The following is a 42,634-nucleotide window of genomic DNA, read 5'->3' as shown; positions in this document are numbered from 1 at the left end:
AAGCGGCGAACAGTCGCCGCTCCTCCATCTGCTCGGGCGTCAGCCTGAATGGCTGCTGCCCCATCACCACCACCCCCTTCTTCGGAACAACCGCTCCGATGTTTAGGGGATTCGTCGAGGCGGTTTAGAAGGCGCGGTTGACCGCGTACGCGCAGATCATGTGCTCGGCCTTGTACGTGTTCGGACCGGGGATGCCGTCGATGGGACCGGTGTAGCCGAAGCTCCGGCCCACCGTCTGGACGCGAGTCCAGTAGATGGACCCGGGGATGCCGTCCTCCTGCGCGGAGGTGTACGGGCCTCCGCGGCGGTTCAGCTCGCGAGCGGTGATTCGCACCCGGACCTTCTCCGTGTTCGGCCCCGTGATGCCGTCGATGGGGCCGGTGTAGCCGAAGTCACGCTGACCGACCGTCTGGATGCGCATGTAATAGATGGGCCCCGGGATGCCATCGAACTCGGTCGACGTCTGGGGAATCCCACCGCCACCGGGAGGAGCGCCGCCACCGGCGATGCGGGCGCCCGCGTAGTCCATGGACCAGCCGAGATACCGCGCGCCGGACATGCTCGTGTAGCCGGAGACGCTGTTGATGCCGATGGCGTCGCCCCAGGACTGGGAGAGCTTGCGCGTGGCCATGAAGACCGCCGTGCCGCCGCCGTTGAGGTCCGCGCCGACGTGGCCGTACGCGCCAATGGCCCACCAGTGGAAGGCTCCCGTGAGCGCCTTCGAGGGGTCCGTCGAGACGATGGTGGAGTCGTAGTAGGCCTCGATGGCGGAGGGCCGGGCGGAGGACTCGGGCATCTGCCCGAAGCGCCACATCAGCGAGCCGCACCACTGGTCCCAGGTGCCCCCATCGCGCGTGGGATTGGCGGCGGCGAACGCGCGCGCCCTGTCATAGATGGGCGAGTTCAGCGCGTCGGAGGAGGTGGCCAGCGTCTCCGCCGCGTCGGTGTGGACCGTGTCGTCCGCGAGGGGCCCTCCGCAAGCGGTGAGCATCAGACTGGCGGACAACAGGACGGTGTTCCACGTCAGTCGCTTCGAATGCATCGGCTGTCTCCTCGGGGGGTAGGGGCATCGATTGCACCCGGGTTGTCGGAGCAGGCCGCGCAAGAGTTTCTCGTCGTTGGGTTGTTTCTCGCTTCGACCTACAGCCCTGCCTGGAACAGGAGGACGAGCCGCGAGAAGGAGTCCGAGTCCTCGCGCAGCTTCGGGTAGTGGTCCCAGCTGAGCGCGGCGCCCAGCGGGCCGAAGTGCAGGTCCGCGAGCAGCCGCAATCCCGGCCTGACATCGGGACGCACCTGCACCGGCACGCCCAGTCCGAGACCGAGACTCGGGATGATGGCGATCTGCGGCGTCGCGTACTGCGAGAGCGGCGTGAGGACGAGCTGCTCGCGGAAGTCCGTCTCCACCGAGAGCGAGTGCAGGAGGGGCTCGGGCGCGGCGAGCTGATAACCCAGCCGCGCCATGAAGCGGGAGTCGGCCCCGAGCCGCGCGCCCAGGCCCAGCTGCACACCGCCCGGAATCCACCGGGTGCGCTTCGTCAGCGTGATGTTGAGCCACTCCGGCGCGCTCGCTGCCTCGAGGTGCCGCTCCGCCACCACCTGCGCGCCCTCGCGCCGGAGCCGCCAGCCCGTGGCCACCGGCGGCGTGCGCGCGAAGGTGTCCGGACTGCTCCCCACCTCCCACGCGGCCGGGGCACGCACCGAGACGTGGAGCGCGGGATTGCCCGCCCAGGTGCGGATGGGCCCCAGCAGGTAGTCGATGTCCCAGTGCGTGGCCCGCGCCGGTTCGGATGACAGCAGCACGTGGCGCGCCCGCACCGCGGGCCACACGTACCCCGAGGGCAGGAAGCGCCGTTCGAGCCGCACCACGCCGCGCACCACCAGCTCCCCTTCCCTCCCCGGCGGGAGCGTGAGGGTGAAGCCGAAGCGCTCCACCGCGGTGTGCGCGGTGTGCGCGAGCCGGCCAAACGCATCCTCCGGTGAAGCCGCCGGTGCGGTCTCCCAGATGCCCGAGCCAGGGCCGGGCGGGTCCGCCTGTCCCTCCGTCACCGGGAGCGGCTCCCCGTCGAACCGCACGCTCACCTCGTGTGTCCGGAGCCCCAGGAAGGCCGCGTCGATGACCTCCGCCTCGGAGGTGCCGTTGCGCAGCCGGTAGCGCGCCTCGAAGCGGCAGGCCGCCTCGCGCTCCGCCTCCGCGCAGTCGAAGTCCAGCCGCTCGCCGAGCACCTCCGAGCGCGTGCGCGCGGTCCCCGGGGAAAGAGTGAAGGCCGCCGGTGCGCGCGTGGATGCGGCCACGTTGGCGGCGGCGGGCAGTGCGACGAGGAGGCAGACGAGAAGAGCGAAGCGGACCGCCATGTCCGTCATTGTCACTCGAACCGGAGACCCTGCGGCCGACAATCGGCTCGAGCCCGCCTGCGGCGCTGCCTGTTAGACTGCGCCACTCACGTCGGTGAGCGGCGCGGCCCGGAGGAATCGATGCCCTGGTGGAACCCCTTCCGGAAGCCCTCCGCGCCGGTCGCGAAAGAAGGCGTCGCTCCCCCGGTCCTCGACTTCAGCGGAGCTGGAGGAGCGCCTGCTGCGCGACCGGATCGTCTTTCTGGGCACACCCATCAACGATGAAGTGGCGAACCGTGTCGTCGCGCAGCTGCTCTTCCTGGAGAACCAGAACCCCACGGAGGACATCCGCCTCTACCTCAACTCCCCTGGTGGCTCGGTGACCGCGGCGCTCGCCATCTGCGACACGCTGGAGCAGGTGAAGCCGGACGTGTCCACGATATGTGTCGGCCAGTGCTCGGGCATGGCCGTGCTCCTCCTGGCGCTCGGCGAGCGGGGCAAGCGCTTCGCCACCGCCGATGCCCGCTTCATGCTCACGCCCATGACCGGAGGCCGTCCGGAGGACGCGCCGATGATGGAGCGGATACGTCAGAACTTCGCCGAGCGCCTGGCGCGCGCCACGAACCAGCGGGTGGACCAGGTGCTCCGCGACTGCGAGGAAGAGCGGCTCATGGGGGCCCGGGAGGCCGTGCACTACGGGCTGGTGGACGAGGTCGTCGAGCGTCCGCGGGTCTGACGAGCGGTGAGAACGCGCCCCACGAGAGACACCACGCCCCACCATACCGCCGCCCAGAACACAACGACCGCCATCAACCCGAGCGCCGAAGGCCCGCCCCATCCTCCCGATTCCGCCGCGCTGATGACGGGAAGCCCCAGGGCTCGCAGGGCCATGAGCGGCAGGTAGACCGAGCCGGCCACGGCGGGAGCCAGGGCCTCCGGAGGCGAGGCCGTCACGAGAAACTGCAACACCAGCAGCAAAGCCCACAGGCCCAGGCGCAGTCGCATCGTCGAGACCGGGTTCATGTAGGAGATCTCTACACGAGGAAGGCGTTCGCGGTGCAGCCTCTTCTCGGCGAAATAGCGCCGACCGTCATCCACGCTTCCCGGCCGACCCGGTCGCTGAGCGGGCAGGCATCAACCGCGGTGACACTCGGGCTCCGGGTTGTTCACCGGACCCAGCAGGTCCAATTTTCCCTCCATGGACCTGCCCGTCATGCCCCCGGTGTCGCCCATGCTCGCCCGGCTGGTGAGAGAGCTTCCCGGGGAAGGCGAGGTGCTCTACGAGCCGAAGTGGGACGGCTTCCGCGCCATCGTCTATCGCGACGGGGACGAGATCATCCTCGGCAGCCGCAACGAGCGGCCGATGACGCGCTACTTCCCCGAGCTCGTCGAGTCGATACGCACGCACCTGCCACGCCGCTGCGTCGTCGACGGTGAAATCGTCATCGTGGGCGAGGACGGCGGGCTCGACTTCGACGCGCTGTTGCAGCGCATCCATCCGGCGGCTTCACGCATCCGGAAGCTCTCGGTGGAGACGCCCGCCTCGTTCGTGGCGTTCGACCTGATCGCCCTCGACAAGCGGGACCTGCGGCCGAAGCCCTTCCACGAGCGCAGGCGGTTGCTCGAAAAGGCACTCGCGGGTGTCCGCGCGCCGATTCACGTCACGCCCGCCACGCACAACCGCGAGGTGGCCGAAGCCTGGTTCAGCCGGTTCGAGGGGGCCGGGCTCGATGGAGTCGTCGTCAAGCCGCTCGCCCTGCCCTACCTCGAAGGCAAGCGTGAGATGTTCAAGGTGAAGCACGAGCGCACCGCGGACTGCGTCGTCGGTGGCTTTCGCTGGCACAAGGACGGCCAGGGCGTCGGCTCGTTGGTGCTCGGCCTCTACGATGACCAGGGCACGCTGCACCACGCGGGCGTCGCCACGGGGTTCAGCGCGAAGCAACGGGGGGAGCTCGCGAAGAAGCTGGAGAAGTACCGGAAGCGGGCCATGGAGACGCACCCCTGGCGCGAGTGGGCCGAGGTGGAGGACGACGCGGTCCGGATGCCGGGAGCCCCGAGCCGCTGGAGCTCGCAGCGAGACCCGAGCTGGGAGCCCGTGCGCCCCGAGCTCGTCGTCGAGGTGGCGTACGACCACCTGCAGGGCATGCGCTTCCGTCACGCCACGCACTTCCGGAGGTGGCGCCCGGACCGGACGCCGCGCTCGTGCACCTACGCTCAATTGGAGCGGACGGTTCCCACCGAGCTCGCCGAGGTCTTCGCCGCCGAGGGCGAGGCCGTCACCGCTCATTGATGAAGCAGTCGCGCCCGGGGCGGCTCAGCGGCTTCCGCCGCGACGCGGCTGGCGCCGCCCACGTGCCGCGAGGGCCGGTTTCGCGCGGAGCGCGCCCTCGCGGGGCGGCGCACGGAGCGGTTCGTCCTTCTGCTTGTCGAAGTGCGGAGGAAACGGGGCCTCACCGAGCCCCGCGGCCTTCTGTTGCTCGAAGAGCTCGAGAAGGCTGTCGAGCGTGAAGGCACGCGCATCCATCTCCCCCCAGACGTCGCCGAGCTTCTTGTAGCGCCGGGGCACCGTGGCGAGCGTGAGCGCCTCGGGCTCCACGTCCGCGACCTCGTCCCAGCGCAGCGGGCAGGACACGCGCGCTTCGGGGTTGGCGCGCACGGAATAGACGGACGCGATGGTCCTGTCCTTCGCATTCTGGTTGAAGTCCACGAACACCCGCCGGCCGCGCTCCTTCTTCCACCAGGCGCTCGTCGCCTCGCGCGGCATGCGCCGCTCCACCTCACGCGCGAGCGCGAGCGCCGCGTGGCGGACCTGGGTGAAGTCCCAGCGCGGCGCGATGCGGACATAGATGTGCATGCCGCGCCCCCCGGACGTCTTCGGGTAGCCGACGAGCCCGTGCTCCTCGAGCACCTCGCGCACGCACAGGGCGACCTTGCGCACGGTGGGGAAGCGCACGCCCGGCTGCGGGTCGAGGTCGATGCGGAGCTCGTCCGGGTGCGACAGGTCGCTCCGGCGGACCGGGTGCGGGTTGAAGTCCAGGCAACCGAGGTTCACCGCCCAGACGACGTGGGCCAGGTCCACCGGGCAGAACTCGTTCGCGCTCCGGCCGCTGGGGAAGGTCACCTCGGCCGTCTGGAGCCACTCGGGTGCGCCAGCCGGAACCCGCTTCTGGAAGAAGAAGGCGCCCTCGGCTCCATCCGGATAGCGCTTGAGGGCGCACGGGCGCTCGCGGACGCCTCGAAGCACGCCCTCACCGACGGCCAGGTAGTACTCGATGAGGTCGAGCTTCGTCTCGCCGCGCGCGGAGAAGAAGACCTTCTCCGGCCGGCTGATGCGCACCTGGCGCCCCGCGACCTCCAGGAGGGTGAACGCGTCGGACATGCCCTCAAGGTAGATTCGACCTGGGCGGGTGACCGCAGTGAGGGTGGGAGCGCCCGACTGCTCGGCAGCCGGGCATGGGAAAACCCCCGTCCCCGGTCTACCTCGGCGTGCCGACGATCGTCAGCCGGTGCGGCTCCGGCGTCGCCCAGTTCTGCGGGGTGTTGCCCGACATCGTGATTCCGTCGAGCGTCACGTTGCTGTCGAAGAAGTAGAGCCCTCCACCCTCCGGGGCCCTGTTGTTGCGGAACTCGCCGCCACGGAACGTCCAGTGGGTGCTGGCCGAGAGGTGCGCGGTGTTGACCGCTCCACCCACGCCCTGGAACTGGGTTCGCGGACCGGTGCACTCGTTGTCGTGGAAGTTGTTCCCGGAGGCGACACCCGAGCTGGTCGGGGAGATCAGCATCAGCGCGCCGCCGAACGCGGGCGCCTTGTTGAAGCGGAACTCGTTGTTGTTCACGTTCACGTTCGCGCGCGAGCCAATCCAGAGCGCGCCACCGGCGTTATCGGAGTACGAGCCCTCGTCACCCGGGCCGTCCTGACCGCCGACCTTGTTGCCGTACTCGAAGACGCAGTGTTCGAGGGTGTCCGAACCGGAATCCGACGTCGCCGCCAGCCGCATCCCCGTCCAACCGGCGGTGGGATTGTCCGCGGTGAAGACGATGCGATTCGCGGCGGTGCCCCGCGCGGTGATTCGTCCGAACACGGAGAGCTTGAAGCGCCCCATGAAGACCATGCGGACACCGGGCTCGATGGTGAGCCGGTTCCCCTCCGGCACCGTCAGGTCCCCCATCACCCGGTACGGCGAGCCCGCGGCCGTCAGCGTGCGCGTCGTGAGCCTGCCGGAGATCGGCGTCCCTCCGGACGTCCTCACCATGACCGTGGCGTTCGCCGTGGTGCTGCCGCGATCGTTGGTCGCCGTGAGCGTGTACGTCGTCGTCGTCGCCGGGCGGACATCCACCGAGTTTCCGCGCACCTCACCCACGTCGTTGATGGAGACGCTCTTCGCGTTGGCGACTTCCCAGGACAGCTTGACGGACTCGCCCGAAGCGATGGTCTCGGGGGTCGCGTCGAAACGCACGATGGTCGGCAGGTCCTTGGGGTTCTGGGGGCCGCCGGGGTCCTGAGGACCGCCGTCCTGGGGACCCAGGGAGTCCGGCTCCGACGAGGAGCAGGAGGTGGCAACCGCGATCGTTGCCGAGAGGGCAAGAAGAAGGAGACGCGAGCGGATCATGCCCACGTTCTAGCTCAACGGTGGAGTGCCGATAAGAGGAAGGCCTCCCCTCTCCATTTCCTTGTGCCCCTTCCTTCTCGAAGGACCGCAAAACCCGTCAACCCGCGGTCCGCGGCGGGTTAAAAGGCAGACGGACTCTCACCCAGAAGGAGCAGGACCATGAAAGGCAACATCACGCGGACCTTCCTCGGTGCTCTGGCGCTGGTGACCACGGTGGGCTGTGGCGCGGGGACCCCCGAGGAGGAGCAGCAGCAGACGGCCGTGGAACAGGGCCTGTCGAGCCTGCCGGACTTCATCGTCGCCACCGTGCAGGGCCCCGCCAGCGTGCAGTCCGGGCAGAGCCTCACAACGACCGTGAAGGTGTGCAACTACGGAAGCGTAGCCGCCAGCACCACCGTGGCGGTCTACCTTTCCCAGGACACGGTCATCACCCCGTACATGGGCGGGCCGTTCCCTCCCGTGGACCAGCCCGCGGGAAATGCCCCCGTGACCAACCTCGGCCCGAGCCAGTGCGTCGATGTACAGGTGACGGGCACCGCGTACCCGCCGCCCCCGCGCACCCCGGGCAACTACTACCTCGGCGCCGTGGTGGACGCGGGCAACTACGTCCCCGAGGTCAGCGAGACCAACAACACCCGGGTGGGCTCGGTCATCGCCATCAGCCTCTAGCGGGCTGTTGAACCTCGTCGTGCTGGGGCGGAGGAGCGCTCCCCCGCCCCAGGGACGTCTTCAACGGCCTGCTAGTCCTTCGTGCAGACGACGTCGTCGATCTGGAGGTGGTCGCGGTCCGCCTCGCTGCGGCTCGGATAGAAGAACAGGCGCCAGTCGCGCACGTTGCCGGTGAAGCGGAAGAACACCGGCTGCCACTCGTCGCTGTCGACCGTGAGGAAGTCGGTCTGCGCGCTCCAGCCGGCGCTCGAATAGATGCGATGGCGAATGCTGCCGTGGCCGCGCACCCGATACGAACAGGAGTAGTTGCCGCTCGGGACGTTGAACTTCTCGAGGGAGAAGCGCTCGGCGACCTGGATGGGGACGACGAACTGCAGCGCCCTCGAACCCCCGTGCACGGCCTCCGTGTAGAGCATGAGGCGCGACGGCTTGATCTCGGTACCCGGGTCGCTGACGCCGTTGTCGAGCCCGTACCAATAGTCAGGGATGAATGGGTTCCCGTAGTAGGGAATGGGGCGGGTGCTCCAGTCCTCGAATCCCCCATTGCGGATGATGTTCGAAGGGTGGCTGGCGGCGACGCAGCGCTGGGTCGCCGTGTCGCAGGCAGGCAGGTCACCGCGGCAGTCATAGGTCGTGAAGCAGGCCCCTTCAGCCAGCTCGCACACGCCGGTCGTGGGGTTGCAGCTCATCGCCGGGTGACTGCAGGTGACGCCCGCGCAGGGGTCGCCCTCGACGCACAGATGCGTGGCGACATCGCAGACCGGCGTTTCCGGAGTCCCCGCGCAATCCGCGTGGCGGGCGCAGCGATTCTCGGCGACCACGCACGTGTTGGTTCCGTCGCAGGTCTGCCATTCACTGCAGTCCGCGGCGTCGTTGCAGCGACCCGGGAGCGGCTCGCAGGTCGCGGTGGCATTCTCGCAACGCTCCCAGGGCGAACAACTGACCTGATCACACGGCTCGGCGGCCCGAACGCAGCGCACGTCATCGATGAGCAGGTGCTCGCCACGGGTATTCAGGACGCTGAAGATGAGCTCGAAGGTGTCGAGGACGTCGGCGGCGAGATTGAAGTTGTACGCCAACCGGGTCCAATTCGGGGTGTTGACCGCGGTGTAGGCCGAGTAGTTGGAGTAATCGCCGCCGAAGAAGGCGTTTCGAACTTCACCGGTGCCCCGCGCCTGGAAGGTGCAGGAGTAGCGGCCCGCGGGCATCGACTTCGCCTGGGTGCTGAAACGCTTGTGCGTGGTCGAAGCATTGATCAGCCGGACCGCGTTCAGGCCCTCGAAAGCATTCGTCTGGACCTTCTGCACCTCGTCGGTGGCGATGTTCGACGTGCTTCCGAACCACATCGCGGGAAGCGCACCGGGCCATTCCTCGAAGCCCCAGTTGTCGATGACGTTCGCCTCGGGCTCCGTGCCCGCGTCCGGCGTCTCGTTGCCCGCGTCCGGCGTCTCGTTGCCCGCGTCCGGCGTCTCCGTGCCAGCGTCCGGCGTCTCCGTGCCCGCGTCCGGCGTCTCGTTGCCCGCGTCCGGTGTCTCCGTGCTCGCGTCCGGTGTTTCGGTGCTCGCGTCCGGTGTTTCAGTGCTTGCGTCCGGCGTCTTGCTGCCCGCGTCCGACAGCGTCTGGCCGGCATCAGGGGTTGCTACTGGATTCGAATCACCGCAGGCGACCACCACGACCAGCAGCGAAGTCAGACAAACACGGAACAACGTCAAAACGAGCCTCCGATTTCAGGAAACGAACCCCTCGTATCACAGGATGAGCCCCTTCGTTTCTCATCGCCGGATTCAGAAGCTCACCCGGAGCTGACCCACGCCTCCCTGCCACAGTCGGCCGTTCGCGGTGGAGCGGTCCAGGTCCCAGGTCACCATCAGCCGCAGCGCCGCGCGCGTTCCCACCGCGACCTGGAGGCCCGTGTTGAGCCGGTGGTGGAGGATGCCGTCGTAGTCCTCGCGGGACGGACGGTAGCGCTCGCCCAGGGCCTCTTCGAAGGCGCCACTTTCTCCGTGGTACGTCGCCTCGTACCCCAGCAACCCGCGCAGCGTGGCGTCCGCGCCCAGGCCCGCGGTGGGAGTCTCCACCCACAGGTGCGGGAGCACCTCGTTGTAGGCGAGCACCCGGCCGTTGATGTTCCACCGGCGCAGCGCGAGGTGGACGCCCGGGGAGAATTCCCAGCCCTCGAGCAGCCCCCGCCCGCGCACCACCGCGCGGACAAGGGCCAGCAGCCGGTCCGTGCGCCAGCGCTCCTCGACGACGTCCGCCCCCGATTCCAACGCCTGGCGCGACTCCCACTTCCGGTCCGCCTGGAGGCGCAGGGCCACGTCGAAGCCCCGCCCCGTGTCCACCTGGAGGAACAGCGAGGCGAAGCGCCTCGCGTAGCCGTACTCGGACTGCTCGTCGAGGAACCGCCACCGCGTGCTCCCCTCCCAGCGCACCGCGTACTCGAGGAAGTCCCGGGAGCCGCTCTCCGGCGCGCGGAACACGCGTCCCACGAGTCCCGCCGTCCATGGCGCGCCGCCCTCGGCGAAGGTCTCCTGACGGTCGCTGCGGGTGCCTCGCACCAGGTCCACCCGCGTGTAGAACAGGCGCACCTCATGGCGGGGCCCGGGACGCAGGAGCAGCGCCGCGCCCAGGTCCGCCTGCCGCTTGTGCATGGCGGGCTCCCCGTACACGGACAGGCCCACGGCCCGGTGCAGCCACGTCACGATTTCCAGCACCACATGGCGCGACTCGCGCTCCTGGTCGCCGTGGTCGAGCCAGGTGAAGCGGAAGTCCAGCCGCCCGGGGATGATCTCCACCCATGCCTTCGCCCGGGAGTCCATCAGGAACTGCGTGGCGCTGGTGCTGCCAATCACGCCATCGAAGGCGATGTCCGAGGTGAGCCACGCATACTCCCACTCGAGCGGCTTGGCGTACGAGTGGATGTCGGAGGTGTACTCGGAGCCCAGACGCTCGGGGCCCTCGAAGGCGTCGGGCTCCTCCTCACTGAGGCTCTGGAACTCGGGCAGCCACTCGAAAGCGAGCCCCTCCGCCGGCCCGAGCACGAGCCCGAGGACGAGACAGCCCAGACGGATGGGGAGAAGTCGGTTCACGGCGCACGTGAAGCGTAGAGGAGAGTCCGTGCCGCTGCCACCCGCGCCGGAGACACCGCCATTCGTCCCTGGCCCTAATTGGCGGGCACGCTCGAGTAGGAAGCACGGAGCGTGACGTTGAAGTAGGACTCGTGGCCGCGCAGCATGAGGTAGATGCGTTGATGGGTCGGCTGCGCGGCGATCTCGCACGTGGCGGAGTCGTGGCCGCTGTAGGGCTTGACGCAATGATACGAATCGGTCGTCGGCGCCGTGCCGATGCGCGCGTACATGTCCAAACCACCCTCGCCACCGTACACGCGGAAGGTGGACCGCCGGCCCGCCGGCACGTCGAAGCAGAAGTACTTCGTGGAGCCCTGGGCGCCGGAGATGCCCGTGCGTGCCACGCCGTTGGTCAGCAGGGTGCAGGACGGAGGAGGCTTCGCCCAGCCCACCCCCACCGCCTCCCAGGCCAGGTTCACCGCGTCCACGTCCGCCGTCGTGTAGCCCAGCAGCGACGCGGCTTGCGCCGTATACGTCTTCGCCTGGGCGATGGTGGTGGAGGCCGTGAACAGGTCCGTGCTGGCCTTGTAGAAGATGCGCGCGGCCTTCTCCACGCCCACCGCCGGCACCAGCGTCACCGTCTTGGAGTACGGGTGCCTGCCACCCGTGGACAGCAACTTGAACGCCAGGCTGACGATGCCCGAGTTCGCGTGCACGCCGCCGTAGTCGTCGGTGCCCACGTAGCGCTCGGGATAGTAGCTGTACGTCGGACCCGCCATGTCGCGGAGGCCCCTACCCGGGTAGCCCGGCGACACGAAGTCGTCGCCAATGATCCACACGCCCGAGCTGCTGGCCCAGCCATTCGACCAGCTCTCACACGCCGCCGCGAAGATGTCGGACAGGCTCTCGCTGAGGGCACCGGACTCGTTGGCGTAGATGAGGTTGGACTCGGTCGACGTCACGGCGTGGGTCAGCTCGTGCACCACCATGTCCGGGTCGCGACTCGGCGGGCCGTACGTCACGTTCAAGTCGTCGCCGTAGCCGTCGCCGAACACCAACTGGCTGCCGTCCCAGTAGGCTTGCAGGGACTTGACGCCGTAGTGGACGGTGCTCGTCAGCGGCGCGCCCGCGTTGTCGTACGAGTCCCGGTTGAAGGCGCTCTGGAAGCAGTTGTACGCGTACCCGAGCAGGTCATGGTTCTTGTCGACATGGGGGTCGCCCGTGGCGGCCCCGCCCTCGCCCCGGCGCAGGGTGCCCGGCAGGGTGGTGCCGTTGTCGGCGCTGTACACCGCGCGACTCATCGCCGAGTGGATGTCACCGACGCGGCCCGCGATGGCGCCCGTGGTGGCATCCACGAAGACGTGGTCGCGGATGGGCCTGCCATCACCCTCCCCTGTCACCACCACCTCGTAGGCCAGCGTCAGCTTCTGGCCCTCGCCAGCGCGCAGGTAGACGAGCTGCGGCTCGCCGTCGATGTCCAGGTCCCTGCCCACGGTGTCGCGCAGGGCCGCCGTCCGCGCCGCGTGCGCGGCGATGCGCGCCTTGGAGGGCGCCCCCGGCTCTCCGTCACGCGCGGTGCCGTTGGCCATGACGATGTTGCCCGCGGCATCCAGGTGGATGATGAGCTCCTCCCCGCGCACCGGCAGACCGTTCTTCGTCTGGTGATAGCGGATGTGGGTGAATCCCTCCTCGTCCACGCGGATGCGGCTGACCACCAGGTCCTCGGCGCGCAGGCGGAAGACGGAGGCGATGTTGGGCAGCGACGCCTGGATGGCGCGGTGCACATCCGCCGAGCCGAAGCCCGCGAGCGCGGGGTCCGCCGCGCCCAGCCGGCCGCGGATGAGGAAGGGAACGCCGTCCTGCTCACCACCCATTCCATGGGCAGTCGGTGGCAGCGCGAGCAGCGCGGCGAGAATCCGGGTTCGAATCACGGGGTGTGGCTCCTGATGGCTCCTGCGGCGGAACGCCGCGAGGGCTCAGGATGCACGTCGTAGCAAGCAGGACTGACATCGACAGACAGCAGATGCAGTCATTCCGCCTCTGAGTGGCAACAACGACCGGATTTCATCAGGAAGCGGAGAGAGACCTACCAGAGCTGCCGATAGAGCGCCGCCGCATTCTGGCTCCAGGTCTGCGTCCACTTGCCACCGATGGCGACCACCAGCGGCTTGTTCCAGTTGGCGAACCCGCCATCCACCTGCCACTGGTTGATGCACGCCTCCTGGGTGTCGGCCAGGTGGTGGCCGAGTCCTGCGGGTCACCACGCCAGTCTCCGAAGGTGCTGTCCGAGTCAGAGCCGCCCGAGAGCCAGGGGCCGCCGCTGAGCCATCCCAGGCGGGGCTTCAGGGCGTCGGCGAAGTCCCGGTAGGCGGAGGCGCGGGCGCGGGCTTCACGTCGGTGTTCTGGCCCGCGACGATGCGCCACTGTCCCCGGGTCTTCTTCAACACGTACCGCATCTGGGTTCGCAGCACGCCCGGCTCGGTGGCCTGGACGCCCGGAGGAAGCCCCGCGTAGCCGGTCACCCGGTGCTGCGTGTCGACCACCGCCACGCCGCCGTCGAGGAAGAGGACCTTCTGCACCGTCACCTCGCTCCGGCTGCCCTTGAAGAGGGTCTTGAAGATGGAGGCGTGTCGCTGCTCGATTTCGGGGCGGCCGTTGAAGATGGTGCCGACGATGTTGATGAACACGGCGTCCTCGGCGAAGTCCTTGCTCCAGGCCGCCGCATCCTGGCGGTTCCAGGCATTGGTCTGATCGGCCACCAGCTTGCGGAGCGCCGCTTCGTCCTGCGCGCGAGCCCCTGCCGGGGCGGCTCCGGCCGAGAGGGTGAACGTCAGGAGCACCACGGCGACAGTCGAAAGGGAGAAACCGGCTCGAATCACACGACCTCCAGGGGAACGAGGACCTTCACGCGAAAGCGCGCCCTCGGCTCGGAGCGCAGCTTGCCTCCCCGCTGGGGCGCCGTGAAGCACTCAGATGGCTGGCGCGGGACACCCAGCTCGGACAGCCATTCATTTCGACGGGCCAGGAACGCACCCGGTCATACCTGTATGCGATTCCACTCCGGGGCTGTGAGCGCCTTCACAGCCTCTCACCGTGGCGGTGGCTATCTTGATGGGCACCCTCGCGGTGAATGACGGGAGAAGCCCCCCATGCCCTTCATGTTCAAGCAGACGCGTCCGGTCCTTCCCAAGGAGTCCCCCCACAGTGGCCAGCGCCCCCAGGCGCACGACGAGCCGCCGGCCCGGAGCAGGCGCGAGGCCGCGGATTCGCTGAGAGCGACCAGGACCCGAGGCGCCGAGCTGCTCGCCTCGGGGGACCTGGAAGGGGCGCTCGCCGCCTTCCAGGAGGTGGCGAAGGCGGCGCCCGACGAGCTCACCTACCGCCAGAAGGTGGCGGAAGTGCTGCAGCGGTTGGGAAGGACGCGTGAGTCCCTCGCCGAGTACCAGGACATCGCCGAGGCGTGGGCGAGGACGGGCTGGCTGCCGCGTGCCATCGCGGTGTGCAAGGTCATCCTCCAGCTCGATGCGTGCCACGCCAGGGCCCGGTCGTTGCTGAGGGAACTCCATGCGCGCCGTGGGCTGCCCCCTCCCGCCTCCCACCAGGGTGCACCGGCGCGCGCCACGGTGGTGACGCCGGAGGTCGTGGTCATCCCGGAGCCCTCGGGCGCCAGGGTGGGAGCGCTGCGCAACAGCCCCTTCTTCTCCACCTTGTCGCCGCCGTTGCGGCGGGCCGTGGAGGACACGCTGACGCCTGTCACGTTGAGGGCCGGAGAGCAGGTCCTCACCCGCGGGGAGGCGGCGCAAGCGCTCTTCGTGCTCGTGCGGGGACGATGCGCCGTGCTCCATCAGCACCTGGACGGACACGAGACGCCCTACCCGGATCTCGTGGAGGGCGATGTCTTCGGTGAGGTCTCGCTGCTACGGAGCAAGCTGGTGACCGCCACGGTCCGGACCGTGACGCCATGCCTGCTCCTGAAGCTGCATCGCGAGCGCTTCGAACGGCTCCTCGAGGAAGCGCCGGAGCTGCGCCGTGAGCTGCTGCTACTCGGGGCCGAGCGGCTGTCGCGCACCTCGCAACTGCTGGCCCGGCGGAAGCACTCCCAGGAGCCCGCGAGTCCTGGCCGTCAGGGGTCAGAACCCGGAAGGCCGCTCATGGGCGACGCCTGAGGCACGCTCCAGCGCGATGCCGACACGGCCAATCGTGCCCTCGTCGAAGAGGCGGCCAATCAGCGTGACGCCGTGGGGCACCCGGCGCGGAGGCGAGAACGTCGGCAGGGGCCGCTCCGGATTGGGCGCCCAGTCGCTCCGGGCCTTGGCGACCTCGACGAAGCCCGTGCGCAGGGTCAGTGACGGGTGGCCCGTGAAGTTGGTGATGGTGAGGGCCTCTTCTCGCAGCGAGGGCACCAGCAGCAGGTCCACCTCGGACATGACGCGCGCCATCTCCCGGGCCACCTTCCGCCGCAGCCGGTCCGCCTGGACGAAGTCCACCGCCGACAGGAACCGGGCCTGCCGGAACAGGTTGGGCCACGCGTCGGGAACCTGCATCGACAGTGCGTTCACGCCTCGGGAGAGCGTGAGCTCCTCGAAGGAGGCCGCCGCCTCGGCGAAGAGGATGACGTTGAGCGAGGCGTAGGGCCAGTCGGGCAGCTTGACCTCGACGGGCTTCAGGCCCAGGCGCTTCAGGGACTCCAGCGCGGCGCGGTCCACGTCCGTCGCCGGGCTCTGCTCCATCCAGGCGGGGAGATAGCCCACGCGCAGCCCCTTCACTCCCGCGTTGGCGTCGAAGTCGAGCCGGCCAAGCACGCTGGCCACGTCCCCCGCGTCCGGCCCGGAGAGCGCCGCGAGCACCAGCAGCGAGTCCTCCACGCCGCGCGTCATGGGTCCGAGCTTGTCGAGCGACCAGGACAGCGTCATCGACCCCGTGCGGGGGACCCGGCCGAAGGTGGGGCGCAGCCCGGTGACGCCGCAACGCATGGCGGGCGCGATGATGCTGCCGCCCGTCTCGCTGCCCAGGGAGAACCCCACGAGGCCCGCGGCCGTCGCCGCGCCGGGCCCGGCGCTGCTGCCCGACGAGCCTTCCTCCAGGAGCCACGGGTTCTTCGTCTCGCCGCCGAACCAGATGTCGTTGAGCGCCAGCGCGCCGAGGCTCAGCTTGGCCACGAGCACCGCGCCAGCGCGATGCAGCCGGTCCACCACCACCGCGTCCGTGGTGGGGACCCGGTCGCGGTACGGCTCCGCGCCATAGGTCGTCGGGATGCCGGCGGTGTCCACCAGGTCCTTGGCTCCCCAGGGGATGCCGTGCAGCGGGCCCCGGTAGCGGCCCCTGGCGAGCTCCTGGTCCGCGCGCCGGGCCTGCTCCAGCGCCAGCTCCGGCGTCAGGGTGATGACGCACTGGAGCTTCGGGTCGAACCGCCGCAGCCGCTCCAGGTAGAGCTGGGTGAGCCGCTCCGAGGTGAGGGCGCGGGACTCGATCCAGCGAGACAGCGTGGAGACGGGGGCGAACGCGATGTCCTCCTCACGGGAGGGCAGCGGGATGGCGGCGGCCTTGCTCCGCACGAAGCGGTTGCGCGCGGGACCGGCCTGGAGGCCCGGGAGCACCGGGTCCCATCGCGACGCGGGCGCCAGCTCGGGCTCCAGTGCCACCTTGCGTGGACCCGTGCGCTGCTCTTGCAGCGGGGCCATGGACACACGCCAGGTGGAGGCCGCCTGGGCGCGCTCGGCGGGCGTGTACTGCACCCGCGCGAGCTTCTCCGCCTCGGCGAAGGTGGCGGCGGTGACCTCTGGACCCACGGCAGGTGCTGTCGCGAACGCGGGCGGAGCGCCCGGCGGAGTCTGCTGGGGGGGAGTGCCGGCATCCGATGTGGCGGCCTCCGCGGCACGTCCGGTGGCGACAGCGCCAGCAAGGCCCAGGGCGGTGTGGGTCAGGAACTGCCTGCGTGAGCGGGGCATGGGGCTCCTCGGGAGGACTGGGGCCGCGAGTCTGCCACGACGAATCGCTGCATCACTCACCGGCTCTAGTTGCGTGTAGGGGCCAGTCAGACCAGGGATATCGAACCGGGACGGGGACCAGGAGCTGACATGCGGCAGGTCTGCGGGTGGATTCTCGTGGTGGAGACAACACGCGAGCTGATGGAGGCCTACTACCGGCACCTGCTGGCGGGACAGGGCCGCGCCACGGCGCTGCGCGAGTCGATGCGCGAGTTGCGACAGACGCAACCCCACCCTCACTACTGGGCGCCCTTCATCGCCATGGGCCGGGATACACCCCTGCATCTGCGCTGAGAGCCAGATGCCGCGGAATCAACTTCGAGTACGGGAAAGCCACTAACGTCATGGACGACGAGAAGCCGTCGCTCATCCGCCCGCGGATTGGCTGCATCGATTTTCCATTTATCGGCTCTACTCGTGCGGAGGGCATTTCTCGGCCCTCCAATGGCAATTCAGCCTGGGAGAACCATGCACCTCAACATTCGCAATGTGGCTGTTCGTGCTTCTGCCGTCTCGATGCTCTGCCTCGCGGCGTGCGAGGGCGAGCCGCGGCAAGAGTCGACTCAACAACAGACATGGGAAGAGTTCCGCGCCCAGGTCTACCAGGAGCCTGACACGGGCATCTTCATCGTCAACGGTGACGAGCCTATCCTGAACGAGGACCGCCTGCGCGAGTTCTATGAGCGGATGAGCGGCAAGGCGGTTCTCGCGAATGAGCAGGAGAACCTGGGCACCACCCGGCAGCCCCTCACCCTCCTCGACATCCCCGGGTGGGCCAACCGCTGGAGCATCCCCGCGGCGCGCAACCTCACCTACTGCATCAGCTCGACCAGCTTCGGCGGTAACTACGCCAGGGTGGTGAGCGCGATGACCGCCGCCGCCAACGCCTGGAAGAACACCGGCGCGAACCTCCAGTTCGTCCACGCCTCCTCGCTGGACTCCAGCTGCGACAACACCACCAATGTCGTCTTCAATGTGCGCATGGTGGCAAACCAGCCCTACCTGGCCCGCGCCTTCTTCCCGCCCGATCCCCGCTACGCCCGTGAGATCCTGATCGACACCAGCTCTTTCGGGAACATCTCCCCCTGGACGCTCACCGGCGTGCTGCGGCACGAGCTTGGACACGCGCTCGGTTTCCGCCACGAGCACATCCGCCCCGAGGCGGGGGGCGCGTGCCCGGATGAGTCAGACCCCTACTGGCGGGCGATTACCGCCTATGACTCGGCCTCGGTCATGCACTATCCGCAGTGCAATGGCACGAACATCGGCGACCTCAACCTGACCGCGACGGATGCGGTCGGCGTCAGGGCCATCTACCCCGTCGCGCTCCTGGCGGGGCAGTCGCTCCAAACCGGCCAGAGCCTCACGTCGAGCGATGGCCGGTTCACGCTCGTCATGCAGGGCGACGGGAACCTGGTCCATTACCGGAACGGCCAGGGGGCCCTGTGGTCGACAGCCACCTGGAACACGAATGGGCGCTCGGCCTGGATGCAGGACGATGGCAACTTCGTCCTCTACAGCACCTCGACCCCGACTGTCGGCGCTCACCTCTGGCACAGCAACACCTACGGGAATGCGGGCGCCTATCTGGCCATCCAGAACGACGGCAACCTCGTCGTCTACAATAGCACCGGCGTCACGCCGCTCTGGACCTCGAACACGGGCGGACAGTGAGACTTCCGAGCATCACGCGTTGAGCCGCGGACTCGCACGTGCTTCTCCCTCCGGCCTATCGCCGGAGGGAGAGGGATTCCGCGCAGGAAACCCGAGCAAGCTCACACGGTCTCGCCGGCTCCAGTGGCTTGTAAGGGCTCTGTTCGGAACCCTTCACGAGGTCTGAGCCTGGCGCGCGGGGGGATTGAGCCCCTCGTCCCCTCTGCTTTCTCCTGTGCTCCATTTCAGCGTGGTTTTCAGCTGATGGGCGATGGGGAATGACGCTCTCCGGGCCCAAAGGGGGGGACATGCTGCTTCGCGGGTGGCTCGTGGTGGTGGCCCTGTGCTGCGCCGCAAGAGCGGCGACCGGGGAGGAACTACCGGAGGCGCGGCTGCGGGAGGCGCAGACAGCCTTCGACGAGGCGAACACGCTCTGGGATTCGGGCAGGTACGCTGATGCCATCGCGCGGGGCGAGCACGCGCTGGCACTGCGGGAGGCGGTACTCGGAGTCACCCATCCAGACGTCGCCAGGAGTCTGGGCCTGCTCGGCTCGTATCATCTGCGTCAGGGCAACCCCGCCAGGGCCGAACCGCTCCTCCTGCGCGCACTGGCCATCCAGGAAGCGGCCCTGGGCGAAAACTCCCCGGATATCGCGCAGACGCTCACCCACCTCGCCAACCTCTACCCGGCCCAGGGATTCTACGAGCGTGCCGAGTCGCTCTACACGCGGGCGCTGGCCATCCGGAAAGCGGCTTTCGGCGAGAACCATCCCCTCGTTGCCGAGTCTCTCAACAACCTCGCCAGGCTCTATCAGAGACAAGCCTCGTACGCTCGTGCGGGACCGCTCTTCCTGCGCGCACTGGCCATTCAGGAAGCGACCCACGGCAAGAACCATCCGGACGTCGCCCAGACGCTCGACGACCTCGCCTGGCGCTACCAGCACCAGGGATTTTCCGCTCGCGCGGAGCCGCTCTTCGTGCGCGCGCTGGCCATTCGGGAAGCGGCCCTCGGCAAGAACCATCCGAATGTCGCGGCCTCGCTCTGGGGGCTCGCCAATCTCTATCGGTCTCGGGGGTTGTCCGCTCGTGCCGAGCCGCTCGAGGTGCGTGCGCTGGCCATCTGGGAAGCGGCCATCGAGCAGAACCCTCCCAACGTCACGGAGTTGCTCATCGCGGTTGCGGGGCTCAACCTGCTCCGGAGCGCGTTCGCGCGTGCCGAACTGTTCTACGAACGCACCCTGGCCGTTCAGGAAGCGGCCGTCGGCGAGCACCATCCGCTCATCGCGGACACGCTCTATCGACTCGCGGCGACGTACGAACTCCAGGGTTTGTACAGCCGGGCCGAGCCGCTCTTCTTGCGCGCGCTGGCCATCTGGGAAGCGGCCCTTGGCAAGAGCCACTTCCTCGTCGCCGCCCCGGCGCTCAGACTCGGCAATCTCTATCTGGCTCAAGGGTTGTACGCTCGTGCCGAGCCGCTCCTCGAGCGTGGGCTGGCCATCCGGCAAGCCACCTTCGGCGAGAAGAGCGGCCCAGTCGCACTCGCGCTCGGCAATCTCGGCACTCTCTACATGGCCCAGGGACTTTTCGCACGCGCCGAGCCGCTCTTCTTGCGCGCGCTGGCGAGCTGGGAGGCGATCTCCAGCAGGAGCAATCCCTACTACGCCATTCCGCTCAGCAAGCTGGGCAACCTCTATCTGGCCCAGGGGCAGCTCGCTCGCGCCGAGCCGCTTCTCCGGCGCGCACTGGCCATCCTGGAAGCGGCCTTTGGCGGGAAGGACCCCGACGTCGCCGAGGCGCTGCACGACCTTGCCAACCTCTATTCGGCTCAGGAGTCATATGGCAGGGCCAGGCGTCTCTATGCGCGTGGGCTCGCCATTCGGGAAGCGACCTTCGGCAAGAACAGTCCCCACAACGTCGAAACGCTCAACCAGCTCGCGGTGGCCCATCTGGCCCAGCATCGCCTTGCCGAGGCCCTGCCGCTGTTGACGCGCGCGTTTGCCATTTCCGAGCAGCGCCTGCGCCTGGAGGCACTCGGCTTCTCCGAGGCGCACATGGCCCGCTTCCTTCAGCACCTCCGCACCGACGAGGAACGGCTCTATGCACTGCTGCGCACCCATCCCGACAACGCCGACGTCAGACGCCTGACCCTCGCCGCTGCCCTCCTGCTCAAGGGACGCTCCGTTGAGGAGAGCGCCCATATCTCCCGCACCATCTACCGGAGCCTGGGCACCGGGGATCGCGCCACCCTCGAGCGACTGCAGGAGTTGCGCACCCAGCTGGCCCAGCTCTCCCTCCAGGGCCCCGGAGCGCTTTCCATGAAAGCCCACGAGCAGCGTCTCGAAAAGCTGGCCGAGCAGGCCGCGACCCTCGAAACAGACCTGGCCAGGCGCTCCGCCCCCCTTCGCGAGCTGGCCGCGCTACCGCCCCCCGACGAGATTGTCGACCGGGTCGCCGCGGCGCTGCCCAGGGACGGAGCCCTCGTCGAATTCATCTCCTACGTGGACCTCCCGCTCGTGCCCAGGCCCGGCACGTCCGCTGGCCAGGGCTCCCGCCCGCTACGCTATCTGGCGCTGGTGCTCTTCCCGGACGCCACCATCCGCTTCCAGGACCTGGGACCCGCCGAGCCCATTGACGCCGCCGCCCTGCGCCTGCGTGACGCACTGGCCAATCGTGACGCGGACTTCCGGGCTCCGGCGCAGGCGCTCTACCAGCTTGCCTTCCAATCCCTCCGTCCACTCCTGGGCACGACCCGCCGCCTCTTCCTCTCGCCGGATGGCCAGCTCGCCCTGGTGCCCTTTGCCGCCCTGGACGACGGCCGCCGGTTCCTCGTGGATGACTTCGACTTCACCTATCTGCCTTCCGGCAAGCACCTGCTGCCTCGCTCACGGGAGAATGCCCCCCCTGACTCCGTGGTCGTCCTCGCGGATCCTGACTTCAACACGCCCCTTTCCGCCCTCCCCTCCGCCAGGGAGGAAGCGCTCCTGAGCGACATGCCCTCGCTGACCGGCGAGCACCTCTCGACGCTGCGCGCGGACCTGACACGGCGAGCCTGGGCCCCGACTCCCCTTCCAGGCTCCCGCCAGGAAGCCGAGGCCATCCAACGCCTGATCCCGCAGGCCCAGCTCTTCCTCGGTCCCGAGGCCTCCAGGTCTCGGCTGCTACAGCTGTCTCCTCCGGGTATCCTCCATCTGGCCACGCATGGCTTCTTCCTGGATGAGGGGGCCGCGCCCCCGGATGCGCGCGCGGTCGTCAGCTTCGGTGCACTGAACGAGAACGCTCGGGCCCCCAGCCCTCCGAGCCCCCTGCTGCGCTCCGGACTCGTCCTGGCCGGGGCGGGCGCCCCGGTGCCCCAAGGCGCCAATCCCGCGTCCCCTGCGCCTGACAGTGGGCTGGTGACGGCGCTGGAACTGGCGGGCCTCAATCTGTGGGGCACCCAGCTCGTCGTCCTCTCCGCGTGCGACACCGGGCGAGGCGACGTCAAACTCGGCCAGGGCGTGTACGGGCTGCACCGAGCCTTCCTCGTCGCGGGCGCGGAGACAGTGGTGATGAGCCTCTGGAAGGTGAACGACGAGGCGACACGCGAGCTGATGGAGGCCTACTACTCGAACCTGTTGTCAGGTCAGGGTCGCGCCACGGCGCTGCGCGAGGCCATGCGCGCATTGCGGCTGGCACGGCCTCACCCCCACTACTGGGCCCCCTTCCTCGCCCTGGGCCGGGAGACGCCCCTGCGCTTGCCCACGCCCGGTTTCCAGGAGACGCGTCACAGGCAGCCCGCGCTCTGCGGTGGGAGGTAGGTGCGGACGGCGACCCCCTCCTTCGTCCCGCGTAGATGAGAGCAGACGCCCTGAGGAAGCTCGCCCTCGCCCGGAGCCCACCCGTGGCGCCGCGCCCCAACTCCACGCCGCACCGGGCTGCGACACCAGCTGGACGATGGACTCCATCCTGCTGGCCCCAGCCCTGATGCCTCGTCCTTCGGCGGCTTCGTGGCCCTCCCGGTCGAGCAATTGCCGGAGGCGCATGGTCGAGGGACCGCCTGCTTCGTCGCGGCCCGTAACGGCGGTTCTTCGGCTTTCCTGGGGGCCGCAAACGATCGCGGATCCTCGGCGTCGCGCACGCGATTGCGCCTGGCGATCAAGAAAATCTCGTCGAGAAACGGCGTTGCATCGCCCATGTCGAGTGGACCGGCGCGTCGTCCATCGGGATCTCGTGGCTCCAAAGCCAGATGGCACCGTCGCGCTCGAGCAGCAGCCAATCACCATCGCTTTGCGCACAAAGTCGAGGAACTGGTCGATGTTCGTCATGCGCGCGTTCGTATCACACGTCCTCGACGGGGAAACAGCGGCGCGCCACGCAATGCTCCCCAGGGATGGTCTATCGCGTGCTGATTTCGAAACCCGAATCGATCCCAGCATTGTCATCGTGCGTGCATGAGAGAATCTCCCGCCAGGCGTCTCGCGCGCAAGCTAGGCACCCCGCGCTCGGAGATGGAGACCTATGAAGCCGAGGTGCGGAAGCAGTCGGGCGTGGATCCGGGCTGGCTCGAGACGATGCGGCCGGCCGGCGCCGAGTGGCGCGCGTACTTCGAGAAACGTGGGTCGGCGCAACGGCCCGAGGACGCGCCCTACGCGGACATGATCTCGGTGTTCGGAAACGACGGCGATCTCGTGCTGATCGCGCGGGACGGCCGGGTCTTCGGCTGGAGGCACGACGCCACCGTCGAACTCGCACCGCTCGCCGCGTCGTTCGATGCGCTGCTCGACGTGCTCGACGGCCGGCGCGCGAACCCCCTCGACTTTCGGTAGTGAGGCGGCGGGAATCGAACCCGCGTCCGGCGGTGCGAAAACCCCAGCAGAGTCGCGCACCTGCCTCGTAACCGCCCGGACTGACTCAGCTATCCCACCGCGCTCCCCTGCTCAGACCTCGTCGAACCGTCCTCCGACGATCCCGACCTGCTCTAGCGCTGCCTTGATGCTCTCGTCCACGATGATTGGTGAACTCCAGCCCCAGAGGCGAAACACGCGCTCGTACCTCACCTTGGACTTGTCGATTCGGAGGCCTGAAACGACATGGTAGCGACCGATTTTGTCGGGGGCGTCATCGGCCGCAGTGTAGAGCCGTGCCTCTTCGCACGCAGCGTCGTCGATACAGCGGGCGGTGCGGGCAACATTCAAAAGATAGAACGCTTCGGACTGTCCCTCGACCTCGGCAGGAAAGAGCTGCACGTCGTCGGCGGCAAGTTCGCGAAACACAGCTGCAGCCCGACTGCTGAGGATGGGCGCCTGCCCCGCTCCGGCGAACTCTATATCGAGTGGACGGCCGGGCCTGTAGAGAGGGATTCGCAAGGGCCCTGGGTCCTCCACCTTTCTACCGTCGATGAACTGCCAAATGTCGTCAATCTCTCGACCTGAGAGGTCCATCGGGTCCCCGAGATACCAGCGCCCCTTTACATCGACGTCGATCTTCAAATCGAAGTACCGCGTTGCCATTCCTCAAACTCCGGAGTTCTTCGTGATGATCTCTCGCAGCCTGGTTCCGGCCGTGGTGAGCTCGTGTGCGATTCTGCTTAGCTCATCGACCAACTTGACTCGGCACATTTCGGGTCCCCGACATCCCTTCATGGCTTCAGTAATTCGGCGAAGCACCTCCTCGTGGTACTCACGCGGATGAGGCCCCTGGTGTCCCTTGATGCGCACGAGATTCGCACTGTCGCTGAGCTTCATGCCGGCCCGGTCGAACAGGCGTTGAAACACCGGCGTCCAAGGGCCGCCAGACGCTTCGGACACTTCGTTCTTGTTGGTGCAGATGTGGTGCACCTCGCCGTCGGGGTCTCCCTGAATGGGGGTGCTCCCCCCAGAGCTGCTGGCGCTTCCGGTCCCCATGGCCATTGCAGCAACGGCGGTGGGCGCGAGAGTGACGTTCAGCACGCCAGCAGCGGGGACGGCAATCGACTGGACCTCTCCGGCAAACGCCGCGGATAACTGGAAGCCTGCTTCTGCCTGAGCCCGGAGCGCCGCTTGTGCGGCACCCGGAAGTCGAGGCCCCTGGGAAGCCATGGCATTCTTGCCACCGAGCACGGCCAGCGCGACGACGATAAGCACACGTGCCCCGTTCTCGCCGAGAATCTTCCCGAACCGATGGCCTGCGGCTTCCAGAGCGGCGAAGTCCTTTGCGTCCCTGGACTCGTCCCACAGGGTCAGGAAGCCCCTGCCCAGGTCCCACACGGGGCCGGTGCCGAGATACGCGATAAGGGACGCCGTCAGCGCGATCGCGACGAACTTCGTGATGGGCTCAGGCGCCACCAGCATGACGAGCGCCGCTCCAATCATCGTCGTAATCATTGCCCGGAGCGCGACGGGGTTCGCGAGGTCCTTGATGGCTTCTTCCACTCCCTCCCAGACGGTATCGAGGGCGAAGTAAAGCGCCATCATGCGCCGTTCCATCGGGCCGAAGGTGAAGCCTCCTGTGATGAGACTCAGGCATTCGTCCGGGTTGCTCTGTCGTTGGCAGACTCGCTCGTGTAACGAGGGCGTATTCCTGCCTCGCGCTCCGTCGACGTAACCGCCCGAGGACGCGAGCAGCGAGCGTTCTTCGTTTCGCTCTGCTTCGTTGAGGGCGACGTTCAACTGCATGTCGAGCACAAGCTGCGTGACTGCGCTCTTGAACTCTTCTTCGCTTATCTCGACGGGATCGGACTCGACCGGCTTGTAGACGATCGGCGCTCCCTGGCCGGTATCGAGGTGGACCACCCTCGTCGTTGAGCATCCTGTCGCGAGCAGGAGCAGCGCAACGACCTCGCAGACCCTCATGAGTGCTCCCCCAGAGTGAATGCTCCGTATCACCCTCGAAATGACGATGCGCTACGCCACCTGAGCTCCGACAGCCGGGAGGAGGCGGTCACCGTCTTGAACCGTCCTTTTGCTCCGGCGCGCGACATACACGCAACACGAATGGAGGGGTGCCGCCAACCCCCCGTAGCTACAGCGTAAAACAGTGGAGGCGGCGGGAATCGAACCCGCCGTCGGAAGCCAGGGGCAATCTGGCACGGGCTGCGACCCTCCTGCGCCTCCTGCTCTCATAGGCATGAGGATGCAGGCAGGCGCCAGGTGTTGGTGAAACGTGAAGCAATTGGAAGAGGGTGAGCGATTCTGGTGCACCTGGGGTTGCCCACGGCAGGTGCGAGTCCGACACCGGCACGAGGGCCACCCCTCCACCGTGCCCCCATCCCTCTTGTTGGGATAGGTCCCGCATCATGAGATCTACACCGAGAGCTTCTCTGTTACGTGTGTGACATCCAGATAGTTGGCGTCTGGAGCCCGAACCCTGAGGCTACTTTGCCAAACCATCATCAGCTTCATCGCTTCGGGGTCGATGATGACGGTTGCCAAGAACGAGGTGTGCTCTTCGGTCCGTCTCCCGAAGTAGGTCTTGAAACTCAACATGGTTTTTGGCAGCTCGAACCTCAACACGGAGTCAGGTGTGAGGTGAACGAGTTCGACTCTTTCCGCGCCTCGAAGGGGGGACCTTGGCCGCTGGTCTTCCGGCGAGCAGAGTGCAAAGCGCTCGTCGTAGTCGAGCGGGAGCAGGGGTTTGCGAGTCTGCTCCCAGTGCTCGCCGTAAGTGCCGGCCAGCTCGCGTCTGGGGGTCCACCAGCGGTCGATGGCCCCAAAACCTGCGGGGACCGAATGCCGTCCATCAGGGTATTCAACGGCGTAAACTGGCTGATTCTCGAGTGTCGCTGAAGATGATGCGATTCCCTTTCCCACCGGGTTTCGAGCATCCAGGCGGTGCTTACGCGGATCGGGGTCGGAGGTGTCCAGCCCGCCAAAGGCCCACTCGTAGAGGATCGCTTGGCGGGTAAACGGCTGCGGCTTGGAGGTGGTCAACCCCATCAGACCCCGGTAGTAAACTCGTGGCCCGTGGACAACCAGGACCTTCTGCATGTCACCCACCCGCAGCGAGACGGGGACGCTCGGTGTCGGCTTTCTCTTCGGCGCATGAGCAAAGCCGTTGAGAATGACGTCCGTTGCTGGCTTGACCGCAAGCAGGTCTGAATCGAAACGCAAGCTCGAACGCCCCGGCTCACCGTGGTACTTGGGCTCGAGAAGCGGTGGTGGCTGGTCATCGGAAAGCCTCAACTGTCCCGAAGGCGAGATGTCGAACGTCGCCTTCACTGCGACCAGCCAATGGTGCACACCGGATTTGTCCCGTACCCAATTGCGCTCCGCACTGTACGGAGTGTCGTTCTTGATGACCCACATGGATGGTTCTGCCGCTGCTCAAGGGCTCCGATGCCCAAAGAAGTACCTGACCCCGGGTTCCAATTTCTCAAGCACCCCGCTTTGCCGCAGCTTATTGAGGGCAGCGGAAATCTTCGGCATCACCGGCTCGCAGTCATCGTCAAGGCAGCCGACGTAGGATGCTCCCGTCATACCTTCGAGAATGCTGAACAAGTTGGCAATTCTTCCGCCGCGCAGTTCGGGCTCTTCTTCGGCGCAGAGCCGAGCGATGGTTTCCGCCACCTTGATGGCACCAAGAGGTTCGCCGTTCAGGAAGAATTTCGTATCCCGATAGTGAGTCCGAAGCTCTGCCACTTTTTCTTCGACGCGGCGGACATACGCAGCATCATCGAGATTGCTTTCGGCAAGCTCCAGGTCATCCATATCCGCCTCAAGGATGTCGCTCACGTTGTCCATGATGCGGTCACGCTCACTGCGAGGAGCCTTGCTCCGGTGTCGCGCCAGGGCAACAGCCAACGATAAATCCCCCGTGAGCCGCGTCGCCGTATATGCCTCGATGCGGGTGTCGTAGTCGGCGTGCTCGTACACTTTCGTGAGTTCCCCCAAGATCGAAGAAGGAGCCGCAAGTGCAAAAATGCGCACCGCGCAGTCGCGCAGGTGCCAGTCGTCTGCGTCCTGGATGATTTCGATCAGCCGTTCGACGTGCGCGAAGTTGCCGGCCTGTGCATGGAGTGTCACGGATGCAGTACGCTCCCAGAGATTGCTGCTGGTGAGCGCGGCTGGAGAGAGCAGACTGTCAGGAGGGCGTAGAGCGAATGCCATGCCCTGGGTACAGCGCATCCAGTCCGGGCTGATGTAGACGGGACGCTGGTTCGAAGTGGGTCGGGTCATGAAGAGGGGCCCTATTCGTTTCGAGCAATCGCGCGGTTCACCACGTCTTTGATCTGGTCATCGACTGCGTCCACCCGGCTCTTCTCGGGTTCTTTGTCCGGTTTGAGTACGAGTTCCTGGTGAAGCGGGCAGCCGCCGACTTTTATCGGGTGCGGGTGATGGTACTCGCCCTTCATCCCAGCCTTCTTCTTCTTTTGCTCATACTTCTCTCGGAGCTTCTTATTGTCGAGTTTAGGGATGACCTTGAACCTGCCGCTCTTGGGGGGAAGCATCGCGACCAGGTCGGGATTGGACTGTCCGATTTTGTCAAGATCAGCCCGCTCGGCTTCTGAGAAGAACTCGTCGTAAGGCTTGGCGTCGGATTTATTCTTACCAACTGCCCTCTTGCAGTTCGGACATGTCTCGGGGTTCCCGCCGACATCAGGGATGCTCGTCATCTGGACGAGGCCCATCATCGTCGCCGAGTTCGCAGGGCTCCCCGATGGGCCACAGTTGTTGATCATCTGGTCGCCGAGCAACTGGACGTTCTTGCCTTCAATGTGCACGTCCATCGAGCCCGGACCGACGAACTTGGTGGGGCCTTCGACGTTCATCGAGGTGATTCCACCGCCCGTCCCTTTACTGGCGATGTCTCCAGATGAGCCAAAACTTGCGCCTTGAATCGCAACGGCTTTGCCCTCGATTGTGACCGATTTCGAGTAGCCCTTCGGCGAACTCCCGCTGTTCCCGATGTTGGGAAGCGGCGTCGGCACGAACGGTGCTGGCGGCCCCGGCATCTTGCAGATGTTCGGTAGCGTCGCGGCCGCGACACCGTTGCTGCCCTCGGTGACGGGTGTTTTAGGCGGGTTGATGCCAACAGTGCTCATGGTTGGTCACACGCCTTTCTCCTGTAAAAGAATCGCGGATCCCCGAAGCCCGGATATCGAGCTTCCGGCCACGAGCGCCCTCGGACCACGTGCATACGCGCGCTGCCAGGCCTGCACCGCGAGGACACAGTTCAACGCAGCGGTCGCGGCTCCCACGTCTCCCCACGACCTGACCGCGCTGGTGTACGCAGATGCATCTCGGAACACTCGTGGCTGTCGCAACAAGACGAAGCCCCATTCGTCGCTGCGATATCGCTCACCATTAATGTCACAGTAAATGTTATCCAGGCTCTCGGCAGGCGTGGCCAGCCCCCGAGTCACACGCGCGATGACATTGCTCAATGCCTCGCCCAGCGCACCTTCGTCGCTGTTCATGGGCCTTGCTTCATGCGCCGTCGCAACGCTCCGGAGGGTGGCAAGAGAAGGTAGCCGCAACCTGGACCGAGAAGTACGGGTAGTCAGCGCAATCATCCCGGCAGCCTCGCCTGGAATGAATCCGTCACGAGTGCCCTGGCGCGCCACCTTTCTGCCCTCTTCAAGCCATTCGAGGGTCTCTGCATCGAGGTAGCTGTCCACGCCACCAACAATGCACAGGTCACACATGTGCCCGGACATTCGATTCATAGCCAGTTCGAGCGCACGGAGAGCCCCTGCATGCCCTTCGCAAAGAACTTCAACATCGAGGCGCGCTTTCCCTCGAAGTTCGATCTTCTGAATCGCATTCAAGACGGCCTCCGCATCACCTGCTTTGAACCCTGGGCGAAGCTCGGGCAAGGCCAGATAAACGGGCACAACCGTTTCGAGCGGAGCCTCCCACTGGATTTTCTCGAGTACCTCCTGCAGAGACGACGCAGCCATTGCGGCCAGACGAGCCGACCCTTGGACGGCGAACTCCAGAAGAGAATCGCTCGCGCATGTCAATGGCTTTCCGGAGCCATCCATCAAAACGGGGTGCTCGGCGATACGGCTGATACGAGCACGAACGGCGGCCGCCGCGCTCTCCGCGCTCAGGCCGACAGGCGTGCGCGCCCCGACGGCCGAGATTTTAACGTCGATGCCCATCCTCCCCCCAGCCGAGCAAGTAGGAGACCAAGTATAGGCGATCTGTCCCCCCCTATTGTAGGACCATCGCTTCATCCACCAAGGGCTGCGGCTGCGTCACGCCAGGCCGCGCATCGCGCGTCGGGGAATCGGCTCCAGCGAGCGGCTGGGACGTCATCGCTGCAAAGTGGAGCGCACGGGCGCCTGACTGCACCGGATGCGCCGGCTCTGCATCCGGTACGAGCGGCGCGACTACGTCCACTACGCATTCCTCCAGCTTGGCTGCTGCGTGGTGCTCTTCCTCGCACTCATGCTCTGGTTCTGGAAGGCGCTGGAAGACGAAGCGGACGCGGTACATGCCCGTTCATCCCACGCTGGCGGCCACACCATCGACCTCTACACCACGTTTCCGTGGAAGGCCCTTTGCGCCGAAGTGGCGAAGCTCAAGGTCCAACGCCAGGATCGCGGCCAACTCGCCCGGCTGGCGCTGGCAGCTTCAGCGGAAACCCCGGCTCGCCTGCTGACGGCGGGCGTGCGGACTACTCGAACAGGGAGACCTCTCCCAGCTTCACCAGCTTGCCGGACGTCCCCCCGCCCTCGGATGTCACGCGCAGCCGGACCAATCGCACGGGCAGCTCGCTCATGAGGGGCGCGTCGAGGAAGAGGTGGGGAGTGAAGGGCTCAATCGGCCCTTCCCCGAAGGGGCTGTCGTTGGCGGAGACCATCGAGGGGAGTGGAAAGCCCCTCGATGGCTTCGCGGTATCCCAGAGCACGGTCAGGAAGTTCCCGAGCGTCACCCATGCCCCGCCATCCACGCTGCCCTCCACCACCACCCGCAGTCGGCCCAGGTAGCCCATCGTGGTGTCCAGGTTGCGCACCACCACCCGGCTCAGGCGCGTGGGGGCATTCAGCGAGAAGGTCAGCGCCTCCACGCCCGCGTCGTCCTCCGTTCCGCCCGCCGGAATCGCCAGCACGGGCTCGAGCCGGCCGTCCGTGAAGGGGCACGGCCGGTCCACGGGCGCGGGGCTGCACGTCATGCCCCGGCTCACAGGCCGCAGCGTGCCCCTCGGCAGGGCGGCACGCGGGCTGCGCCACTCCAGCCGAAAGTCCAAACCACTGGAGCTGGCGCCCAGCGGCTCGAAGTACCACAGGCCGTCACTGGAGGCCCGGACCTGGGCCTCCACGGCGTCGAAGTCCTCCAGCACATAGGCGCTGGGCGCCCACGGCGAGGTGGCGGGGGACTGGTGCCAGACCAGCCCAGCTCCGCCCTGGAGCTGCAACACCGGACTGGGCGTCGTGGGGTGGAGGACGTAGTGCTCCGAGCCGACATGGGCCTCGCCCAGCGTCGCCGTCGGTGGCGTCTCCGGGGCGGGTGGCGCGGCGGCGAAGGACAGCGAGAGCCCGTCCCCCACCGTGAGGCCCCAGTCCCAGGGCCGCAGCGTCGGCAGGTCCACGTCGCCCTCGAAGTAGAGGACGGCGAAGACGCCGCTGCCGTCCGACGCGAGCGGCGGGTACACGCGGAAGCGGTGCCGCACGGTGACTTCGAAGCCCTCCCGGGTATAGCCCTCCGTGCGGAGGTCTCCGGCGAGGGTCTCCAGCGTGAAGCCTCCCGAGGCCTCGGCGGTGACCTCCGTGTACGGCTCGTAGTTCCAGACCCGCTGGTCGGGGTCCCCGGGGTTGTTCCAGTCGTCCAGGTCGGCCTGCGCGCGGTCCACCTGGATGAGGCTGCCGCCCGCCGGTGAGCCGTCCGGGAGTCTCACGTCGCCGTACAGGAAGACGGAGTCTTCCGGCATCAATTTGCAGCCAGTGGCGAGGAGCGCGAGCAGAGGCAGGGTCAGTGACGAAGCGCGCATGTCAGTAGGTCCCCTTCAGGCCGAACATGGGAAGGATGACGGGCAGGCGCAGGGGCTTGCGCCGCGCACCCGACTCCTCCAGGAGGTAGTCGTAGGCGAACGTCTCCTGCTGGGCGGAGATGTTGAGCACGTCGAAGTAGGCGTCGAGCGTGAAGTCCTCCATGGCCCACGACTTCGAGGCGCGGAAGTCCACGCGGAAGAAGCTGCCCAGCCGCTCCACGCGGTCCTCGTCCTGGCGCACCCACTTCGTGCGCCCGTGGTCGTCCGTCACCAGGCGGTGCGTCTGCGAGGACACCTGCCCGGACTCGGGCCGGCCGGTGTTGAAGTGCACCACCGTGCCGAACGTCCAGGTGTCGAACTTGTAGCTGAGCGCGGCGTTGAAGACGTGCGCCTGCTCGAAGGCGAAGGGCAGCGTTCCGTCCACGGACTCCACCACGCGGTTGTCGTCGCCGTACCGCTCGAAGCGCACGCGCCGCTTCGACTGGAGGAAGCTGTAGGACGCCCAGCCGAACCAGTTGCGGCCCAGCGGGTGGCGCGCCATCAGCTCGAAGCCGTAGGCGTAGCCACTGGCTGACGGGGCTCCGGAGCTGCCGCCGCGGCGCCGGTTCTCCACCACTTGCTGCACGTCGAACTCCACCGTGCGCGACAGCGGGTTGTAGAAGACGTCACCGCCCACCTCCAGGCCCTCCGTCGCCTTCCACTCGGCGCCCACGTCGAACTGCGCGCCGGACTGCAGGCCGTAGCGCAGGGCGGCGGTGTCCACCGCGGGCAGGTGCAGCAGCACCGTGGGCGGCTGGTGGAAGAGGCCCGCGCCACCCTTGAGGGCCAGCGCGTCCGTGAGCTGGTGGCGCACGGTGAGGCGCGGCTCCACGGCGGTGTGGGTGATGCCGGGCACCCGGTGATACGCGTCCACGCGCACGCCGGGCTGGAGGAGCCAGCGCTCCGCCGGGCGCCACGTCACGCTGGCGTACGCGCCCGAGAAGGTGGCCAGCGACGACGGGCTCTTCAGCGGGTCCCCGGTGATGCCGGGCCGGTTGCCCGGGGCAATGGCCTTGCCGGTGAGGGTGGTGGAGGCGCGGCGGTGCTCCACGTCTCCGCCTACGGCCACCTCCAGCGTTTCGGTGAGGTGCCGCTTCCAGCCCGCGCGCGCCGAGTACGTCGTCTGCTCCACTCCGTAGTCGCCCACGTGCTCCACCACCATCTCCGCGCCGGGGCTCGGCTCCACCGTCTCCTCGCCGGAAAGGCCCACCTCGTCGACGCCCACCGTGAGGCCCACCTCCACCTCGCCGCCGCCCAGCGGGTGCGTGCCGCGCAGGTCCACCCGGTGGAAGCGGGACACCACGGACGCGCCCGTGTTGCCCAGCGAGTCCCTGGACGGCGAGGCACCCACGTCGTCCGAGCTGCCCAGGGCGAACAGCCGCACCCTCCCCTCGCCCACCTTCTGCTCCACGCGGGCCTGGTAGTCGTAGAAGTTGGCATGGACATCCTCGCCGTCGGGGCCGGCGAACAGCTTCGTGCCCAGTCCAATCAAGAGGCCCGTGTAGCTGACGCGGCCCGCGACGCTGACGGAGGTGCCCGTCTCCTGGAAGGGGTACTCGATGAAGCCGCCGCTGTTGATGAAGTCCGCGTACGCGGTGAAGTGCAGCCGGTCCTCGCGCGGCCGAGACAGGCGCCCTTCCACCGCGCCCCCCAGCACGCGGCCGAACTGCACCGGCGGCGTGCCCGGGTAGAAGTCCACGGTGTCGATGAAGTCCGGGTGGATGACCGCGGGCCCCAGGAGCAGGTGGTACAGCATGGGGATGCGCACGCCGTCGAGGAAGAAGCCCGTGGCCGCCGGCTGGCTGCCACGCACCACCGGGTAGCTCACCCCCGAGGCGACGCTGCCCACGCCCGGCATCAGCATGATGACGCGGAACGGGTCTCCCATGGTGCCGGGCACCTCGCGAATCTCCTGCTCGTGCAGGCTGATGCGCGTGACTTCGGTGCGCGGCCGGTCATCGCGCACCACGGTTTCATATGGATTCACGCGGCCGGGCTGAAGGCGGTAGACGACCTGGACGGCCTGCCCCTCGCTCACCGTCTCCTCGAAGGTGCCGGGCTGGTAGCCGGGCGCGCGAACCTCCACGCGGTGGGTGCCGGGAGGTACCGCGAGGTCGAAGCGCCCCTGCGCGTCCACGGCACCCGCGGGCTCGGTGGCGCCGTCGAGAAAGAGGGTGGCGTCCACGATGGGCCGGCGCGTGCCCCGGGCGCGCACCTCGCCCTGAAGGCGCGCGGTGGCGGCGGGCACCTGGACGGGGGGTTCGAAGCGGTAGACGAAGGGCAGGCGCACCGCCACGGGCACCCCGCCCACGGTGGCAGGGGTGAAGCGCAGGCCCGAGGCGGCCTTCAGCGCGGCCTCGGCGAGGCGCGGCTCAGCGGGCGCCTGCACCACCTTCGCGCCGGCCACCGCGCCCGACACGTCCACCAGCAGCTCCAGCGTCACCTCGCCGGGCGTGCCCTCCAGCCCCTCTGGCCATGGGGCGGGCGACTCCGTCACCAGCGTGGGCGGCACCAGCTTCGCGTCAGCGCCGCCGGTGGTCAGGCCCAGACGCTCGGCGTCCTCGGCGGACACGGACGTACCACCGTCGGTGGCCTGGACATCCACCTCCACCGCGCGCTGCTCGCTGGCGGGCGTGGGCACGGACTGGGCGCCCACGGCGGCGGGCAGTACCGCCAGGAGGAGCAGGAAGGTGCATGGGTGTCGCAGTCGCATCTTGGGTACCAACGCCCAGGCTCGCGAGACATGCGCTCCGGCCGGTGCGCTTCGTGGGGTGGAAATAATCCCAGCCCAAGAGGGCCCGACCCGCGCGTTGTCCCAAAAATCCCCCACCCGGCCGGCGCGACCCGGGGTTCCTTCAGCCCGACTGCTCCCGGCGGTAGATTGCGCCTCGACCATGACCGCGTTCCCCGTCTCCTGGAGCCCCGCTGCCCCCAAGGCGCTCCAGGTCCTCGCCCTGCTGGGCCTTCTCGCAGGCTGCTGGCAGGCCCCCACCGACGTCGTCGCGGTGCGGGCGGCGCCGCTGCTGGCCGACAACTCGGAGGGGGCCGCGGTCGTGCGGCAGGCGGCCTTCGGAGAGCCGTTGAAGGCCTCGCGTCCGCGCTTCGGCTCGGCGGAGTTCCTGCGCATCGAGGGCGCTCCCGGCTGCGAGCGGTGCTTCATCCGGGCCGCCGACGTCGAGCCCTTCCCCATGACGGGCACGCCGATGTGGGTGACCGCACCTTCGCTCGATACGAGCGGCGCGGACGGGCAGCCGCTCGAGACGCTGACCTTCGGCACGGAGGTGGTGGCCCGCCTGGACGCACCGTGGCTCCCCACAGACCAGGCCGCGCTCCTCCGCGACGGGCGTCCCTTCGCCCGGGCCTCACGCGCGGGACTGTCCCCCTCCAAGCCAGACTCCAAGAGCGTGCTCACCGAGGTGTTCCAGGCGCTGGGGGCGGTGGACTTCGTGGCCGCGCGCCGCTGGGTCAGCGTCGCGGCGACGGCATTCGGGAAGCAGGCGCCCGCGGCGGGTGATTCGGCGGCGCTGGACGCCCTGCGCTACTGGATGGATGTGCACACGGGAAACCCGCGCCTGGAGGGTCCAGAGGGAATCCCTCCTCCGGGCGGAACCGGCGCCCCGCCGCTGCGCTCCACCGAACCTCCAGCAGCCTCCGGGCCAGCGTTCGTGTCCACCGCGCTCGCGTCGTTGCGTGCGCGCGGCGCGTCCAATGGCGCGGCCCTGGGCGGCCTCGCGGCGGGTACGCCCGTGCGCGTCCTCTCGGTCAAGGGAGATTGGGCCGAGGTCGCCGTGGAGCGTGGCGCGCTGGTGGAGCCGAGCAGCGATGTGATGCTGGCGTGGGACGACCTGCCGAATGCCAAGGACGCGCCGCCACCGCCGGAGGGCACGGCCGACGCGGGCGTGACGCCCACCCTCGTCGAGACCGACCCGGACGCCGGCACGCCCGCCGATGCCCAGGCGCGGAGCGACGGCACTCCCGCCGAAGCGCCATCCCCTGACGCGGGAACATCTCCCGAAGCCCAGGCCCAGGCGACCGGCACGCCTCCCGAGACACAGGCCCCAGACCCGAACGAAGCCACGGGCTTCATCGAGCGGACGCTGCTGACGACCACCGCCCCGGACGCGGCGGCGCTGGCATCCGCGGCCCGCAGCCCCGGGGTGCCGCACGAGCAGGCCGCGGCGCTGCTCGCCACCGCGTGGGCCCTCTCCCCCGCCAACGCCGCGCTGGGCAAGGAGCTGCTGACCCACGCCGTCTCACTACGCGAGCCCAGACTGGCGGTGGAGACCGCCGCCGCGCTCCGGGACCTGGAGGGGCCCGCCATCACCTTCGACGTGCAGCTCCTCGCCGGCTGCCAGGGCGACGCCCGCAAGGCCCGCATCGTGACGGATGAGGTCTTCGCCAAGGAGCCCCGGACCGGCGCGCTGTGCGTGCATCAGGTCGAGCTCCCCAAGCTGCCCGGCTCGTGCTGGGGAGCGAAGTTCGAGCGCGACTACAATCGAGAGATGGCCGCCCAGGAGCGCCTCCTGCGCCCCCTGAAGACGCCGCGCCTCAGGCTGGTGCTCCGCAACCGCCGGGCCGCCGCGCTCTCCCTCCAAGGGGGGCTGTACGTGGCCCGGCTCCCGGGCCCCTTCCACACCATTGGCGGCTCCGTCGGGTGGCAGACGGAACCGTTTCCGACGGAGCCCTCGCCGGGGCTTCGGCTGGCACGCGTCCCACTGGGACCTCTGCGCCCTTCATCGACGACGGTGGTGTGGATTGCGCTGGACACCTTCGCCCCCCAGACCTTCGGTGTCACCCTGGGTGACGCACAGGATGCAATCCAGCGACTCCAGCAGGGAGAGGAGAAGCTCAGCAACAGCGTCTTCCGCCGGCACATGGACGCTCCCACCACGTGGTCCGAGGACCTCGAGGGCGCACGCTGGACCGTCGTGATGAAACAACAGCACCACCAGATATGCGGTGAGTGAGCCGCGAGGCGTTACCCCGCCCGTGCAAGTCGTCACCGCGAGGACGGAGCGAGCGCTTCCGGAGAGGCGAAGCCGGCGAAGAGCTCTCCGGTGACATAGGCGCGGTGCTCGCGGGAAGCCCGGCGGAGGTAGTCGTTGAGCACCACGCGGCGAGTGCGGGCGCGGTGGGTGGTGGGCCAGCGCAGGTGCATGCGCGAGCGGGCAACGCCCTTGCCGCCACGGTGGATGAAGGTGACGAGTCCTCCGGCGGAGACGTGCTCGACGACGCCGACGTGGGTGAGGCCGTCATCACGGCGCCCGTCGCGGTCCCTGTCATACGTCTCGCGGAAGAAGACGAGGTCTCCCGGGCGCGGTTTCGTGCGGTGGAGGGCTCCCCGGCGACGCACGGCGCGATAGATATGGGTGACGCCATTCTCGCCCCGGCGGCCGGGGACGGGAGCCATGAGGTCGATGCCGGCGCTGGAGTACGCCAGTCGCACCAGCCCGGTGCAGTCGTCGGGCACGGTGTCGCTCACGGTCCTCAGGGACGCGACACCGACGAGGCCGGCGGCCCTGCCAGCGATGCGCTGGCCCACCTGCGGGCGGGACACCGCCTTGCGCTTCGGGGCGGCCTTCTTCTTCGAGGCGGGTGACGCCTGCCTGACGGCTGCCCGAGCGGACACGGGAGCCTCGGCGCGCGCGGCGGCGTGGGCGCTGCCGTGAGACACCGACGTGAGCACTGCTACGGCGACCACGAGGACGTGACGGAGCATTGCTCCGCCCGACGGGGCCGCCGGTGCGGCTATTCACCGGGGACGTGAGCTCCACCCGTCTGATCGGCGCGCAGGCAGGCAGGCTGCCCACCCGCGCGCCGGTCCACCGTCACTGGCCTACCTGCTCCGAGCCCACGAGCGTGGGACAGGGCATGAGGCAGATATCCCGCTCGAAGGCACGGAGGCGCACAGTCAGTTCCGCTGACTGATGCGCTGCTGGAGGAGCCAGTCCCAGAGGGCCGGAGTCCCATAGGCCGTCCGCCACAGCGTGGAGGAGTGGCCCACGTTGGGATAGACGGTGGGGTTCAGCATGGCGCTGGTGGTGCCACCGCACTGCGTCTCCAGCTTCATCTTGAGGCTCGTGGACTTGTCGGGCAGGGACGAGCTGTCCGCGCCCCCATGGAAGGGCCAGATGGGGAGCGTGCGCAGGTTGCAGATGTTGGAGACGTTGGCGGGCGTGAGGGTGGCGGCGATGGGGACGAAAGCCGCGACCTTCGACACGTGAGCGGGAATCCCATCCGCCTCGTAGAGCGAGTTGGCGCCGCCGCTGAAGCCCGTGAAGTAGACGCGGTCGGTGTCCACCAGGTAGTCCCGCTTCAGGTCCTCCAGCAGCCCCATGACCCTGGGCATGTTGAACCACGCCTGGCCGCTCGGGCTGGCCTTCCAGTAGTGGGGAGACACGGCGATGGCGCCGAAACCCGCGCGGAAGCTGGGGGAGAGCAGGTTCCAGGCAAGCCCCTCGGCATTGCTGGCCACGGCCGAGTGGTCATCGGTGAGCGTGACGCCGCCAATGCCATGCAGGGAGATGATGAGGGGCCACTTCGCGTTGCGGTCCGCGTTGTAGCCGGCCGGCAGGAACGCGGCGTAGGAGTAGCGCGAGTTGCGCACGGGCACCTGCTCCCCGGCCGCGCAGGACATCGCGCCGGTGGGCGCCGGAGCGGGCCGGCCCTGCACCTTCAGCTCGCGCACGAGGCAGTACTCGCCCGTGGTGACACTGTCCAGGCAGAGCAGCCGCACCCGCGTGGCCACGACGGGCGCGGTGAAGCTCACGCTCTTGAGCGTCTGGGTCGTGGGGTTGTTGCGCACCGACGCGCCGGGAATCGTCTTCCAGCAGCCGCCGTCCCACGCCTGGAGGTCGAAGTTCTTCATGGCGGCGGAGGAGGTCGCCGAGAAGGACAGGTGCACCTCGGCGCTGTGCAGCTCGTAGGCGCCCTGGAGGTCCACGTCGAGGTACGTGCCCGGCCGGTCGTTGTAGGCGGACTCCCAGCGCGTCGCGACGTCGCCGTCGACGGCGCGCGAGGCGACATGGGTCCCGTTGACGTGCATGGCGGTGGCTGGCTTGGAGAGGGCCACGTTGGTGAGCGCGGTGGTGCTGGTGGCCGTCACCGTCACGTCATCGGAGTGGGTCGCGCCATCGTCATCGGTGACGGTGAGGCGGAAGACGAGCGTGCCGGCGGAAATGCCGCTGACGGAGAGCGCTGGAGTACTGACGCCGCTGAGCGTGGCGGTGGGGCCGCTCACCTGCGTCCAGGCATAGGAGACGATGTGGCCATCCACGTCCGAGCCCGAGCCCATGAGGGTGATGCCCGGAGACGGCAGCGTCACGCCCTGGTCCGCTCCGGCGTTGGCGACGGGTGGCTGGTTCGTGCCAGGGCCCACGGGCGCACCAAAGACCCAGACCTCCTTGACGCGGCAGTTCTCGTGGATGGGCTCATTGCACAGGAAGCGCACGCGCTGGCCCCGCACCACCTGGGTGAAGGTCGTGGAGACCGCGACGCTCGTGTTGCCCGTCATGACGGCGCCGGGAATGGGCTTCCAGCCGGTGCCGTCGTCGTAGAGCAGGTCCCAGCTCGCGATGGCGCGCTCTTCCCGGAAGCCTGTGTACAACTCCGCGCGGTGCAGGTCGAACGTGCCCTGGAGGTCGATGTCCAGGTAGCGCGGGCCGCTGACGTAGGGGCCCGGACACCAGCGAGAGTCATCCGCGGTGATGTTGCCGTCCACCGCCTTCTCCGGCGGGAAGTATGGGTCCTGCTGGATGTGGGACGCCGTCGCGGGCTTGTGGAGCGTGACATTGAGGAGCCCGTCCTCCAGCGCCGAGACCGACTCGCTCCGCGGTGCGTCCCCAGAAGGGGCGCCCGTCGCTCCGTCACAGCCGCCCAGCACCAGGGCCAGGGCCCAACTCCCCATCGTGATGAATTTCCTAATCAAGGCTCGTCCTCCAGGACATAACAGTAAATCATGTCCCGGTCCGGTTGGCGTTCCAAATACACGCGCCGAGCCATCTCCCCTGCCCCCGCGGTCGAGCCTTCCGGCCCCTACCCGCTCGAGGCCGCCCTCCAAAGCTCGTAGAGCTCCACCGGTCCCCCGGGATGAACCGGCATGTGAACGAGCTTCATGGCCTGTTGCGCGAACGGCTTCGCCAGCTCCGCGTAGACCGCGGCGGTCGACAGGCCATAGGGCTCACCATCCTCGTTGGAGTAGGCGAACGCGACCTGCTCGATGCCGGCCATGCGCATGGCCGCGAGGCACATCGGGCAGGGATGTCCGCTCGCGTAGACCGCGCAGCCCTCGAGACGTGGGGTACCAAGCGCCCGGCCCGCGGCGCGAAGCGCGAGGAGCTCCGCGTGGGCGGTCGGATCGTGGGTGGCCAGCATCTCGTTGACACCCCGCGCGACGATCTTGCCGTCCTTGACGACGACGGCACCGAACGGCCGCCCGCCGCGTCGGACGTTGTCGCGCGCGAGCGCGATTGCTTCGAGAAGGTGATCCATTGGCGATGACATGAGGTCCTCCATTCGCTGCCCACGGGCCTCCGCCCGGCGCATCCGCTGAGCTTCCCTCGGGCGGCCTGGCGAGCGAAACCTGCTTGAGCGACGCCCGGGTCCCGCTTGTCGGGGTGAAGACCTTCATCCACCTCGGCGGACCCTGTTGGCCGGACAGGCGGCCACAACCGACGCTTTCCGGCGGCTGAGTACCAGGGCCGCGCAATCCGAGAAGGCAGCCCCTCCCGCACTCTTCCACCCCGGCCGAAGCAGGCATGCCGATGCGGCCCAGCTCTCTATCCGGCGCCTGTCAGTGCTCCCAACCCGGGAAGCAGATGCCGCGGCCACGCGCCCGTCCGAGATTCCAGTCCACCGCGAAGGGCATCACGCCCTGGCCTCCCGTCTCGCAAACCCATGGGGGTCCTCATGGACAAACAACTCGTCGAGAACGGGCGATATGGAATTGAACTCCCATCCATGGGGGCACTGGCGGGGATGGACGGGCGGCCGCCGGCGCTGATGCCCGGCTCGGACGACGCGGGGATGCCGCCAGGTGGGAGTGGCGCGCGGCCTGTGCCGTTTGCCCAGGCCCGCGCCGGGTTCGCAGACGCAGGAGAGGAGAGACGATGATCATCGAAACAGACAAGGGACGTATCAAAGGAACCACCGAGGAACGCGTTCACGTGTTCAAGGGCATCCCCTACGCGGCGCCGCCGGTGGGTGACCTGCGCTGGCGTCCGCCGCAGGAGGTCACCGCCTGGACGGACGTACGCAATGCCTACACCTTCGGACCCGCCTGCCCCCAGCCCGTCTATGAGGACTCGCTGGATGGCTCCGAGCCCGTGGGCGCCCAGAGCGAGGACTGCCTGTACCTCAACGTCTGGACGTCCGGCGTCGACGCCTCGAAGCTCAAGCCGGTCATGGTGTGGATCCACGGCGGCGCCTTCAAGATCGGGGCCTCCCACATCACGATGTTCAGCGGCTTGCCCCTGGCGTGGAAGGGCGCCGTGGTCGTCGCCCTCAACTACCGCCTCGGCAATCTCGGTTTCTTCGCGCATCCGGCCCTGGAGGCGGAGACGGGGGGAAAGGGGCCGGTGAACTTCGGGCTCTTGGACCAGATCGCGGCGCTGGAATGGGTCCAGCGCAACATCGCCGCGTTCGGAGGCGACCCGAACAACGTGACCCTCTTCGGCCAGTCGGCGGGCGGAGTGAGCGTGCTCGCCCTGATGGCCTCGCCACTGGCGAACGGGCTGTTCCACAAGGGCATCGCTCAGAGCCCGTATGCGATTCCCGAGCATTCGCGGGAGAAGGCCATCGAGGTGGGCACCACCGTGGCGACGGCGCTGTTCGGGCTGGGCCCCAATGCCACGGCGGCCGAGCTCCGGAAGGTGCCGGCCAAGGTCTTCTCCTCCAATGAGATGGATGGCCCGGACGGAGAGCCGATTCCGGTGGGTGGGCTGGCTCCGGTGCCCGTGGTCGACGGCGTGGTGCTGAAGAAGAAGATCCGGCAATCCTTCAAGGATGGTGAGCAGAAGGTGCTGCCGCTGATCATCGGGAGCACCAGCAACGAAGCCAGCGTGCTCGCGGCCTTCGACATGGAGCCGAGCGAAGTGCTGGCCAAGATCGTCAGCTCCACCGGCGAGGACACGGCGGCCGTCCTGCAAGAGCTGAAGAGCCTCTACGCCAACGATCCGGAGGTGAACCCCAAGGAACTCGACAGCAACAAGCGCTTCGCTCCCCTGCTGCTGCGCGACATGCTGTTCACCATGCAGGCCCGCTGGATCTCCGACCAACACTCGAAGAAGTCGTCGAGCTGGCGTTACTACTTCAGCTACGTCACGGAGGCCGACCGCGAGGAGAACCCCTACGGCGTCGCTCACGGAAACGAGGTCGTCTACACCATGGGGACGGGCGACATCTTCGTGGGGAGCAAGGACGTCTTCACGGACAACGACCGGGCGATGTCCCAGAAGGCCGTCGACTACTGGTACTCGTTCGCGAACACCGGCACTCCCAGCGGAAGCGTGGCGTGGACGAAGAATGAGTACGGGGTCCTCGCGCCGAAGGACAACACCCTGAAACTGGACGAGGAACTCACTGTCCTGAAGAACTTCAGGAGAGCCCGTCTCGACCGGTTCATCCTGATGTATCCCATCCTGGAGGCGGTGCTCTCGGGTGAGGCTCCGGAGGAGACCGAAGCGACCGAAATGGGCGAGTATCCAGGCCGCGAACCCACACTGGAGCCTGCCACTCCAGCGGGCCACTCGTGATAGAAGCCGTCCTCCTGGACGACTGAGCCTGGCAGGGCGTACGGCCCTCCGGTCCGCTCCAAACATGGGAGCCGCATGTGGGAGATCCAGCAGGGCACCGAACCTTCAATACCCTTCAGGTGCCCTGTGGAGGTCCCCATCCCACCTCGCGCTCCGACCGGTGATGGAATGCCCGACTATTGGATCAGCGACGCACACAACCGGGTGCTGGGGCCCATCAGCCTCGATGTTCTACGCACCCTCCTGATGTCGGGCCGGTTGCGCGGACTCACCCAGGCCTCGCGGGACGGGCGCAGCTTCGCCGCGCTCCAGTCCTTCCCCGAAGTGGTCTCCCTCCTCCAGGAGGCGGCCAACGCCCAGCAACTGGAACAGGAGCGGCAGGAGGCCCGCCGGCTGGCCGCGCATATCGACACGCTGCGCGGCAAGCCGGTGCATGAGGTATTCGGTCTCGCGGAGGACGCGAGCATCGATGCGTATCGGGCCTCGTTCTTCTCGCTGGTGAAGCGGTTCTATCCCGCCCGGCTGCCACGCGAGGCCGACGACGAGCTGCGCCGTGCCTATGGCGCGATGTTCTACTTCCTCTCGCAGCTGATGGCCCAGATCGAACAACGGGCCATGCCCCCGGTGCCCGTGTCCCC

30 protein-coding genes and 2 pseudogenes are annotated in these 42,634 nt (G+C 68.0%); 11 read left to right on the top strand and 21 right to left on the bottom strand.

The window, feature by feature from the left end; all coding sequences use genetic code 11:
* Positions 1-124: 124 nt before the first annotated feature.
* Positions 125-1,042: a hypothetical protein gene (locus HG543_RS17475; protein ID WP_169345922.1), complete on the bottom strand. Its 918-nt coding sequence runs from the start codon at positions 1,040-1,042 to the stop codon at positions 125-127.
* A gap of 98 nt (positions 1,043-1,140) precedes the next feature.
* Positions 1,141-2,361: a hypothetical protein gene (locus HG543_RS17470; RefSeq protein ID WP_211193987.1), complete on the bottom strand. Its 1,221-nt coding sequence runs from the start codon at positions 2,359-2,361 to the stop codon at positions 1,141-1,143.
* Positions 2,362-2,446: 85 nt separating this feature from the next.
* Between HG543_RS17470 and HG543_RS17465 the strand changes: the two genes are divergently transcribed.
* Positions 2,447-3,067 carry an ATP-dependent Clp protease proteolytic subunit gene (locus HG543_RS17465; protein ID WP_169345921.1) on the top strand — a complete coding sequence of 207 codons (621 nt, stop codon included), beginning with the start codon at positions 2,447-2,449 and terminating at the stop codon, positions 3,065-3,067.
* Here HG543_RS17465 and HG543_RS17460 read toward each other — a convergent pair.
* On the bottom strand, positions 3,025-3,429 hold the full coding sequence (locus tag HG543_RS17460; protein WP_169345920.1) for a hypothetical protein: 405 nt from the start codon (positions 3,427-3,429) through the stop codon (positions 3,025-3,027). The genes HG543_RS17465 and HG543_RS17460 overlap by 43 nt on opposite strands.
* Before the next feature lie 100 nt (positions 3,430-3,529).
* Between HG543_RS17460 and HG543_RS17455 the strand changes: the two genes are divergently transcribed.
* A complete protein-coding gene (locus HG543_RS17455) occupies positions 3,530-4,621 on the top strand; it encodes an ATP-dependent DNA ligase (protein WP_169345919.1) in 1,092 nt (363 codons plus the stop codon).
* 24 nt (positions 4,622-4,645) lie between these two features.
* Here the strand turns inward: HG543_RS17455 and ligD are convergent, their stop codons facing one another.
* Together ligD and HG543_RS17445 are read right to left on the bottom strand one after the other, a co-directional pair.
* Positions 4,646-5,710 (bottom strand): non-homologous end-joining DNA ligase, encoded by a 1,065-nt coding sequence (gene ligD, locus HG543_RS17450; protein WP_169345918.1) that lies wholly within the window; start codon positions 5,708-5,710, stop codon positions 4,646-4,648.
* A 97-nt stretch (positions 5,711-5,807) separates the two neighbouring features.
* Positions 5,808-6,788: a hypothetical protein gene (locus tag HG543_RS17445; RefSeq protein ID WP_343073384.1), complete on the bottom strand. Its 981-nt coding sequence runs from the start codon at positions 6,786-6,788 to the stop codon at positions 5,808-5,810.
* 312 nt (positions 6,789-7,100) lie between these two features.
* Between HG543_RS17445 and HG543_RS17440 the strand changes: the two genes are divergently transcribed.
* On the top strand, positions 7,101-7,610 hold the full coding sequence (locus HG543_RS17440) for a CARDB domain-containing protein (RefSeq protein ID WP_169345916.1): 510 nt from the start codon (positions 7,101-7,103) through the stop codon (positions 7,608-7,610).
* 71 nt (positions 7,611-7,681) lie between these two features.
* On the opposite strand, the gene HG543_RS17435 is transcribed toward HG543_RS17440, so the two are convergent.
* The 4 genes from HG543_RS17435 to HG543_RS17420 all read right to left on the bottom strand — a co-directional run bounded on the left by HG543_RS17435 (position 7,682) and on the right by HG543_RS17420 (position 13,557).
* On the bottom strand, positions 7,682-9,316 hold the full coding sequence (locus HG543_RS17435) for an invertase recombinase-like protein (RefSeq protein WP_246357105.1): 1,635 nt from the start codon (positions 9,314-9,316) through the stop codon (positions 7,682-7,684).
* A 78-nt stretch (positions 9,317-9,394) separates the two neighbouring features.
* On the bottom strand, positions 9,395-10,699 hold the full coding sequence (locus tag HG543_RS17430) for a hypothetical protein (protein WP_169345914.1): 1,305 nt from the start codon (positions 10,697-10,699) through the stop codon (positions 9,395-9,397).
* A gap of 74 nt (positions 10,700-10,773) precedes the next feature.
* Positions 10,774-12,609, bottom strand: coding sequence for a M4 family metallopeptidase (locus HG543_RS17425; RefSeq protein WP_169345913.1), 1,836 nt, complete (start codon positions 12,607-12,609; stop codon positions 10,774-10,776).
* Positions 12,610-13,020: 411 nt separating this feature from the next.
* Positions 13,021-13,557, bottom strand: a complete 537-nt coding sequence (locus HG543_RS17420) for an SgcJ/EcaC family oxidoreductase (protein WP_169345912.1) — start codon at positions 13,555-13,557, stop codon at positions 13,021-13,023.
* 270 nt (positions 13,558-13,827) lie between these two features.
* On the opposite strand from HG543_RS17420, the gene HG543_RS17415 reads away from it, so the two are divergent.
* Positions 13,828-14,844 carry a cyclic nucleotide-binding domain-containing protein gene (locus HG543_RS17415; RefSeq protein WP_169345911.1) on the top strand — a complete coding sequence of 339 codons (1,017 nt, stop codon included), beginning with the start codon at positions 13,828-13,830 and terminating at the stop codon, positions 14,842-14,844.
* Here HG543_RS17415 and HG543_RS17410 read toward each other — a convergent pair.
* Positions 14,809-16,467, bottom strand: a complete 1,659-nt coding sequence (locus tag HG543_RS17410; protein WP_343073383.1) for an amidase — start codon at positions 16,465-16,467, stop codon at positions 14,809-14,811. The genes HG543_RS17415 and HG543_RS17410 overlap by 36 nt on opposite strands.
* 315 nt (positions 16,468-16,782) lie before the next feature.
* On the opposite strand from HG543_RS17410, the pseudogene HG543_RS17405 reads away from it, so the two are divergent.
* From HG543_RS17405 to HG543_RS17390, 4 genes and pseudogenes are all read left to right on the top strand, one after another.
* A pseudogene (locus tag HG543_RS17405) lies at positions 16,783-16,959 on the top strand (CHAT domain-containing protein); the annotation flags it as partial.
* Between the two features lie 174 nt (positions 16,960-17,133).
* Entirely contained in the window at positions 17,134-18,339 is a 1,206-nt protein-coding gene (locus HG543_RS17400) for a M57 family metalloprotease (RefSeq protein ID WP_169345909.1), read from the top strand.
* A gap of 287 nt (positions 18,340-18,626) precedes the next feature.
* Complete coding sequence (locus HG543_RS17395; protein WP_169345908.1) at positions 18,627-22,112, top strand: CHAT domain-containing tetratricopeptide repeat protein; 3,486 nt, start codon at positions 18,627-18,629, stop codon at positions 22,110-22,112.
* 690 nt (positions 22,113-22,802) lie between these two features.
* Positions 22,803-23,120, top strand: coding sequence for a hypothetical protein (locus HG543_RS17390; RefSeq protein WP_169345907.1), 318 nt, complete (start codon positions 22,803-22,805; stop codon positions 23,118-23,120).
* Between the two features lie 111 nt (positions 23,121-23,231).
* On the opposite strand, the gene HG543_RS17385 is transcribed toward HG543_RS17390, so the two are convergent.
* The 8 genes from HG543_RS17385 to HG543_RS17350 form a co-directional block, all read right to left on the bottom strand.
* On the bottom strand, positions 23,232-23,804 hold the full coding sequence (locus HG543_RS17385; protein ID WP_169345906.1) for an imm11 family protein: 573 nt from the start codon (positions 23,802-23,804) through the stop codon (positions 23,232-23,234).
* A 3-nt stretch (positions 23,805-23,807) separates the two neighbouring features.
* Positions 23,808-25,124 (bottom strand): AHH domain-containing protein, encoded by a 1,317-nt coding sequence (locus HG543_RS17380; RefSeq protein ID WP_169345905.1) that lies wholly within the window; start codon positions 25,122-25,124, stop codon positions 23,808-23,810.
* 450 nt (positions 25,125-25,574) lie between these two features.
* Positions 25,575-26,576 (bottom strand): DUF2169 family type VI secretion system accessory protein, encoded by a 1,002-nt coding sequence (locus HG543_RS17375; protein ID WP_169345904.1) that lies wholly within the window; start codon positions 26,574-26,576, stop codon positions 25,575-25,577.
* Positions 26,577-26,594: 18 nt separating this feature from the next.
* Positions 26,595-27,446: a hypothetical protein gene (locus HG543_RS17370; protein ID WP_169345903.1), complete on the bottom strand. Its 852-nt coding sequence runs from the start codon at positions 27,444-27,446 to the stop codon at positions 26,595-26,597.
* Positions 27,447-27,457: 11 nt separating this feature from the next.
* The gene (locus HG543_RS17365; protein ID WP_169345902.1) at positions 27,458-28,312 is read right to left on the bottom strand and encodes a PAAR-like domain-containing protein; all 855 of its coding nucleotides are present in this window, start codon (positions 28,310-28,312) and stop codon (positions 27,458-27,460) included.
* 6 nt (positions 28,313-28,318) lie between these two features.
* Complete coding sequence (locus tag HG543_RS17360) at positions 28,319-29,374, bottom strand: beta-ketoacyl synthase N-terminal-like domain-containing protein (protein WP_169345901.1); 1,056 nt, start codon at positions 29,372-29,374, stop codon at positions 28,319-28,321.
* Between the two features lie 518 nt (positions 29,375-29,892).
* Positions 29,893-31,206, bottom strand: a complete 1,314-nt coding sequence (locus HG543_RS17355; RefSeq protein WP_169345900.1) for a hypothetical protein — start codon at positions 31,204-31,206, stop codon at positions 29,893-29,895.
* Position 31,207: 1 nt separating this feature from the next.
* Positions 31,208-33,958: a TonB-dependent receptor domain-containing protein gene (locus HG543_RS17350; RefSeq protein ID WP_169345899.1), complete on the bottom strand. Its 2,751-nt coding sequence runs from the start codon at positions 33,956-33,958 to the stop codon at positions 31,208-31,210.
* 181 nt (positions 33,959-34,139) lie between these two features.
* Between HG543_RS17350 and HG543_RS17345 the strand changes: the two genes are divergently transcribed.
* On the top strand, positions 34,140-36,212 hold the full coding sequence (locus HG543_RS17345) for a hypothetical protein (RefSeq protein WP_169345898.1): 2,073 nt from the start codon (positions 34,140-34,142) through the stop codon (positions 36,210-36,212).
* A gap of 32 nt (positions 36,213-36,244) precedes the next feature.
* On the opposite strand, the gene HG543_RS17340 is transcribed toward HG543_RS17345, so the two are convergent.
* The 3 genes from HG543_RS17340 to HG543_RS17330 form a co-directional block, all read right to left on the bottom strand.
* Positions 36,245-36,964 (bottom strand): CHAP domain-containing protein, encoded by a 720-nt coding sequence (locus HG543_RS17340; RefSeq protein WP_169345897.1) that lies wholly within the window; start codon positions 36,962-36,964, stop codon positions 36,245-36,247.
* 192 nt (positions 36,965-37,156) lie between these two features.
* Positions 37,157-39,151 (bottom strand): discoidin domain-containing protein, encoded by a 1,995-nt coding sequence (locus tag HG543_RS17335; protein WP_169345896.1) that lies wholly within the window; start codon positions 39,149-39,151, stop codon positions 37,157-37,159.
* A gap of 128 nt (positions 39,152-39,279) precedes the next feature.
* Entirely contained in the window at positions 39,280-39,759 is a 480-nt protein-coding gene (locus HG543_RS17330) for a nucleoside deaminase (protein WP_246357103.1), read from the bottom strand.
* 593 nt (positions 39,760-40,352) lie between these two features.
* Between HG543_RS17330 and HG543_RS17325 the strand changes: the two genes are divergently transcribed.
* Together HG543_RS17325 and HG543_RS17320 are read left to right on the top strand one after the other, a co-directional pair.
* Positions 40,353-41,996 (top strand): carboxylesterase/lipase family protein, encoded by a 1,644-nt coding sequence (locus HG543_RS17325; protein WP_169345895.1) that lies wholly within the window; start codon positions 40,353-40,355, stop codon positions 41,994-41,996.
* Between the two features lie 168 nt (positions 41,997-42,164).
* A pseudogene (locus HG543_RS17320) lies at positions 42,165-42,634 on the top strand (hypothetical protein); the annotation flags it as partial.

The sequence above is a fragment of the Pyxidicoccus fallax genome, from assembly GCF_012933655.1.
Lineage (GTDB): Bacteria > Myxococcota > Myxococcia > Myxococcales > Myxococcaceae > Myxococcus > Myxococcus fallax.
Note: the sequence above shows the minus strand (reverse complement) of the source record. Positions and strands in the feature narration are given on the sequence as shown.

What these genes read in the sequence shown, in the direction of transcription:
- HG543_RS17400 (WP_169345909.1), top strand. Translation starts at nt 17,134, where the DNA reads ATGCACCTCAACATTCGCAATGTGGCTGTTCGTGCTTCTGCCGTCTCG.
- HG543_RS17330 (WP_246357103.1), bottom strand. Translation starts at nt 39,759, where the DNA reads ATGGAGGACCTCATGTCATCGCCAATGGATCACCTTCTCGAAGCAATC.
- HG543_RS17455 (WP_169345919.1), top strand. Translation starts at nt 3,530, where the DNA reads ATGGACCTGCCCGTCATGCCCCCGGTGTCGCCCATGCTCGCCCGGCTG.
- HG543_RS17355 (WP_169345900.1), bottom strand. Translation starts at nt 31,206, where the DNA reads ATGCGCGCTTCGTCACTGACCCTGCCTCTGCTCGCGCTCCTCGCCACT.
- HG543_RS17385 (WP_169345906.1), bottom strand. Translation starts at nt 23,804, where the DNA reads ATGGCAACGCGGTACTTCGATTTGAAGATCGACGTCGATGTAAAGGGG.
- HG543_RS17380 (WP_169345905.1), bottom strand. Translation starts at nt 25,124, where the DNA reads ATGAGGGTCTGCGAGGTCGTTGCGCTGCTCCTGCTCGCGACAGGATGC.
- HG543_RS17325 (WP_169345895.1), top strand. Translation starts at nt 40,353, where the DNA reads ATGATCATCGAAACAGACAAGGGACGTATCAAAGGAACCACCGAGGAA.
- HG543_RS17470 (WP_211193987.1), bottom strand. Translation starts at nt 2,361, where the DNA reads ATGACGGACATGGCGGTCCGCTTCGCTCTTCTCGTCTGCCTCCTCGTC.
- HG543_RS17475 (WP_169345922.1), bottom strand. Translation starts at nt 1,042, where the DNA reads ATGCATTCGAAGCGACTGACGTGGAACACCGTCCTGTTGTCCGCCAGT.
- HG543_RS17345 (WP_169345898.1), top strand. Translation starts at nt 34,140, where the DNA reads ATGACCGCGTTCCCCGTCTCCTGGAGCCCCGCTGCCCCCAAGGCGCTC.
- HG543_RS17340 (WP_169345897.1), bottom strand. Translation starts at nt 36,964, where the DNA reads ATGCTCCGTCACGTCCTCGTGGTCGCCGTAGCAGTGCTCACGTCGGTG.
- HG543_RS17365 (WP_169345902.1), bottom strand. Translation starts at nt 28,312, where the DNA reads ATGAGCACTGTTGGCATCAACCCGCCTAAAACACCCGTCACCGAGGGC.
- HG543_RS17440 (WP_169345916.1), top strand. Translation starts at nt 7,101, where the DNA reads ATGAAAGGCAACATCACGCGGACCTTCCTCGGTGCTCTGGCGCTGGTG.
- HG543_RS17390 (WP_169345907.1), top strand. Translation starts at nt 22,803, where the DNA reads ATGGAGACCTATGAAGCCGAGGTGCGGAAGCAGTCGGGCGTGGATCCG.
- HG543_RS17370 (WP_169345903.1), bottom strand. Translation starts at nt 27,446, where the DNA reads ATGACCCGACCCACTTCGAACCAGCGTCCCGTCTACATCAGCCCGGAC.
- HG543_RS17360 (WP_169345901.1), bottom strand. Translation starts at nt 29,374, where the DNA reads ATGGGCATCGACGTTAAAATCTCGGCCGTCGGGGCGCGCACGCCTGTC.
- HG543_RS17375 (WP_169345904.1), bottom strand. Translation starts at nt 26,576, where the DNA reads ATGTGGGTCATCAAGAACGACACTCCGTACAGTGCGGAGCGCAATTGG.
- HG543_RS17415 (WP_169345911.1), top strand. Translation starts at nt 13,828, where the DNA reads ATGCCCTTCATGTTCAAGCAGACGCGTCCGGTCCTTCCCAAGGAGTCC.
- HG543_RS17395 (WP_169345908.1), top strand. Translation starts at nt 18,627, where the DNA reads ATGCTGCTTCGCGGGTGGCTCGTGGTGGTGGCCCTGTGCTGCGCCGCA.
- ligD (WP_169345918.1), bottom strand. Translation starts at nt 5,710, where the DNA reads ATGTCCGACGCGTTCACCCTCCTGGAGGTCGCGGGGCGCCAGGTGCGC.
- HG543_RS17335 (WP_169345896.1), bottom strand. Translation starts at nt 39,151, where the DNA reads ATGGGGAGTTGGGCCCTGGCCCTGGTGCTGGGCGGCTGTGACGGAGCG.
- HG543_RS17350 (WP_169345899.1), bottom strand. Translation starts at nt 33,958, where the DNA reads ATGCGACTGCGACACCCATGCACCTTCCTGCTCCTCCTGGCGGTACTG.